Raw genomic sequence first — 55,465 nt, 5'->3', positions numbered from 1 at the left:
CAAGGCTCGACGTCTGGCGCAAAAACCTGAGCGCCTCAATCCCCGAGGTGCCGCGTGAAGACTGATCTTTTGCCTACTGGCAGTACCATCGGTATTCTTGGCGGCGGACAACTGGGGCGCATGCTGTCGGTTGCCGCATCGCGCCTTGGTTTTAAGGCTCACATTTTTGAATCCGGATCAAACCCGCCTGCCGCCGACGTGGCGCATGCGTTGACAACCGCACCCTATGACGACCATGCCGCCCTTACGGCATTTGCAAAATCTTGTGATATCGTCACATTTGAATTTGAAAACATCCCCACGGCAGCCCTCGATGTGATTGAAGCCCATGCCACCATCCGCCCTGGACGTGAGGCATTGCGCATCTCACAGGACCGCCTAACCGAAAAGATGTTCTTGCAGGATCTTGGTCTGATGGTGGCACCGTTTGCGGACGTTCCCGATGCGGCTGCAATGGACGCTGCGCTGCTGTCCATCGGTACCCCTTCGATCCTGAAAACCCGGCGGCTGGGCTATGACGGGAAAGGGCAGGTGCGTTTGCGCAGCACAGATGATGCGGCACCCGCATTGGCGCAGATGAACGGTGCACCAGCGATCCTCGAAGGATTTGTGGACTTCACGCATGAAGTGTCGGTAATTGCCGCACGCAGTTCAACTGGCGATGTCGCCTGCTTTGACCCTGGTGAAAACGTACATCGAGACGGCATATTGCACTCCACAACAGTACCTGCGCGACTGAGTGCAGTGCAGCGCACAGATGCGGTTCTGATGGCGGCCAAGGTATTGAATGCGCTTGATTATGTTGGTGTTTTGGGTGTCGAAATATTCGTCACCCGGAAAGAGCTGATCGTAAATGAGATCGCACCGCGCGTGCACAATTCTGGTCATTGGACGCAAAATGGCTGCACGGTCGATCAGTTCGAACAGCACATTCGCGCGATCACCGGTTGGCCTTTGGGTGACGGCACGCGTTTTGCAGATGTTGTTATGGAAAACCTGATTGGGGATGATATGGACCGGGTTCCAGCCCTTGCTAGGGAAAGCGATACGGCGGTCCACCTCTATGGCAAGTCAGAAACCAAACCAGGCCGCAAAATGGGCCATGTGAACCGGATCACGCGCTGATTTTGAATATCCGGTTCACGCAGGACCAGACAAGTACGCTAACGCATAAACCGATCAGCGATGGCACCCGACATGTAAGATGGCCGCCCTTGCACGAATGTGGCCGCCACCCGCCGGGTTTTCGCATCAAGCACCACAAAGTCTGCCCGCAGGCCGCTGCGTAATTCGCCGCGATCCGTCAGTCCCAAAACCTTTGCAGGCCCGGCCGAAATAAGCCGCCAGGAGGCCGCAAGGTCCATGACCCCGGCATCGGCCAACATCAACGCAGCGCGGCGCGGCGAGGGGTAGTGATAATCAGACGCCAGCGCATCGCACATGCCCATTGAAATCAGATCAAGTGCGGACAGATTGCCGTTGTGTGACCCGCCCCGCACCACATTCGGGGCACCCATGACAACAAAATCACCCGCGTCATGCGCGGCCTCTGCCGCTGTTTGGGTTTCCGGAAATTCAGCGATCTTGACCCCGCGCGAACGCCAGAGCGCGCGTGTCTCGGCAAGCTGGTCATCGTGGCTGCCCATGCGCACATCAGCGGCTGATAAAGCGGCGCAAAGACTTTCAAGTGCTGCGGGCACATCGCCGCTGACCGCATGGAGGTCTTGCATCAACGACAGGTGGGCTTGCGGGTTGCGCCCTGCTTTCAAAGCCTGACCCACCATGCGTTTTGGTGTTTTGCCCGCCGCAAGACGCTCGTGTGGCAGGTGATCATTAAATACCACATAAGACACATCCCACGCCCTTAACCGCTCGGGCAATGTCGCGTATAGGTCAAGCAGATGGGTTTCGAACCTGAGCTGGGCGCGCATGTCGGTCAACAGGCTTGGGGCAGTGTCACGCAGCGCACAGAATACCTGATCGGCAAATTCAAGCCCGCGCAGCCCGCCTTCCCAACTGACAAATTGGGCCAAAACTGCCGTGGTGATCCCGTTCGCGGCCAATTCTGCCTCCGTGGCGATCAGGCCTTCGTTCATCTGCTTCATTGCGCCCCGGCGCGGTGCCAGATGCCGTTCAAATGCGTCGCCATGAAGATCAACAATACCCGGCAGTACAATGAAACCGTGCAGGTCCACGGCATGTCCAATAGGGCCGGCAACAATCAGGCCGTCCGCAACAGACAAGGTGTCGCGGCGCAGGCCTTCGGGCGTCAGCACCTCAGCATCTATGAGATCAAGGCTTCTCATCAGAACCATCTATCCCTGGCAGACAATCGCCGTTGGGACACCCCAGAGAGTCGAAAACACCATCAATAAACGTCATGTTGCGAACGAAATGCCCGGTGTTCAGAAAGGCCATCGTTTGCGCGATAACCCGCGGGTTGTTCATCATGAAGGTATGTGTCACCGGCAACACCAGATGATCTGTCATGCCCTTCAATTTGGTAGATTCCACCGAAACTTTGCCATCATCGGCACCCGGCAACAGGCTCGAAAAATATGGGTTGAGCGATTGCGACCCCGCAATCACGCCCAATGAAAAGTTCGCCGGCGGCAATTTGCGCGGTAACGAGTCTGGTCCCGTTCCCATCTGCGCGCCAGCCGGGCCGTTGATCCAGTCGAATGCGCCGATGTCACCAAGTTCATCAACCACCTCGCTGCCCTGGTTTGGCGGTGCCAACATCACAACACGCCCTACGCGGGATCCACCCGCGTCCGCCACCCACTGCCGGACCAAAATGCCCCCCATCGAATGGGTCACAAAATCAACCTTTTCTGTCCCACACTCTGCGACCGCGTCCGGCAAAGTCTGTTTCACCAGTGATTCTATCGGTGCCTCGGTGGATGGATAACCGGGGCGCACCACGCGAAACTTTTCGGTTTCCAATGCGGCTTCCATGAGGGCAAAAGACGTTTCTGTCCGTGCCAACCCATGCAGCAAGACAACGCAGCGTTCTTGTGACTGCGCGGCAAGCGGCAAGCACAAAAATGACGCGGCAATGAGGATGATGCGGATATACATAGCACATCAGATAGACTGAATTGGCGGGCTGTGAAATGCTGGTCCGCAATTACCTAGCGAAAGTCTGACCATGCGCCTCAAATCTCCACGTGTTGCCGTGCGTGCCATTCTGAAACATCAGGGGCGGTTGTTGTTGGTAAATGCCTATCCGGATGGGCAAAGTGCATTGATGTGCGCGCCGGGCGGAGGTGTGGAAACCGGCGCGTCACTGCCCGACAACCTGCGCCGCGAAGTCTTTGAGGAAACCGGACTGCACATCACAGTGGGCGCGCCTTGTTTGGTGAACGAATTCCATGACCCTGCCAGCGGTTTTCATCAGGTCGACATCTACTTTCACTGCGTGGTCGATGGATCGGCGCAAGTTGATCCCGAGTGGAAAGACAAAGAATCCATTGTGTCTGAGTGGCGTTGGGTAACGGCGGCGGAGCTCGGGAATATGCGCCACAAACCTGATAGCCTGCGTGCCGTGGCATTTGGCGACGCGGGTGCGGTTATGTATGACCCTTTGGAAGAGATCGTGCGCTAACCGCCCAACCAATGCCACCAACCACAAGACACGCCGACAGGATCACCAACAAACCGATCCCCTCGCCCAAGAATACGGCACCTGCAAGAATGGCAATAATCGGGACGCTGAGTTGAACAATAGCAGCCGTCGCGCCATCCAGTTTTGGCAGCACAGAATACCACAAGGCATAGCCCAGGCCGGATGTGACCCCCCCGCAGACAACACCCAGCGCTATGCCAATTGCACTGAAAGTCAGGCCCGTTCCCGCGAGAAAGATCAGCATCAGCGGCAAGCAAAGTAAGAAATTTGCAGATGTCGCGGCCAGCGGATCAGACGAAGTACGGCCAATGATCGTATAAATCGCCCAACCCAAGCCGGCAAAAACCATCAGTGTTGCGCCAACTGTATCTGTCGTCCCACCGGGCCCTGGCCATAATGCGATCAACAGCCCGACAAACGCGACCGACGCCCCGGTGATTTGACGTCGGGTGGGCGTAGCACCCCACAAAGCACCGTGCACGAACATTGTAATCTGAACCACGCCAAACAAGATCAGCGCGCCCAGTCCGGCGTCAAGTGTCAAATACGCCAAAGAAAACGCAATCATGTATACCGTGAGGCTTGCAGCGCCGGGAAGACGATTGCGTCGCAACAATGGGAGGCCTCCGCCTCTGACGCTAATTATCATCCCAAGTACAACGGCACCTGAGAGAACCCTGACAATGGCAAATCCGGATGGGTCAATATGGGATCCATCAATCGCCGCCCGTGTCAGGATGGAATTAGCGGCAAAGGCTACCATCGTCAAAAAGGTCAGAATAGCGAGTTGCATGGTTATGGCTTAGCTGTTGTACAATCACCCGCCAAGAGGCAATTCAGCTTTCATTATGCCTGACAATGGTCAATGAAATACGAATTCGTCCTCATCGGCGAAGCCAGCCAACAAAGCGTCGATCTCACTGGCATCCAGCCCTGACATTGGTCTGGCCTGATTACTAGGTGTCTGCGCCAATTTTTCGCGGATCATGGACACCACATTTCCTTGAATTTCAATATCGTTCAGCGCCGCAATCAGACCCTGTCTTATGATGTCGCGTTGATGCTCGGTTTGCATTTGCATCTGTATTCTCTGCCGCGCAACAGTCATCGCGTTGAGCATTGCCTCGCGCAAAATGTCGGCATTCATGCTTTCTTTGGTCAGAAAATCATGGCAGCCCCCGCGCATGGCCTGCACAGCTGTATCGACCGCCGCGTCACCGGTGATCATGATCTTGCCCGCATCACGGTTCAATGGATCATCCAGGATGTGAGACAACGCTTTCATGCCATCGCCAACCGGCAGACGATAATCAATCATGATCAGGTCATAGCTGGCCTGCCGTACGGCTGTATCGAGTTCCTCAATGCTGCCCACCTCGTCCAGATGGACGCCCAATTCCGTCTTGCTGCTCATCCGCCTGATCCGTTCACGGTCGAAATTGCTATCGTCCAATAGCAATGCGCGGATAGGTTTATGCGGAGGCATCACAATCGGCCCCATTTCATTTGACGGCATTTCCTGAAACATTTTTCCCACTCATCCAAATCAAATATCTATGCTTCAGGGTGCATCATGTAACATGAGAAATAATTAACGGAATCCACACAACGTGCTTGATTTGCTGACTATTTTCTTAAAAGTCGCCGCTCGGGCTCAATCGACGGAAATGTCACCCGGCAGCTTGATTTCGATGCAAACGCCGCATTCGTACGACGACGAAAGCACTGCCACTGTGCCCCCATAGAGCGATGCAATCTTGCTCACATTCGCCAATCCCATACCGCTGCCTTCGACCTCATCGCGGGGGCGCAGGGTCGTCATTGGACCCAATATCCGGTCATGAAATTCCTCAGGGATGCCCGGACCGTCATCACAAACCGAAATAATCATCTCAGGACCTGCGCGCCGCGATGCGACAACAATCCGACCCGTCGACTTGTCATGGTGTTTGATCGCATTTGTTATCAGTGCATTGAACAAAGTCAGAATGTCACGATCACCAATGAGGATATGTTCACATTCCAGCGCACGAATTAGCGTAAACCCCGACGGAAGTTTGATTTCTTCCATGACCTCGTCAAGAGCCGCATCCAAATCAACAGAAGAGACAGATTGCATCCGACCGATGCGCGAGAATGTCAACAAGTCCACAAGCATACGGTCCAGCCGACCGGTATGGCGGTTCATCAGTTCGATGGAGGACGCCACCTGACCATCAACCTTGAATCCAGCCTCTTCAAGGTCTTCGGCAATCCACTGCGGCAACTCAAGCAACGCCCTCACAGAGCTGCGCACATCGTGGCTGATCAGATAGATAAAATCCTCGATATCCTGGGATGGACCGACTTGTGACCGCGCATCTTGTTGTGTTTCAGACAGGGCTGATGGGGAATTCGTTTGCATCCGATTGCCTTCGCTCTTGGGTATACTCTGGCTAGTGGGCCAATCTTGCATTTCCCTTAATGCAGAAAAATTGATCGCTAGCGTTGATGATCAGTTCTGAAAATTTACATGTTAATCCAAGTCATGCAGAACACCGCGCACTGCCGCCGGATATTGCGCACGCAGTCGCTGCCATTGAGAGATTTGACCTGCGCGGCCCGTGTGGCTGGTGATCAATTCCCAGTTTTGTGCCACCCGGGTAAGGGCAGTCTGCGGAGTGACCTCTCCTTGTAGCGCCTCATCCAATCCTGCGGCCAATACGCTGAAGTACTCGGATTGGCGCTTTAGATAAAAATCAGGAACCGCCCCTTCCAGCGATGCGCGGTGCACATTCAGGAACGGTTTTGAGTAGGCTTCAATAATCCCAGCGTCGGCATAGTGCTCGGGTCGGAATGGATCAAAAAACCCATCCACTTGCCGGACAGCGCGTGTTGACATGGTCGGGCTGGACGCAAAAAGGCAGAACAGATACGCCAACTCCGGGTCCGCAGATGCAGTGCTGACAACATAGTTCCAACCCCAATTGAAGTAGGGCATCGGCACTATTTTGTCACCAAATTGACCACCAGGTGTCGGGCCAAACGACAGCTGGCCACGCACGTTTGACTTTGGGCCATTGAGGTATTTTTGTGTGCCTCCCCAGCCGATGTTTGCATAGATATCGCCGCGCCCGTATCTTTCCCAGTTCTCGAAAATACCCCGGGCATCCGATCCGGGAACCAGGTATTTGGTCGCTGTGATCATCTCTTCGAGCGCCGAGACCCCTGCATCACCTGCGATCTGCGGGGTCATTTCCGGCGACAGGGGCCAGACCCCTTTGCCATGGAGCCTCAGCCACCACTCCCAAACCAAATACTGGGGCGTCCGAAACAACGCCCCGCCATATCTTCCCCGATCTGGGTCGTGAAAGAACGCCATTTGTCGATCAAGTTCGGTCCAGGTCAGGGGCAAGGACAAGTCTATGCCAAATTGATCCTGATAGGCCTTTTGGAAATCCGCATTGTCCAACATTCCATTGTTATAGAACATTAAATAGGCGTCACCGTCGGTCTGGAAACCAAACGTGGACCCTTCTGATTGATCTCCGATATCAAACAGAATGTCTTGCCGAAAGTCGCCTGGCTCATGCCTTTGCAGGAATGCATCGAGTGGCTGAACCGCTTGCGCCAAAATCAAGTCTGACAGTCCGAAAGTGGCTGGTAAAGCGACGTCATATCTGCGGCCATCTACCATAGTGTCGAGCATTAACTCTGCGTTGATGCCATCGGTATCGACTTCAAACAGCTCGATTTTCACCGCTGTAGCCGCTTCAAACGCAGCGACCAGCGGTGTTAGATTTGCGCGAGAGCCATTTGGGATGAGGACGGCCAGTGATCTCGAGAAATTTGGATATTTCGCCCGTACCGTTCGAACCACCTTTTGGTCAAGAGATTCACCAATTGTCCCGCTTTTTGCAGTGTTCGGGGACACGCCAAATACAAGCGTCGCAACGCTGCCTATTGCCCCAGCAATAGCGGAACGGCGGGTTAAGAGGGGGACACACGGAACACTTAGCGGCATAAATCACATCCTTTGGGTTGCTCCGTATCTAAAGTCGATTTTTTAAGATGACCTTAATCGGCACGCCTTAAGCAAATCCCATGACAAAGCTGCATCCACAAAAGACAGGTCTGTTTGACCAGACCCATAGAATTGCAATCCGGCTGCGGATTGTGTTTATCTCGATTGGGTTGGTAACAGCTGTTGCTGGCATCACCGCCATGCTTCACGCCAAGACCATTCTCAATGCACACAATGAGTTGAGCACATCTGCCCTGCCGATGCTAACTGTTGCGCAAAGCACAGAAAGAAGTCTGAGCGCAATGTTTTTGGTGCTAGAGAACATCAATTCATACCAATCTGCTTCCGATCTGTCCAATGCGCAGTCTGAAATTCGAAGAAAGACCGAATTCGTTCGTCAAAACCTCAATGCGTTGAATAATTTCGACATTTCAGGACAGGTGGCAACTGATCTTGCAGGGCAGCTGAACGTTGCAGAAACATCGTCTTTGCATGTTCTTGAGCAAAAGTCTGAGCTCTTTGCACTCCAGGACCAAATTCAGGAAACTCTTCGGCGGCTTATGATCCTCCAGATCAGTAGCCACCGTATCCTTGACGATTTCGCTTTCGACTTCACAAACCAGATGGATGATCTGATCCGCACAGCACAATCTGGGAATGAATTTGACGTCAGGGCGCGCTATGATCGGATAGACCCACTCTTTGTCGCATCGTTGAATGTAAACGCGATCAGTTTTGGTCTTGACGACGTTATTTCGTTGACCAGAAGCCAGGTTGAGGCAAATGGATCGGCGAAGTCCGACAGAGTTCCACTGCAGATAGATGCGAAGCTGAGTGATATCATCAATCGGCTGTCATATTTACCGCCAGGCGCTGCGCGGCGTGATCTCGCAAGCCAAATATCAAAGTTGCGTGACATCGTCTCCAGAGATGCAGGAATATTTGCCAGACTTCAGTCGCAACGGAAGTTTCTGGAGGAATTCGAGGCAAATCGTGCGACACATCTGCGCTTGATCCCCGAAATTTCGAATATGTCCAGCGATCTGGTCGCGCGAACGCTACTGATGGTTGACAGCACATCAAAGCAATTGAATTTGGCTGTTTACCGACTTGCCTGGGTTGTCGCTGGCGCGTTTCTGGGCGTTCTCATAACAGTCGCGTTGACCAACGAGATTGTCATAAATCGGCAGTTCAACCAAAGAATCCAGATGTTGAACAATTCAGTGTCAGCCATTGCCAAAGGTGACCTTGATCACTCAATTTCAGTATCTGGACCAGATGAATTGGGCGACATGGCCCGCGCGCTTGTGATTTTCAGAAACAACGCCGAAGACCTTCAGCGGTCGAACATTGAGTTGGAAAAATTTGCCTATATTGCCGCCCACGACCTGCGATCCCCCCTGCACGCTATTCATGATCTTGCCATATGGGCTATTGAGGATGAGGACAGCGTTCTGAGTGAACAAAGCCATGAGTACCTGGCCCTGTTGCAACAAAGGGTGGAGCGATTGAAAAAACTGCTCTACGATCTGCTGTCCTATGCACGTGTCGGTCAAAATGAACCTGATGCCGAGGCAGTCAACTTAACCGAACTTGTAAAAGAGTTGGCGCTTTTTGCTGATCCGGACGACCGCTATCACATCCAGTATCAGGGTTTCGATGGCGATATTTTGGTCCAGTTTACGCCGCTGCAGCAGATCATTGGCAACCTCTTGAACAATGCGGTCAAACATCATGACCGCCCTGAAGGCAAAATTACTGTGTCGGCTGAAATCAAGAATAACGCGCTGGTCCTGATTGTCGCGGACGATGGGCCAGGGATTGAGGCGTGCTATCAAGGGCGGGTATTCGAGCTGTTTCAAACACTGCGATCTCGCGACGACGTAGAAGGCAGTGGTCTGGGGCTCGCCATCGTCAAAAAACTGGTCTCTCGCAGGAAAGGCCAGATTGAGATGATTTCGGACCCCACTGTCGGGCGTGGGACTTCATTCAACATCACGCTGCCATTGTTTCAGACCCAGAGAATGACCGTCAACCAAACCAGCGCTGCGGCCGCCTGAGCGGCTAACAAAAGGAAAGACTGATGCAAAAACGTACCCGAGCGGCGAAATTTCTGATCGTTGATGACGACAAAGTAAGCGTTATGGCAATGCAACGCGCCATGCGGAAACTGAAGATCGTCAACGACACTGAGATTTGTGTTGATGGTCAGGATGCGCTTGATTTTCTCCAAAATAGCGCAATGCAATCGGCCGGGCTGCCGCCCTATATTGTCATGCTCGACCTCAACATGCCACGCATGGGCGGGCTGGAATTTCTGGATGCCATCCGCGCTGATCCTGCGCTTGCAAAAGTGGTGGTATTTGTCTTCACCACATCCGACACCCCGGATGACGTACGCTCTGCCTATAACCGAAACATCGCTGGATATATTGTAAAAGAGAATCCATCCGAAACTTTTGCAATCGCGTTGGATATGCTGGAAACCTATGGGAGGATCGTCGAGCTGCCGGTTTAGACGCATCGTACTGCGGCAACACTAAGGCCTGACGACTGCACTTTGGCAGGCACTCATCCGATCAAATGAAAAGAGGCGCGCCGTTTGTCGGCGCGCCTCTCTTATCTAAGCAAGTTGGCTGATATTCCTATCTCATAACGTCCCGACGGAAAGAATGATAGGAAACAGGATGTCCTGCGATGCAGAACCCGCCATTTACATCATGCCGCCCATGCCGCCCATGTCAGGCATGCCGCCCATGCCAGCGCCGCCGCCATCTTTCGATGGACGATCCGCAACCATAGCTTCAGTGGTGATCAGCAATCCAGCGATAGATGCCGCGTCTTGCAACGCTGTGCGCACTACCTTTGCTGGGTCAATGACGCCAAACTTGAACATGTCGCCATATTCTTCGGTCTGCGCGTTAAAGCCATACTTCGGGTCGTTGCTTTCACGGATCTTGCCTGCAACAACGGAACCATCAACACCGGCGTTTTCAGCGATCTGACGCAGTGGCGCTTCAAGTGCCTTACGCACGATTGAAATACCAACGTTCTGGTCGTTGTTTTCGCCTTTCAGGCCCTCAAGGTGCTTACCGGCCTGAACCAAAGCAACACCACCGCCAACAACGATGCCTTCCTGAACCGCAGCGCGGGTTGCGTTCAGTGCGTCATCGACGCGATCCTTACGCTCTTTCACTTCGGTTTCAGTCATGCCACCAACGCGGATAACAGCAACACCGCCTGCCAGTTTGGCAACACGTTCCTGCAGTTTTTCACGGTCGTAGTCAGATGTGGTTTCTTCGATCTGTGTCCGGATCTGCGCCACACGTGCCTGGATCTCGGCTTTCTCACCGGCACCATCAACGATTGTGGTTTCATCCTTGCTGATTGACACCTTCTTGGCAGAACCAAGCATGTCCATCGTCACAGATTCAAGCTTCATGCCGAGGTCCTCGGAAATCACCTGACCACCTGTGAGGATCGCAAGGTCTTGCAACATCGCTTTGCGGCGATCACCGAAACCGGGGGCCTTGACGGCTGCAATCTTCAAACCACCACGCAGCTTGTTAACCACGAGTGTTGCCAGCGCTTCGCCTTCAACATCTTCAGCGATGATCAGCAAAGGCTTTTGTGACTGAATAACCTGCTCAAGCAACGGCACCATTGGCTGCAAAGAAGAAAGCTTCTTCTCGTGCAGCAGGATAACCGCGTCTTCGAGATCAACGGTCATCTTGTCAGCATTGGTGACAAAGTATGGTGACAGATAGCCGCGGTCGAACTGCATACCTTCAACCACGTCTGTTTCTGTTTCCAGACCTTTGTTCTCTTCAACGGTGATAACACCCTCGTTGCCGACTTTCTGCATCGCGTCTGCGATCTGGCGGCCGATTTCGCTTTCGCCGTTGGCAGAGATCGTACCAACCTGCGCAATTTCATCGCTGTCAGATACGTCACGCGCGGCCGCTTTGATGGATTCAACAACTTTGAGCGTTGCCAAATCGATGCCGCGCTTGAGGTCCATTGGGTTCATGCCCGCGGCAACAGATTTCAGGCCTTCCTGAACAATGGCCTGCGCCAGAACTGTTGCGGTTGTTGTACCATCACCGGCTTCGTCATTGGTCCGGGAAGCAACTTCCTTGACCATCTGCGCGCCCATGTTTTCGAACTTGTCTTCCAGTTCGATTTCTTTCGCCACAGACACACCGTCTTTGGTGATGCGCGGTGCGCCGAAAGATTTGTCCAGAACCACGTTGCGGCCTTTGGGGCCGAGCGTGACTTTCACCGCATTTGCAAGGATGTTTACACCCTTAAGCATTTTATTGCGGGCATCGGTGTCAAATTTGACGTCCTTAGCAGCCATATTTTCTCTCCATAAAACTTGTAATTGATGTCAGCGTTCGTGGGCAGGTTAGAAACCCGCCATCTCCTATGTTCAGGAGATGATCCCCATGATGTCGCTTTCTTTCATCATCAGCAGCTCTTCACCTTCGAGCGTGACTTCCGTGCCGGACCATTTGCCGAACAGAATTTTGTCACCAGCTTTAACAGCCATCTCGATCAGCTCGCCGCTGTCTTTGCGTGCGCCTTCGCCTGTGGCGACAACTTCGCCCTCAGAGGGCTTTTCCTTGGCGGACTCAGGAATGATCAACCCACCAGAGGTTTTTTCTTCGCTCTCCGTGCGGCGTACCAGCACGCGGTCATGAAGCGGTTTTAATGCCATCTTTGCAGCTCCTTAAGGCTCAAAGTTTCCTTCCAAACCTGCCATGCCCGTATGGAATGGCCAGGCGTTATCACTCAGCATATGCGAGTGCTAACGACGCATAGGTAGGGATCAGAAATGGTGCTGTCAACTGATCCTTTGAGAAAAATTGGAGACATTTTTTTAGAAAGATTTGAGTTCGGTTTGATGGACTGCCTGTGGTTGTCAGCAATGGCAACTTTGCGGCTTACAAATAGCGCATAGATTCAGAGCGTCACCCTATTTGGTCGGCTGCCTGACCGCAGAAATCTCTACCGGTAACGGCCGACATTCGCTGCATGTCTCGTCACCTCGTGCCAAGAATGCGTGGTGACGTTGCCACCGCCTCTGCCCCAATTTGGGTCAGCCCGTAGACCCCTTTTTCGACTTTTTCAAACCATCCATAGTGATTATCGCGCATGATTCTTGTGGCCGGCTGCACTCCCGCAGCCTTTGCAACGTCGGCCCCCTTACTCGCCCCGATTTCGAACAAATAGAGCGCGCATTTCAATGCATCCTGTCGGTACGCCGTCACCAGCCCTGCCCGGGTCTGGCCGCCATCGTTGGGGTCCCCTTGGCGTCGGGCGAATTCGCGCAACAATTGCGCCTGACGTTTGGGCGATTTGCGCGGCGCAAAAGGTCCGGGGTCGCAATGCACCTCGACCAGCCCATCGGACAGCCGCACGGTGATCAGACCCAAACCTAACCGCCGGGCCAATGATGTATTGTCTTTGACAGCCTTCGCAAACCGCTTGCCCGGCTGGCGCGCGACAGCAAGATACACGTCATCCGACACTTTGAGGCGCGCAATGCATTGATGAAAAAGAGCCAGTGAAAATCCCAGCTTCAATTCAACAACCAAAGGCGGTTCTGCGCCCCGGACGGCCATTACATCTGCTGCACCCACCTCCGATTTTACGACATATCCCTGATCCTCCAGGAATGTTTTGACCGGGGGATAGAGATCGGTTTCGCGTGCGCTGCTCATGGGTGGGAAGCTACCAGTATTTCCAAGCCTATGAGAACCCCCTAAGCTGCCGCAATGACCCGTGATGAATTCAATCTGTTTTGTGCCAGCCTGCCCCATACCACCCATGTGGTGCAGTGGGGCAATTCAGATGTGTGGAAAATTGGCGGCAAGTTGTTTGCCGTTGGTGGTTGGGCCGAGGGGCGCGATGCGTTCACCTTTAAAGTGACAGAATTGGCATTTGAGGTCCTGTCGGACAGCCCCGGCTTGCGCCCAGCCCCTTATTTGGCGTCACGTGGCATGAAATGGATACAACAGTATGACAAACCGGGCCTGTCAGAGAGCAGCCTGCGCGACCACATCCGCGCCTCATATGACATGATCGTTGATGCGCTTCCTAAGAAAAAGCGCGCCGAGCTTGGGCTTTGATGCCGCATTGCAGCAACGATTGGGTGACAAGCGATCCCAACCTGCTATAACGCCCGAAAATCCGCTTTTTCAATTTCAGGACGTACCCCTATGACCACCCTCGTATTTGGCCACAAATCCCCCGACACCGACAGCACCGGCAGCCCGATTATCTGGGCCTGGTATCTGAATGAAATAAAAGGGGTACCCGCGAAACCAATGTTGCTGGGCGAACCCAATACCGAAGCGTTGTTCATGCTGGATCACTGGAATCTAAACAAACCCGAAATTCTCACAGAGCTGAAGGCCGACACACAGGTTGTGATCGTGGACACCAACAACCCAGCTGAATTGCCCGACAATATCGGTGAGGCGGACATTACGGGCATCATCGACCACCACCGTTTGGTGGCAGGTCTTGAAACGCGCGGCCCGATTGAGATCAACATCCAACCGCTCGCCTGTACGGCAACGATCATGTACAAGATGATCGGCAAAGATTGGGCGCAGGCACCCCGCGAAATCAAAGGTGCCGCGCTGTCATGCATTTTGTCTGATACGCTCGAATTTCGCAGCCCCACCACCACCCAAGAGGACCGCGCCGTGGCGCATGCCCTGGCGGATGATCTGGATGTTGATATCCCATCTTATGCGGCAGATTTGTTTGCTGCGAAATCCGATGTTTCTGCGTTCTCTGAAACGGCGCTTTTGCGGATGGACAGCAAGGAATTCGATCTGGACGGTACCAATCTCCGGGTTTCGGTTTTGGAAACCACCTCCCCTGCACCCCTTTTGGCGCGCAAGGATGCGCTGATGGCCGCAATGCCCGGCGTTGCTGAGGAAGACAGCGCAGCGCAGGTTTTGCTGTTCATTGTTGATATTCTGAACGAAGAGGCGACGCTTTTGGTGCCAAACGATGTGGTCAAACGTATCGCTGAAGTCAGCTTTGGCGCTGAAGTTTCGGGCGATACCGTGGTGTTGCCCGGCATCATGAGCCGCAAAAAGCAGATCATCCCGAATCTGAAGATGTGATCCGGATAGAGCGCGCCGTGATTGGCGCGCGCTATCCCACTGTTCCATCTGTTCGCGACTTCACGTATGGCTGCCCAGTAACAATCGCGGAGCACTGACCATGACACGTATCGTCGCAACCCTCTCTGAAATTTCCGCACAGTATGACGCTCTTTTTGTCGACCTTTGGGGTTGTTTGCACGACGGGGTAAAAGCGTTGCCAGACGCGGTTGCAGCATTGCAAGTCTACCGCAAGACAGGTGGCAAGGTAGTTTTGGTCACCAATTCGCCACGGCCCCGCGCGGGAGTGATCAAGCAGCTGGCTCATTTCGGAGTGCCGGATGATGCGTGGGATACCATAGCGACATCGGGCGATTCAGCCCGATCCGCGATGTATCGTGGCGCAGTGGGCAACAAGGTCTGGTTCATTGGCGAGGACCGGGATCAGAAGTTCTTTGAACCGCTCGGTCTTCTGGAAAATCCAGTTTCAATCGAACAGGTCCCGTTGGATGAGGCCGAGGGCATTGTCTGTACCGGGCCGACAGATCCGATGGCCGACCCCGCGACCATGCGTCCGCAGTTCCTGCTGGCAAAGCAAAAGGGGTTGAAGCTGCTTTGTGCGAACCCCGATATTGTCGTGGACCGGGGCGAGGTGCGCGAATGGTGCGCGGGCGCTCTGGCGGCACTTTATACTGAAATGGGCGGTGAGAGCCTTTATTTCGGGAAACCCCATCCACCTATCTACGATCTGGCCCGCCGGCGGTTGGCAGCGCTTGGACGAGATGTGCCTGATGACCGCATTTTGGCCATCGGGGATGGTGTGCTAACCGATATAAAAGGGGCCTTGGGCGAAGACATTGATTCCCTTTTCATCTCTGGCGGTCTGGCTGCATCAGAAACCAAAACTGGCTTTCAACCCGACAAAGATGCATTAAGTCTTTATTTAGAAAAAGAAAAATCAACGCCAACTTACGCAATTGGCTTTCTGCGGTAGAAAAATTATACTTGATTTTCTGCAACTGCAAAGTAATAAAGTTACCGATACATCAACTGAGGCGTTACTTTATTGCTTGAAGGTGAGACATGTTGGATAATCTACCGCGCGGCACAATCTGCATCGAAGACATTGAAATTGGCATGACCCGCTATCTGAGCAAGGTTGTGTCCGACGAAGATATCGAAATGTTTGCGCAGATTTCCACAGATCGCAATCCAGTGCATCTTGATGACGACTATGCGCGAGATACAATTTTCGAAGGCCGGATCGCACATGGTATGTTGACCGCCGGGTTGGTGTCGGCGGTAATCGGTGAACAACTGCCCGGACATGGCACGGTATATCTGGGCCAATCGTTAAAGTTTCTGGCACCCGTGCGCCCCGGCGACCTTGTCTATGCCGAGGTCAAAGTCACCGACATCGAATTTTCCAAGCGCCGGGTCAAGATGGATTGCCATTGCGCCGTTGACGGGAAAAAAGTGTTGGTTGGCGAAGCAACAGTGTTGGCTCCTTCGCGCAAATTCGACTGAATTCTAAGTAAAATTATCCAAGCCCACGTGAAGTGGCGCTGCATCTTGCCACTGGCCTGCGTCAAGGCTAGGCAAGGCATATGCGGATCGTCAGAGACTATCATTTCATAGAACAGCAAGATCGCGGCGCAACAGCCGCGATTGGTAATTTTGATGGTGTGCACTTCGGCCATCGTTCGGTGATTGAATTGGCGTCAAAGGCGGCGCCCGACGCGCCTTTGGGGGTTGTCACGTTTGAGCCGCACCCCCGCGAATACTTTGCGCCCAACAGCCCGCCCTTTCGCCTTATGGGCCGCGATGCCCGCGCGTCACGGTTGGAAAAACTTGGTGTTGAGCGACTCTATGAGTTGAGCTTTAACGCGGCACTTGCGGCGCTTAGCCCTCGTGAGTTTGCTGGCGACGTTCTGCGTGACGGCCTTGGTCTGGCGCATGTCGTTGTCGGTGCGGATTTCTGTTTTGGAAAAGGTCGCACAGGAACGGCGCAAGACCTTGTGCGCTTTGGGGCCGAATTTGGCTTTGGCGTGACCATCGCCCCGCTGATTGCACAGGACACACAAACCGTTTCTTCCACAGCGATCAGGCAGGCGCTGACGGCTGGCAAGCCCCGCGATGCAGCGGCAATGCTGGGCCATTGGCACCGCATTGAAGGGCCGGTGATCAGTGGTGAGCAACGCGGTCGTAAGATGGGATATCCCACCGCAAACATTTCTATTGACGGGCTGCATCCGCCTGCGTTTGGGGTCTATGCGGTTTTGGTTGATGTGCTTGAGGGACCTTTCAAGGGCAGCTATCAAGGGGCCGCGAGCCTTGGCGTGCGCCCGATGTTTGGCGAAAACAAAGCCAATCTTGAAACATACCTCTTTGATTTCAAGGGCGATTTATATGGCACACCACTGTCCGTCGCCTTGGTCGAGTACCTGCGTGGCGAGGAAAAGTTTGACAGCCTTGATGCGCTCATCGCCCAGATGGATGCCGATTGCGCCCGCGCACGCAGTATTCTGGCCGCCCTATGAGCGATCCAATTGCACGCGCCGGATTGGCAAAACGGTTCTGGGAAAAGAAACCCCTGAACAAGATGTCTCAAGTGGAATGGGAAGCACTTTGTGATGGTTGCGGCAAATGCTGCCTCAACAAACTTGAGGACGAAGACACCGAAGAGGTCGCGCTGACTCGTGTGGCCTGTCGGCTGTTGGACGATGCGACATGTCGCTGTGTGCACTATGAAAACCGGCACCAATTTGTGCCCGATTGCATTGTGCTTAAACCCGACAACCTTGACACCCACGCCTATTGGATGCCGCAGACCTGCGCTTATCGATTGTTGTGGCAGGGTAAGCCGCTTTATGATTGGCACCCTTTGATCAGCGGCACAGCGCAATCGGTGCATGACGCGGGCATCAGCGTGCAGGGTAAAACTGTTTCCGAATTCGACACCCCATTTGAAGAATGGGAAGACTACATTATTGAGGAGCCGACCTGATGTTTTTCGCCTCTGACAATGCTGGCCCTGTCCATCCACAGATCATGGAACGGATCGTCGCGGCAAACGCGGGTTATGCGATGCCATATGGCAAAGATCCAATCATGGACGACGTCACAAAGGGGATCAGAACCGCGTTTGAAGCCCCAGAGGCGGCAGTCTATCTTGTGGCGACGGGAACCGCAGCAAATGCGCTGGCGCTGGCGACATATTGCCAGCCATGGCAGACGATCTTTTGTTCCGAAGTTGCGCACATCCAAGAAGATGAATGCAACGCGCCAGAATTTTATACAGGTTCGGCAAAGCTGACAGTGATCCCCACAGCTGACAAAATGACGCCAGAAGGGCTGGCCGCCGCAATTGAACCGCGCGCGCCGACAGACGTGCATTCAGCACAACGCGGTCCCGTGTCGATCACCCAAGTCACGGAACGAGGATCCGTCTATTCGCTGGAAGAGCTGCGTGCGCTGACGGCGATTGCCAAGAGCTATGACTTGCCAGTGCATTTGGATGGCGCACGGTTTGCAAATGCCATGATGGCGCTTGGGTGTACCGCGGCAGAGATGACCTGGAAATCAAACGTGGACGTGGTCAGCTTTGGCGGCACCAAGAACGGCTGTATGGGAGTCGAAGCGGTCGTGTTTTTTGACCCCGAAAAGGCTTGGGAGTTTGAGTTGCGCCGCAAACGCGGGGCACATTTGTTTTCCAAACACCGGTTTCTATCCGCACAGATGGCAGGCTATTTGCAAGATGATCTTTGGAAACAGACCGCCCGGCAGGCAAACGACAATGCGACCTATCTTGTTGCAGGGCTGCGCACGGCCGGAGCAGAATTCCTGCATGAACCACAGGCCAACATGGTATTTCCACGTTTCCCGCGTTCAGTACATCGCAAGCTGACTGCGGCAGGGGCCAAATACTATGTCTGGAAGGGGTCACTGGACGGTGCCGATGATAAAATGATCGGCGCTCGATTGGTCTGTGACTGGTCGATCAGCCGCGCAGATATAGACACGTTCCTGAGCCATTTTTAACTGCGTTCTAGCAGACCACCAATCGCTGAGGCGACCTCATGAGGATGCGTGATTGGTGCCATATGCCCGGCTCCTTCGATCACAATCTGCGACGCGTTTGGCAGCCGCCGTTCCAAGCCATCGTTGATAGCGGATATTGCAGGAAGTGCCTGCGACCCACGCATCAGGAGGGTTGGCATCCTCACCGCATCAAGCACACCGGGTCGCAATAATCCGGTATTGTCCTCATGGATAAAACCAATTGTATCTGGCACCACATGGATCGCACGTATCATCGCGGCGCGCGACCGTTCTGGGATGTCATCCCATGGCGTTCCGCCACTCCACATTCGGTTAAAGACCCGCGCGGCAAGGGGACGGTTGGACGCCGAAATTGCTTCAACAAACGGGGCGGCGCGTTCGTCGTGATCCCGCATCGTGTCAGGTGCATCACGCGATGCCACCGCAAGGAAAACAGGCTCGATGAGCGTCAGGCTGCGTATCTGATCAGGCAGGGTTGCGGCGAGTCTGAGTGCAACCATCGCGCCGAAAGAATGGCCGATTATATCTATTGGTTCATCGCCACATGTCGACAGCGCCGCGTTAAAAACCATATCGGAGAAATCGCTGCTCTCATCCCAATCGGCGCTTTGGCCATGGCTGGGCATGTCAGGGGCCAAGATCGTCACCTCCGGCGAGAGGTTTTTCGCCACGCCCGTCCATGCGCCACCAAATGCCAAGGTACAATGCAGGGCCAACACGCGGCGTTGCCCCTGCCCTAGGGTCGTCACCTGTGGAACAAAGCCCGCCTTAGGTCTCACAACTTGCCGGATAGATGCAGATCAAGATCCTCAATCTTGTCCTGGCCCCAGAACCTTTCATCCCCAACGATATAGAATGGCGCGCCAAAAACACCTGCCTCAACCGCATCTTCAAGGTTTCTTGCATAGGTTTCGGCACCGACCAGCAAGCCGGAATCAGCCAATGCAGGATCAAACCCTGCTTCCTTCAGACAGGCGCGTACAACGTCGTCCTTGGCAATGTCTTTTTCATAAGCCCAGACGTTACGTGTGATCACATGCGCCAGTTTTCCCAAATCACCGCCGCCCGCATTTTGTGCCGAGATAAAAGCATAAGCTGCAGGAGCACCATTTGTGGGCCAATGCGCGGGCTTCAGGTTGAATTCCATGCCAAGCTTTTTCGCCTCACGGGTCAGAGCCTGCGCGCGGTATTCCATGCGGCTGATGTGACGGTCCTTGGGAGGTGTGCCACCCGTACGGCCAAACGCTGCGACAATATCAAAAGGTTTGTAGTTGATCGTGGCCCCATGCTTTGCCGCAACCTCCTCAAGTCGTTGCCCGGCCAGGTAGCAATAAGGCGACAGGGTTGCGAAATAATAGTCGATTTGGGCCATTTGGCTCTCCGATTTGTGAGGGTGCAGCTTTGCCCGACGCTAACGCCATGTTAAGCGGTGTCAACGTCACGATTCTGTCATATCCCGCTGCTCCCGGAGACCTTATGCCACGTACAGCTGAACCTAAACTGATCTCTGGCAATGCCAACATGCCATTGGCAACTGCAATCGCCCGGCGAATGTCGATGCACCGGGGGGTCCATGTCGGTTTGGTTGATACACGGGTCGAACGCTTCAACGATGGTGAGATTTTTGTCGAGGTCTTTGAGAACGTGCGCGGCGAAGACATGTTTATCATTCAATCAACCTCGAACCCGGCCAATGACAACCTGATGGAACTGTTGATTATGGCTGACGCGCTGCGCCGGTCATCAGCGGCACGTGTAACGGCGGTCTTGCCCTACTTTGGGTACGCCCGCCAGGATCGCCGCACCAAGGCGCGCACACCGATCACCGCAAAACTGGTTGCTAATATGCTGGTCGGCACCGGGATCGAACGGGTTCTCACGATGGATCTGCACGCGGCACAGATCCAGGGATTTTTCGACATTCCGGTGGACAACCTTTATGCCTCGCCGGTCTTTGCTCTGGACATCAAAGATGCGTTCAAAGACCAGATGGGCGACCTGATGATCGTGTCCCCAGACGTTGGTGGTGTGGCACGGGCCCGTGAGTTGGCAAAACGCGTGAACGCGCCGCTGGCGATCGTGGATAAACGCCGCGAAAAAGCAGGCGAAGTTGCTGAGATGACGGTTATTGGTAACGTGTCTGGCAAGACCTGCATCATCGTAGACGACATTTGTGATACCGCTGGAACCCTATGCAAAGCCGCCGAGGTTCTGATGGAAGCCGGGGCAAAGGAGGTCCACTCATACATTACCCATGGTGTTATGTCAGGCCCTGCGGTTGAACGGGTGACCAATTCAGTAATGAAATCCCTTGTTATCACAGACAGTATCGCACCAACCGATGCGATCAAGAAAGCGGAAAATATCCGCATCGTACCAACCGCACCGATGTTTGCTCAGGCGATCCTGAACATCTGGAACGGTACGTCGGTTTCTTCCTTGTTCGAGGCAGAAACCCTCGGCCCGATTTATGATGGAACTTACGCAGCTGAGTGATCTGCGATGCGGGTCTGTCGCTAAATCACGTCCCATTCATCTTCGTCTGGCAATTCTCCAATGGCTGTCCACGCAATACGCACTCGTGCCACACGGGTGTCGCCCCATGTGCGAAAGACCATGTCAAAACCGATATTGGTGATTGATTCTGCACTGATATCCGCGCGCATCACCGTGACCGCGTCCACATCCCATAATGACAGCGACATCTGAACGCTGGGTTCAGACTTGTATGGTTCGCCAAACGATATGTGACGTCGGCGTTCACGTTGGCCGCGTCCGGTCCACATTTCGCCACCATCTTCGTAATCCGAAAACAGGACGACGTCGCCACTGTCAACGCCGATGGTATGATTGCGCAGTTTTTTCATGGATCACATAGAACCTAATACCTAATCAACATAAGCGACAATGTTCTATACCGTTGACGCCTCAAACAGGAAAGGCCCCGCTGATGCAGGGCCTTTTGAAATAACCTGTTGTCGGATCAAAGGTTCGGTTGTTTCGCGGACAACCCGATCTCGTCACCCATTGCCACCATGTCAGACAGCAGTTTGGCGGCGTCATCAACTGGACCCGGTTCATTCTGAAAGTTATCCTTGGCCTTGGTGTAATGGGCGTGAACATCTTTCATCATGTCATCAAACTGGTCTTGGGTCATGTCGCCCTTGGTCACAGCGCGTTCGGCCAGAACCGACACACCACGGCTGCTGATTTCGGCGAAACCGCCTGTCACAACATACTCCGAAGCACCTGACGGCCCCTCTACCTTGAGAACACCTGGCCGCAGGGTGGTGATTGTTGGCGCATGGTCGGCCATTGCCGTCATATCGCCATCCGCACCGGGGATCTGCACTGCCGTGACCTCCATTGAAGCCAGCCGCCGTTCGGGCGACACCAGATCGAATTGCATCGTGTCTGCCATACCTCAGGCCCCCTTAAGCAGCGTCAGCCGCCATTTTTTCAGCTTTCGCTTTCACTTCTTCAATGCCACCAACCATGTAGAAGGCACCTTCGGGCAGGTGATCGTATTCACCAGCGACAACCGCTTTGAACGACGAAATGGTTTCTTCCAATGGCACCTGAATACCGTCCGAGCCGGTAAAGACCTTGGCGACGTCAAACGGTTGCGACAGGAAGCGTTCAATCTTGCGGGCACGGGACACGGCAAGTTTGTCTTCTTCGCTGAGTTCGTCCATCCCCAAGATCGCGATGATATCCTGCAAGGACTTATAGCGCTGAAGCACCTGCTGCACGTCGGTCGCAACTTTATAGTGCTCATCACCGATGATCAGCGGGTCAAGCAGACGTGATGTTGAACCAAGCGGGTCCACAGCCGGATAGATGCCTTTTTCAGAAATCGCACGATCCAGAACGGTTGTCGCATCAAGGTGTGCAAACGATGTCGCAGGGGCCGGGTCGGTCAAGTCATCCGCAGGGACGTATACGGCCTGAACGGACGTAATCGAACCGTTCTTGGTCGAGGAAATTCGTTCCTGCATCGCGCCCATGTCCGTGGCCAGTGTTGGCTGATAACCCACCGCCGAAGGAATACGACCAAGCAAAGCCGAAACCTCGGAACCCGCTTGCGTAAAGCGGAAGATGTTGTCCACAAAAAACAAAACGTCTGAACCTGTGTCATCGCGGAACTGTTCAGCCAGCGACAGACCTGTGAGGGCCACACGCATACGGGCACCCGGAGGCTCGTTCATCTGGCCGTAAACCAGTGCAATTTTTGACTCTGAGAGGTTATCAGGGACGATAACACCGGATTCAATCATTTCGTGGTAAAGGTCATTGCCTTCACGAGTCCGCTCGCCAACACCCGCGAACACGGACACTCCCGAGTGCACCTTCGCAATGTTGTTGATCAGTTCCATGATCAAAACGGTCTTACCAACGCCGGCACCGCCGAACAGACCAATTTTTCCACCCTTGGTATAGGGGGCCAGAAGGTCGATCACCTTGATGCCTGTAGTCAGGATTTCGGTGGCTGTTGATTGTGCTTCAAAGGCTGGTGCGTCACCGTGGATTGAACGGGTTTCTTTCGCGTCAACCGGGCCTTTTTCGTCAACAGGGTCGCCGGTCACGTTCAGGATACGACCCAATGTGCCGCTGCCGACGGGCACTTGAATGGGTGCGCCGGTGTCGGTGACTTTGGCACCCCGCACGAGGCCTTCCGTGGCATCCATCGCGATGGTGCGCACAGTGTTTTCTCCAAGGTGCTGGGCCACTTCGAGGACCAGCGTCTTGCCTTGGTTGTCTGTGTTCAGTGCGTTCAGGATTTCCGGCAGGTTATCCTCGAATTGCACGTCAACGACCGCGCCGATGACTTGGGTGATTTTGCCGACTGCTTTTGCCATGTCGTGTCTCTCCGGTTTTGTCTTACAGCGCTTCCGCGCCGGAAATGATTTCGATCAGCTCGTTGGTGATAACGGCCTGACGTGAACGGTTGTATTGGATGGTCAGATCGTCGATCATTTCACCCGCGTTCCGTGTGGCGTTGTCCATTGCGGACATCCGCGCGCCCTGTTCGGACGCTGCGTTTTCCAACAAAGCGCTAAAGATTGCCGTGGCGACACCACGTGGCAACAGATCAGCAAGAATTGCTTCTTCGCTAGGCTCATAATCGAACAGGGTCGATGCTTCGTCTGCCTCGCCTCCGTCGAATTTCGCAGGAATGATCTGCTTGGCCGTTGGAATTTGACTGACGACGTTCACGAATTCCGCATAGAAAATCGTCGCGACGTCAAATTCCTCAGCATCAAACCGCGCCAGAATATCTTTGGCGATACCCTGTGCGTCGACGTAGCCAAGGCGTTTCACCTCAGAAAGATCGACGTGACCGATCAGATATGCGCCAAAGTCCCGGCGCATCTGGTCGCGGCCTTTTTTGCCCACGGTCAGAATTTTCAGCTCTTTGCCGTCGGCCAACAGTTCACGCGCGCGGGCCTTGGCCAGCTTGACAATGTTGGTGTTGAAACCGCCGCACAAGCCACGCTCGGACGTCATCACAACCAAAAGCTGGACTTTGTCGCTGCCAGTGCCTGACAGAAGTTTCGGCGCTGTATCAGAGCCACCGACAGAAGCGGCAAGCCCCGACATCACAGCATTGAACCGTTCTGTGTAAGGGCGCGACGCTTCGGCAGCCTCTTGCGCGCGGCGAAGTTTCGCCGCGGCAACCATTTGCATGGCCTTGGTGATCTTGCGGGTCGATTTGACCGACGTGATCCTGTTTTTAAGGTCCTTGAGATTTGGCATTGCCTTATCTCTCCTTAAGCGAAGTCAGCTGCAAAACCGTCAATCGCGGCCTTGATTTTATCTTCCAACTCGTCTTTGACCTTGCGGTCATTGTTGGTGATATCTTTCAGCAGATCGTCATGCTTGCCACGCAGATGCGCCAGCAGGCCCGCTTCCCAGCGGCCGACCTGTTTCACGTCAACCTTGTCCAGATACCCCTTGGTACCGGCATAGATCACGCAGACGATCTCGGCATTGGTCAGGGGCTTGTATTGTGGCTGCTTCATCAGTTCGGTCAGACGCGCACCTCGGGCCAGCAACTGCTGGGTCGCGGCATCAAGGTCGGAGCCAAATTGTGCAAACGCCGCCATCTCACGGTACTGCGCAAGCGACAATTTCACCGGGCCAGCGACAGAAGACATCGCTTTTGTTTGCGCGGATGAACCAACCCGCGAAACCGACAGACCTGTGTTCACAGCAGGGCGGATACCCTGATAAAAGAGTTCGGTTTCCAGGAATATCTGACCGTCGGTGATCGAGATCACGTTCGTCGGAATAAACGCAGACACGTCGCCGCCCTGGGTTTCAATGATCGGCAGCGCGGTCAAAGACCCGTTGCCTGCGTCGTCGCCCAATTTCGCCGAACGCTCCAGCAAACGGGAGTGGAGATAGAAAACGTCACCCGGATAGGCTTCACGGCCCGGTGGGCGGCGCAGCAACAGCGACATCTGACGATACGACACCGCCTGTTTGGACAAATCATCATAGATGATCAGCGCATGACGACCATTGTCGCGGAAATGCTCCGCCATGGCTGTGGCTGAATAGGGTGCAAGGAACTGCATCGGCGCAGGCTCGGACGCGGTTGCGGCGACGATGATCGAATAGTCAATCGCGCCAGATTCTTCGAGCTTTTTGACCAGCTGCGCCACGGTTGAGCGTTTCTGACCAATCGCGACGTACACACAGTACATCTTTTTGCTTTCATCATCCCCGGCGGCGGCATTTACCTGCGCCTGGTTCAGCATTGCATCAAGAGCCACAGCCGTTTTGCCGGTTTGACGGTCACCAATGATCAATTCGCGCTGGCCACGGCCAATCGGGATCATCGCGTCAACGGATTTGAGGCCCGTCGCCATCGGCTCATGCACGGATTTACGCGGTATAATGCCGGGCGCTTTGACGTCCGCAATACCGCGTTTGGTTGATTTGATCGGGCCTTTGCCGTCAATCGGATTGCCCAGACCGTCCACAACACGGCCCAACAGCTCATCACCGATTGGCACGTCCACGATGGAATTCGTGCGCTTAACGGTGTCACCTTCTTTGATGTCGCGGTCGTTACCGAAAATAACCACACCGACGTTGTCGGCCTCAAGGTTCAGGGCCATACCCTGAATACCACCGGGAAATTCGACCATTTCACCAGCCTGAACATTGTCCAGACCGTAAACGCGGGCAATACCATCCCCGACGCTCAATACGCGGCCCACTTCGGCCACTTCTGCTTCTTGACCGAAATTCTTAATTTGGTCCTTCAGGATTTTGGAAATCTCTGCTGCTTGGATACCCATTTATCCGACCTCTTTCATTACGTTCTGGAGGGAATTGAGCTTTGAACGGATCGACGTATCGATCATCTTGGAGCCCACTTTGACGACAAGACCGCCGATGAGGGATTCATCAACGGTCGTTTGGAGTGTTACGGTTTTGCCGGTGGTCGCTTTCAGCGATTTGGCAAGTTTGTCTGATTGTGTCTTGGTCAATGCCTTGGCCGATGTGACCTCTGCCGTGACTTCGCCTTTGTCTTCGGCAATGACATCACGCAGGGTTTTGACCAATTGTGGCAGAACGAACAGACGACGCTTTTGGGCCATCAAGGCCAGCGTATTGGTCATGGTCGGCGACAGCTTCATCTTTTTGGCAAGTGCCGCGATGGCACCGGCCTGTTCGTCACGTGTATAGATCGGAGAATGGATCAGAGCGCGAAAATCGTCACTGTCGGTCAATGCGCCTTGCAAAGCATCAAGATCGGTTTCGATGGCTTTGACCTTTTTGGCCTCTTTCGCCAGATCATAAACGGCTGTCGCATAGCGCTGCGCGATGCCGGTGGAAATCGAAGCTGGTTCGGACACGTCCATCCTCTCGTACAAAAAGACCGGGTATACGAACAAAGTCGCGTCACCGGAGTGTTGGCGCGGCTTGAAAAGGTTCAAGACGTCTAAATCAGGGGCGATGTAGCAGACCGTTCCCCACCCCGCAACACACTATAGTGAGGTTTCAAAAGGTGCCAGAGGGTTATTTGTTAAGGTTTGCACCGGGTGCGACCGTTTGCCCGCACTATTTAAAGCGCATCGGCGACATTTTCCAAGAAAGGGCCGAATCTAGATGGTCATCCCTTATCTTGATGGTCACCTCCCAATTCGGCCAGATCATATTGTTTTAGATGACATTGGCCACTGTCGTCGGCATGCCATCCGGTCCTGTTACGCCGTGGCATTACAGCAGATCAAAGCAGGTCTTCTTCGGCATCAGATGCAGAAAGCCCCAATGCCTCAAGCCCGCTCTCCAGATGATCTGCGAAATGCGGTGTCCCCAGCAGATAATCAGCCGTTGGCGTGTTCGCCTCCTGCCTTGCCGTTTCAATGGCTTCGTTCAGCTCTTCCGCCTCAAAAGTGCCACGCCCAATCCACATAATGGCGACCAGACTGTGCAATTCGTCTTCGTTCAGGGTTTCGAGAAACCCGCGGAGTTCGTTTTCCGCACGGTCCACCTCATGTCCATACAGAATGATCTGCGCGACTTTTCGAATTGCAATGTTTAGCATTTTTGACCACCTGCGTATTTTATCTGCGTTAACGCACCATCTCAGATCGTCAAGCGCGTTTCATTGCGCCAAATCAATAAACAACAAACGACCTGTGATTCTGGTCAAATTGGCTTGGCCTTGGGCTCCGCGATGCCTTCCAGCACATCGATGGCGCGGCGGGCCGTGCTCCGCTCTACGCGGCCCTTGGGTGGATAGACCAGTTTGGTGGCCTCAACCATAAACGCACCACCTGCCATCATTGTCGGCATATGGCGGCCAACCCGCTCCATCAGCCCCGCGGATTGCATCCAGATCCGTTTGCCCGACGGCATCTGATAGAGCGCGCCGATCTGCCGTTCTGGCAGGAATTGGTGTTTGCGCAACTGCGTCTCTAACTGGCCCGGCGAATAGGGTCGGCCATAACCAAACGGCGTGATATCGCGACGCGCCCAGAACCCTGCCCGGTTGGGTACGATGAAAAGCGCCCTTCCACCGGGCCCTAGAACCCGCCAGCATTCCTCAAGCAACTCACTTGGATGTTCCGACGTTTCAAGCCCGTGCAACAGAACCAGCTTGTCCACATGCCCAGTTTCAATTGGCCACATCGTCTCCGCCGTCAGCACAGAGGTGTTTGGCATGCCCGCAGGCCACGGCATCACGCCCTGAGGCCCAGGCATCAATGTCACCACCCGCCGCGCGTCTTTCAGATAGGGTCGCAGCAATGGGGCGGCAAAGCCAAATCCAACCACGGTCTGCCCTTTGGCCTCGGGCCATAATTCCAGCATACGGTCGCGCAATGATTTTTGCGCCGCCCGGCCCAGCGCGCTTCGATAATAGAAATTGCGCAGGTCTTGCACATCAAGATGCATTGCGGCCCGTCCCGGTGAATGTCACTCTGGTCCCACCTTACCAAAGCAGACAGGAGAAATACCATGCCCTTTGATTTGATCACCGTTCCATGCCTGTCTGACAATTACGCCTTTCTGTTGCGCGATCATCAAAGTGGCAAGGTTGCCCTGATCGATGCACCAGAGGCAGCACCGATATTAGCCGAACTGAAGAAAAGAGATTGGCAATTGAGCCAGATCTGGCTGACCCATCACCATCCCGACCATGTGCAGGGTGTTGCCGACGTGCTCAAGGAACATGATGCAAATGTGATCGGGGCCAAGGCGGATGAACACCGTTTGCCGCCGCTCGACCGTAAAGTGGCAGAGGACGACAGTATTTCATTGGGCGCTCTGGAAACGCGGGTTATTGATGTGCCCGGTCATACCATTGGCCATATCGCCTTTTATGTACCAACAGCAAAAGCCGCTTTTACTGCCGACAGCCTGATGGCGCTGGGTTGTGGCCGGTTGTTTGAGGGCACGCCCGCGCAAATGTGGGAAAGCCTGCAAAAACTGATGACCCTGCCTGAGGATACGATGATATGTTCCGGCCACGAATACACATCCGCCAATGCAAAATTTGCGCTGACGGTTGATCCGATGAACGCCGACCTTATATCAAGGGCCAAGGACATTGAGGCCGCCCGGAAAAAAGGTGTGCCAACGGTTCCATCGAAACTTTCAACCGAACTCAAAACCAATCCCTTTCTGCGGCCCGCCGATCCGGCCATTCGCGCAACATTGGGGATGCCAGACGCCACTGACACAGAGGTGTTTACCGAAATCCGTGCGCGCAAAGATAAGTTCTGAACGCTAAAATCATGGTCAAAAAGACTCGCTCACGGCAAATGTGACCGAATTATCAAAGAAAAGCCTTGAAGACAGGCTATGATCAACCAAACTCTAATACTATGAGGCCATGGTCGGACCTAGGCTGCTGATATGTCTTAGCACCCCTACCGACCCCGATCGACAAGGAGCACGCCCGTGCCTTCATTTTCGACTACACTTGAGCAGGCGATCCACGCAGCCCTTGCGTTGGCCAATGCTCGCCGCCACGAATTCGCCACGCTGGAACATCTGTTGTTAGCGCTGATTGACGAGCCTGATGCAGTTCAGGTGATGAAGGCCTGTTCGGTCGATATCTCTGAGCTGCGCGATACACTTGTCGAGTTTGTCGATGAAGACTTGAGCAATCTGGTCACGGATGTTGATGGATCTGAGGCCGTCCCAACAGCCGCATTTCAGCGTGTCATCCAACGCGCCGCAATCCATGTGCAATCCTCTGGCCGGACCGAGGTAACTGGTGCCAATGTGCTTGTTGCCATTTTTGCCGAACGTGAATCAAACGCGGCCTACTTCCTGCAGGAACAGGATATGACGCGGTATGATGCGGTGAATTACATCGCACACGGTGTCGCAAAAGATCCTGCCTATGGCGAGGCGCGGCCGATCGCAGGTGCCCCTGAGCACGAAGAAGAGGCTCAAGGTGTGACCGAAGGCGAAAAGAAAGAATCCGCCCTGCAAAAATACTGTGTCGATCTGAACGCGAAATCACGTGAGGGCGACATTGACCCGCTGATTGGCCGCGAGGCCGAAGTTGAACGCTGTATTCAGGTGCTTTGCCGCCGTCGCAAGAATAACCCGCTGCTGGTGGGCGACCCCGGCGTGGGCAAGACAGCCATCGCAGAAGGGCTGGCGCGCAAGATTGTTGCGGGCGAAACACCTGAAGTATTGGCCAAAACAACCATCTACTCGCTCGATATGGGCGCGTTGCTGGCTGGCACACGCTACCGCGGCGATTTCGAAGAACGCCTGAAAGCGGTGGTAACAGAATTGGAAAACCACGACGATGCGGTCCTTTTCATTGACGAAATCCACACTGTTATCGGTGCAGGTGCCACGTCTGGTGGCGCGATGGATGCCTCAAATCTGCTGAAACCCGCGCTTGCGGGCGGCAAATTGCGCACAATGGGTTCCACCACGTACAAGGAATTCCGTCAGCACTTTGAGAAAGACCGCGCCCTTGCCCGGCGTTTCCAAAAGGTCGATGTGAATGAACCATCAGTGGATGATGCAGTGAAAATTCTCAAAGGTCTAAAGCCCTATTTTGAGGACCATCACAGCGTGAAATACACATCCGATGCAATCAGATCATCTGTTGAGCTTGCGCATCGGTATATCAATGACCGCAAATTGCCGGATTCAGCGATTGACGTGATCGACGAGGCAGGTGCCGCCCAGCATCTCGTTGCAGCCTCCAAGCGCCGTAAAACTATCGGTACCAAAGAGGTTGAGGCGGTCGTCGCCAAAATCGCGCGCATCCCGCCCAAGAATGTCTCAAAGGATGACGTGATCGTTCTGAAAGATCTCGAAAAATCGCTGAAACGCGTGGTCTTTGGTCAGGACAAGGCAATCGACGCATTGGCCTCTGCGATCAAACTGGCCCGTGCCGGTCTGCGTGAGCCTGAAAAGCCCATCGGCAACTACCTGTTCGCAGGGCCAACTGGTGTCGGCAAAACCGAAGTTGCGAAACAGCTGGCCGATACGCTGGGTGTTGAACTGCTGCGTTTTGATATGTCGGAGTACATGGAAAAACATGCGGTTTCGCGTCTAATTGGTGCCCCTCCCGGCTATGTCGGCTTTGATCAGGGTGGCATGCTGACCGACGGCGTAGATCAACATCCGCACTGCGTGCTGCTGCTTGACGAGATGGAAAAAGCACACCCGGACGTCTACAACATTCTGTTGCAGGTGATGGACCACGGCAAACTGACTGACCACAACGGCCGTACCGTCGACTTCAGGAACGTGGTCCTGATCATGACGTCAAACGCTGGAGCCACTGAACAGGCAAAAGAAGCCATCGGTTTTGGTCGTGATCGCCGCACTGGCGAGGATACTGCAGCGATTGAGCGCGCCTTCACGCCTGAATTCCGCAACCGCCTGGATGCGGTCATCAGCTTTGCACCATTGCCCAAGGATGTGATCTTGCAGGTGGTCGAGAAATTTGTGCTGCAACTTGAAGCACAATTGATGGATCGCAATGTGACCATTGAGCTTTCCAAGAAAGCAGCCGAATGGTTGGCCGACAAAGGCTATGACGACAAAATGGGGGCGCGGCCACTGGGCCGCGTCATTCAGGAGCACATTAAAAAACCGCTGGCCGAAGAATTGCTTTTCGGAAAATTGGCCAAAGGCGGCGTCGTCAAAGTTGGTGCGAAAAAAGGTGAGCTTGAGATCACCATTCTTGGCCTCGAAAAGCCGCGCCTTTCCGGCAACAAACCGCCTCTGCTGACGGCGGAATGATCAAACGGGCCGTATTGGCCCTGACACTTCCCTTCGCTGGTCCGACACTGGCGGAGGGAATTCTATTACAGTCCCCCATCGACTGCGATCTGACCAGCACCTGTTACATCCAACAATATATGGACCGGGACCCTACTGCAGGCGTCCGTGACTATCATTGCGCAGGGCTAAGCTATGATGGGCACCTGGGAACGGATTTCGCGCTTGCTTCAACCGCCGAAATTCAAAATGACATTGCGGTGCGCGCAGCAGCAGATGGCGTGGTCGCGGGCGTTCGTGATGGCATGGCTGACATCGAATACACCCCCAAAACAGCGGCCGAAGTCAAAAACCGCGAATGTGGCAACGGGGTCCAGATCACCCATGGTCAGGGATGGGTCACACAATATTGTCATCTGAAACAAGGATCACTGGCCGTTCAAACGGGCCAAAAGGTTTCGGCAGGGGACACCCTGGGCCATGTCGGGATGTCGGGCAGAGCCGCCTTTCCCCATCTACATCTGTCGGTCCGAAAAGATGGCAAGGCCCTCGATCCATTTGATCCAGATGGCACTCTGACCTGCGCAGCACCGGCAGACAGCACACTCTGGGCTGATCCGCCGCCCTACCGCCCCGGCGGCCTGATCTCGATCGGTTTTTCCGACCATGTCCCGGATTTTGCCGAAGTCAAATCCGGCGATGCCAAAAAGACGCGTATCTCGATGAAGACCCGGACGCTTGTCATCTATGGCTTTGCTTTTGGGATCAGGGCGGGCGATGTGATGCGCCTTTCGATTACTGGGCCAAAAGGGCAAGTGATCGCAAAAGACATCGTATTTGACGACCCACAAGCGCGGTCGTTTCGCGCGATTGGCAAGAAACGCACTTGGCACCCGTGGCCACAGGGTGACTATCATGGCAATGTCAGTCTGCTCAGAAACAATGCTGTTGTGAGCCAATCTGATACGAAAATCACGCTGCGCTGACCCGCACTCCCCCCCGTGTCCCTTCACCCTTTCTCAAATACCGAAATAAAACAGTAACTTCGCGCGCGACGTCGCTAAGCTGACCTATTTCTCGGTAAATTTGAGCTCAATCCGCCGGTTCAAGGCGCGTGCTTCATCGCTGTCGCCAATGGCCACGGGCTGATATTGCCCAAATCCGTTCGCTGCCAAACGGTCCGGCGAAATGCCCAGGAAATTGATCATATATTTCACGACCGACAGGGCCCGCGCCTGCGAAAGCTCCCAATTGTCAACGTATTCGCCAGTCCCGAGCAAGGGGACGTTGTCTGTGTGCCCATCTACCCGGATCACCCAGTTGATTTCGCTCGGAATGTCGTCGGCAACGGATTGCAAGATCCTTGCAACCTTGGCAATTTCGCCTCTGCCATCGTCCGACAAAACTGCGCCGCCGGGGGGAAACAATACCTCGGAAGAGAAAACAAACCGATCTCCCTCAATCCGCACTCCTTCCTGAGAGCCCAAAACATCACGTAACCTGCCAAAGAACTCTGAGCGATACTGTTCCAGATTTTTGGTTTCCGCTTCCAGTCGCTTGCGTTCCGCCGCCTCCAATTCCGCGCGGCGGCTTTGTTCGGCAGCTACGCGTGCTAAGGCCGTGTTCAGGTCAGATCCCAGTGATTGCAGTTCAATATTCTTGGCCGCATCCCGCGCCTGTGCGTCATCCAACAAAGCCTGCAGACTTCCCAATTGCGAACGAAGTGCCGCGACTTGCTGGTTCAGCAGTTCAGTTTGACGCTGGGCTTCCGCGCTCACGGCCTGTTCTGTTGAAAGCTCTTGCCGCGCCGCAGCCAGCAGGGCCGCCCGCTTTTCGGCTTGTGACGAGGTATCATTGGCCAGTGTTTCAGCAGCCAGCTTTGCCGCCAGCGCCTCTGTCAATTGCGCACGCAGAGCGTCGCGGTCCGCGGTGAGGGTGTTTTGAGCGGCATCTCGTTCGGCCCGCAATGCGATGATTTCCTGCTGCAGACGGGCCAATTCTGCTTCGGCTTCGGCACCTGTCTCTGCTGCACTCTCTGCGGTCTCTAGGCGTACCAGCGCTGCGGCCAGTTGCGCATCCAAGTCACCCTCCGCTGCACGCGCGGCGGCCAGCAAGGTCAATGTATCTTCTGCCTTTTGTCGCTGCGCCTCAAGCGCCAGCGTCATTGCAGTCAGTTCGGCATCTGCATCAGCAAGTTTCGCGCGCAGGGCTTCAGCTGCCGCTGCTTCAGCCAAACGTTCAGCCTCCGCCGCGCTCACCTCAGCCGCCGCTACATCAACCTGCCCTGTCAGATCAGCAACCTGCGCGTCTGCTTGAGCATTTCGCGCCCGCAGATCCGCAACCAGAGCGTCCAGTGCCTCGCGGCGGGCGGCGGCCAATCGTGCGGCTTCGGCTTGCGCGTCCACTTCTGAACGGGCCGCCGCAAGTGCCAGATCAAGCGCTTCCTGCGCACTGAGTAATTCTGCCTGCTGCGTCTCAAGTGCGCTCACCTGCCCCAGCGCTGTGTCGCGTTCTGATAGAAGGCCTGCAACTTCCGCTTCAAAGCTGGTAATCTGCGTTTCGGCGGCTCTTAACGCCGCCGTTTGCTGATCGCGCTGGTTTGTCAGTGCCGCGATCAGGGTCGCTTGTTCTGACACTTCGCCACGAGCATCGTTAAGGGAGGCATTCAGTGCACCCAACCGTGCCTCAAGCTGTGCATTGGTGCTTTCTTCCAGTCCCAATGCTTGCGCAAGCGCGGCGACCTCACCTGCCAATGCGTCAAGTTCTGTTTCCTGACCGGTGATCCGTTCTGTCAGAACAAACTGCACCACCATAAATATGGTCAGCACGAACATGAGCACCAGCAAAAGCCCGGTCATCGCATCCACAAATCCCGGCCAAATGGAGGATTGAAACCGCGAACCTGTCCGCCGGGACAATGCCATGGTTAGCGCCCCTCGCCGCCGGGCTTGTTCAGTGGTCGTATACGGCGCGGCTCTGCAGAACGCCCTTCAGATACGGCCTTGGCCAATGACATGATATCCTTGCGAAATTCCGCCATGCTTTCCTGCCGCCCGGCTGAAATTTCTTCAAGAATGCGCAGCATCTGCACGTCAATGGACCGCAGCCGCATCCGGCTTTCAGCGTCAATGCCATCACCGGAACCTTGGGCCTCCACTGCCGTGATCATGCGTTCCTGACCAGCGGCAATCCGGTCCAGCGCCTGACTGGAAGGGTTGGTCCCTTCCATCCGGGTGGTCATCCGGTCCACCGCATCTGCAAGTCTGCCGAGTTTTTCGTCGACCATCGCCCGACTTGTTCCCGATTCCCTGAACATCTGTTGCAGCGTTTCCATCTGTTCCGTCATATGATCAATAACGCCGCCCATCACATGTTGCTCGCCGGTGCCTTCTTCACCAGTGCTGAAGCCGATGCGGGTGATTGAGCTGAGCCAATCCTCAAGCTCCTGATAAAACCGGTTTTGCCCATGCCCTGCAAAGAGTTCGAGCAGCCCAACGACCAGCGACCCTGCAAGACCCAAAAGCGAGGATCCGAATGCAACCCCCATACCGCCCAACTGCGCCTCAAGACCCGTCATGAGGCGGCTAAAGACATCAACGCCGCCTTCGCCTTCTGAGGGGGCGAGGCTACGGATGGTGTCCACCACCGCTGGCACAGTGGTGGCAAGGCCATAGAATGTCCCCAAAAGGCCAAGGAAAATCAACATGTTGACGATATAGCGCGTTATTTCGCGCGCTTCGTCTATGCGGGACGCTACGGAATCAAGAATGGACCGCGTGGATGTCGCACTGACCTGCATCCGCGCGCCACGGGTGCGCAACAATGAGGCCAATGGGGCCAGCAACTGTGGAGCAACCGTCTCCGGGTCCGGTGCGTCTGAGGCAAAGTTTTCGATCCAGCGCACAGATCCAATCAGTTGGAACACCTGATAAAAACAAGCGAATACGCCGATAATGAAGACAAAGATGATGAACCCGTTAAGGTACGGGTTCGCCGCAAAAATGGGCAGCACCGAAGGCAATGCCAGAAAACCGCCAAAGGCGGTCAGTGCCAGCACGATGAGCATCAGAGAAATCTGGCGCACGGGCTGTGAAAACTGTGGTCGTTGTTGTCGGTCTGGCTGCGCCATGCGGCCTTGCTCCTGACCCTTTTTGCCTGCTTTGCGCGCAGCTTACACTGAAAACATAGGCATATGCCAAGAATTTATGTGGTGAGGGTTTTCACTCTGTCGTGGAGCCATTCCAATGCCGGATCGTGCAATCCAACCTCTGCCAGATGTGTTGCCGTATTATAAAGATATTCGGTATTTGGCCCACGCCCACCCACGGCATTCGCGATGATCTGCGCCTGCTCTTCCAGCGGCAAACCACCGCAATATTGCGCGTGGCCCTCGTCGATGACATACACCAATGCCGTCACGTCCCGGCCATCGGCCAGGTGAATCGTGAGGTTCTTTTCAACATAGGCCGATGAGATCAGCTCGCGTTCGCGCAGGTATTCCAGGGTATCAGCCTCAGCGCCATCCGCCACCCGAAGCGCCATTCCTTCGCAGGCGCTTTCGACATGTTCGTCCAGGGCCAGCACCAGGCCGGGGTGATCTTCGGTGCCACGGTGATGGATTGACCGCATGCAAAACGACCGCGCATAGCCCGGTAGCGTGGCGATCACGCTTTCCGCGACGGTGAAACCCGGGTTCCACAATAAGCTGCCGTATCCAAATACCCACATTGCCATCACGCTGGTCCTTCATTGATGGCTTGGGTAAACCGCATCTGCGGGCTGAGTTAAAGGGGTTATCAACGATGCGCAGATTGGCTTGGCTGATCTTAGTCCTGCTGGTGATGTGGTCCGCATGGTGGGCCGCAGCATCCTCCGGGGTACAGCACCTGCTGACCACGTGGCTGGACAACCGGCGCGACTTGGGTTGGCAGGTTGAGGTTGCCGAAATTTCGAAACACGGTTTCCCGCTGTTTCTGCGCGCCCGCCTCAGGGATGTGTCGGTTGCTGATCCCGCCACAGGTCTGGGGGTCGATGCACCGCAATTGGATCTGACGGGGGCCGTCTATTGGCCCGGCTATATGTCAGTGAAACTGCCAGACGCCCCGTTACACATCATGACACCTGTTGGTCACTTCACATTGCAAGCGACGGATGCCCAAGCTGACTTGCGTCTGCGGCCCAGCGCAAGCCTGCAACTGCAAAGCTTGAGTGCGGTCAGCGAGGCGTGGCGCATCGGCTCTTCCGACGGCAGCATCCTGTCAGCGGAAGCTCTGAATATCGCGGCGACCCAAGACAATGCATCCCCCGAAACCTACCAAATTGATGTAAACGCCAACAATCTGACCCCCGGCACTTTGCCCCGCGCGCTTTTGTCGCTGCCAGCAGAGTGGCCTGCGTCATTTGACGTCTCTACCGCTGACCTGAGCGTCGATTTTGACATGCCGTGGGACCGCAGCGCATTGACTGAGAGGCATCCGCAACCCCGCGCGGTGACCCTGAATAAAATAGAAGCCTCATGGGGGGAACTCAGCTTGCTGGGCTCTGGTGATCTGAGCATCGATCCCTCAGGCATCCCGACCGGGACAATTTCCGTTACCGTCACAAACTGGCGCGAGATCATCACTCTGGTCGACGCCAGTGATGCATTGCCGAACGAACAGCGTTTACAGATGGAGATCCTGCTCGGTGCGCTGTCTAATCTGGGGGGCAGTCAGGATGATCTGACCCTGACCCTATCCATGCACGACGGGGACATGTTGCTGGGGGCCATCAGGCTGGGCCCGGTGCCGCGCCTGATCTTTCAGTGATTATTTGCAATAGCGGCCACTGCGATAGCGCGCCGTATCAAAATGGAAATGATCGCGGTGAAACCGATCCGCATTAGGGCCAAGAACGGTGCCAAATGGCCCACAGGCCCCGGCATGCATTTGCCGCATTACTTTGCTGGACGACTTCGCGTTCCACCCTTTAAGCACGCTAACCTCGGACCCGTCCGCCAGACGAAAGGCAGAAATATCAATCGCCCGTCCGCGCCCATGTTCCGAGACCTTGGCACCCTTTTGATTGTTCCGCGTCCGGCAAGCATAATGCGCCGCGACCCGAAGGCTCTTGAGGCCGCCTCCTTTGCGTCCCAGTGCGGGTTTGGCCGACTTTTCCAGCCAGCTTTTCAACGCATTCGCGGTCACACAATCCATCACCGCTGATTGGCTCAAGGTAACGCCAGATACCGATCGCACGCGCACAGCGTTCTCAACGCCGCAGCCGTTCAACCTGCCTTTGACCCTGCCAATGGCCTCACCCTGAATGGCAACATCACCACAAACCGCACCCTTCGCCCTCATCTGGCGTTGCGCGCGGGCCTGTTTCTCAACTTTGCTGGACCTAAACAACGGGCGCAGTGATAACATCAGACCGCCACGCGGTTTTCGCGCGTCTTGGGTTTGCGCATCCCCGACCGGCGGAGCGATCGCTCCCGACGGTGCAACCTCAACCGGCAGAACCACGTTGCCACCACGTTGGACAGGACGCTTTGATGTTGTCGGTGACGCCCATGCGGACTGCGCCAACACCAAGGAAAATATCAGCGCAGCACGGATCATTTCTTGCCAACTTCCCGGCCAAAGTTTGGCGCATCGGTGTCTTGCCCAGCCTCAATAATACTGCGCCTGATAGCACGGGTGCGGGTGAAATAATCATGCAGATGGTCGCCATCGCCCTGACGAATGGCCCGCTGCAACGCAAAAAGTTCCTCTGTGAAACGGCCCAGAATTTCGAGCGTCGCCTCTTTGTTGCTCAGGAAAACATCGCGCCACATTGTTGGATCACTGGCCGCAATCCGGGTAAAATCGCGGAAGCCCGCGGCAGAATACTTGATCACTTCGCTATCGGTCACCCGGCGCAGGTCGTCCGCGACACCCACCATCGTATAGGCAATAAGGTGCGGTGCATGGCTGGTCACGGCCAAGACCAAATCGTGATGTTCGGCGTCCATTTCCTCGACGTTGGATCCCATCCCTTCCCAAAGTGCGCGCAACGTTTTCGTAGCAGTCGGATCGGTGCCTTCGGATGGCACCAACAAGCACCAGCGGTTATCAAACAACTCTGCAAATCCAGACTTTGGCCCGGAATGTTCTGTCCCTGCCAGCGGATGACCGGGGATAAAGTGTACGTTTTGTGGCAAATGTGGACCGACCTGTGCGATCACATCCGCTTTGACCGATCCCACATCCGTGACGGTGGCCCCGGGTTTCAATGCCGCCGCCATATCTGCAGCGATCGCGCCCATGACCCCAACCGGCACGCAAAGCACCACAAGGTCCGCCCCCTCAACCGCCTCCAACAGCGTATCGCAGACCCGATCACACAGACCAATTTCGCGGGCAGTATCGCGGGTTTCCGCGCTGCGGGCAAAACCCACAACTTCGCCCGCCAACCCGCCGCGTTTCATCGCCCAGAACATCGACGAGGCAATCAGGCCAAGGCCAATTAGAGCAACGCGGTCATATACCTGAGCCATCTGCGCCCCCGTTCTTGAATTGTCGGACAGCATGAACAATGCGGCGGCAACTGCTTTCGTCGCCGACCGTGATCCGCAAGCAATTGGGCAGGTTGTACCCCCCCACACGTCGCACAATCAGCCCTTGAGATTGCAGATGCGCATCGCAGGCTTCCGCCTCAGCCTGGGAGGCAAACCGCGCCAGAATAAAATTTGCGCATGAGACATCGGACGGCACGCCGATTTCCGCAAGTGCATCCGCCATCCATGTGCGCCAGCGTGCGTTTTCCGTCCGGCAAAAGGTAGCGTAGGCCGTGTCACGCATTGCGGCCTCCGCCGCATTAAGTCCTGATTGTGAAATATTAAACGGGCCGCGCACGCGGTTGAGCACGTCAATGACATGCGCCGGTCCATACCCCCAACCAATCCGCAATCCGCCCAATCCATAGAGTTTGGAGAATGTGCGCGTCATCACCACGTTTTCACGGCCGTCCACCAGTGCAGCACCCCCATCATAGCCATCGACATATTCGGCATAGGCACCATCGAGAACCAACAGGGCATGAGGCGGCAAGCCATCCGCCAGCCGCGCGATTTCGCCCAACCCAATCATCGTGCCAGTTGGATTGTTGGGGTTGGCAATAAACACCAATCTCGTGGCGTCGGTGCAGGCTCCGAGAATTGCGTCCACATCCGTCACGCGTTCACGCTCAGCGACCTCCATCGGCGTGGCACCGGCCGCGAGTGCCGAAATCCGATACATTGCAAAGCCGTGTTCGGTGTGAATCACTTCTGTCCCCGGACCAGCGTAAGCCTGACAGAGAAAGGTAATAACCTCGTCCGAACCGGCACCACAGATAATCCTGTCTGCATCCAATCCAAGTATCTCGGCGATCGCCTTGCGCAGCGGGGCGTGGTCAGACGATGGATAGCGGTGCAATTCAAAAGCCGCACGGCGGTAGGCCTCAAGCGCTGCCTCGCTTGGGCCGTGTGGGTTTTCGTTCGATGACAACTTTACCACGTTATCTAGGCCTGCCACATGTGCAGCACCCCCTTGGTAAAGGTCGATATCCATGATGCCCGGCTGTGGCGTGATCGCAGTCATGTCGGCAGTTCCCCTATAGATGGGGCCGTTCTAACGCCGCCCCCCAGCCATGACCAGTAGGATTGTCCTTTGCGCAATCCAGTGGCGTCACTGCGGTGTTGTGAGGCGACGCACAAATGGGTTGCGCCGCAATGATCTGTCGACCTCGTCCCATCCGCGCAGAGCCGCCATATCGAACGCTGTCAATCCCTTTTCGACACGTTCCTCAGCGCTGGTGAAATCCTTGAAGTTCAGGCTGCGCCCTGCGCGGAAATACGAAAACCAGACCCAAGGGCGCAGGCACAGACCGCGCATCAAGGGCCAGTCAAATGCAGCCATTGCCGCTTCGACACTTGGACCAACCGCATTGTCTTGTTCCCAGCGAAAGAAAGCTTCGTAAAGCACGCGTTTTTCGGCATTAGTTGCTGGGTGCCCAGACATCTGCCTAGCCAACAGGCGTCGTATTTCAATGACGATCTCGCTTGGCAGATCATCCACGAGGGCGCTGTCATCCATACCGTCTTTGGAAAAGTGTAAAATGGTATAGGCTTTGATCATCACCCGCCGGTTTATGTCTTTCAGCGCGCCGGTGTAGGCGTCAAAATGCGCCATGCGCGTGCGATAATTGCCGGGTGCACGTCGATCCAACAGGGCCAGAATAATCGCGCCGATCCGCGCTATTTTCAGATACCACTGGGCCCAAACCGCCCCGTGGGCGGCGATCAACGCAAAGCAAAAGATGCCACCCGATGCCCGGTAGATATGATGGTATTGCACGGCACGCTTGCACAGCCCATCCGGCGGTCCCGCCAATAGGGTTGCTTGTGTGTGTATTTGGTCATGGCGCTCTTGCGCGGCTCGATACTGTAAGTTCATAGGATTAGTGGTACGTTTATGACCGATATGGACCCGACCTGACTATGCGGCAAAAACGGCCACAATGGGCAGTGCAGGTGGCAATTGCGCGGCCACAACGAAAAAGGCCGCCCCATGGGACGGCCTTTTGATGCTCGGAAATCCAAGGCTTAGTTCTTGGCGTAGAATTCCACGACGAGGTTTGGTTCCATCATCACCGGATATGGCACATCACCCAATGCAGGGGTGCGCACAAATGTTGCGGTCATTTTGGAGTGATCGGCCTCGATGTAGTCAGGCACGTCACGCTCAGCCAATTGTGTGGCTTCAAGCAAAGCGACCATCTGCTTGGAACGGTCACGCACTTCGATCACGTCACCTTCTTTTACGCGGTAAGACGGGATGTTCACCTTCTTGCCGTTCACACGAACATGGCCGTGGTTCACGAACTGACGTGCGGCAAATACAGTCGCCACAAATTTGGCACGGTACACAACCGCGTCCAAACGACGCTCAAGCAGACCAATCAGGTTTTCACCTGTATCGCCTTTAACACGCTCAGCTTCACCATAGATGCGGCGGAACTGCTTTTCGGTCAGGTCGCCGTAATAGCCCTTGAGCTTTTGCTTGGCGCGCAACTGAATGCCGAAGTCGGAAATCTTTGCCTTACGGCGCTGGCCGTGCTGGCCGGGGCCATATTCACGGCGGTTAACTGGGGATTTTGGACGGCCCCAGATGTTTTCGCCCATGCGACGGTCAAGTTTATGTTTGGCAGCGGTGCGTTTTGTCACGGCTGTTCTCCTTTAAATTATAAAGGGCGTTGTCCTCTGGGTTTCCCCCGACAGGCATCCCCTTGCGAGGGCCACCAACACCAATGAAGCCGCGCTTATACGGGGTGATGGGGCGAAGTCAACGGGGTTTGGCCAACGCTGCGCATGCGTCGTGCCGATGGCAGGTCAGAATATGATCATTCACCAATCCACAGGCCTCCATCCAAGCATAAACAATGGTGGGTCCACAAAACTTAAAACCTTCTTTTTTCAAATCTTTTGACACCTGTTCTGAAAGTTTGGTGGACGGCGGCACATCGGCCTGGGTCGCAAATTCATTCTGTAGCGGCACGCCATCCACATAGCGCCACATAAAGGCATCAAAACCCTCGTTGGCCTCTATCGTTTGCCAGGCGCGGGCATTGTTTATTGTCGCTTCGATTTTGCCACGATGGCGGATGATCCCCGGGTTCTCGAGCAATCTTTCAACATCTTCAGCGGACCAATCAGCAATTTTATTCGGATCGAAGCCTTGAAACGCGGCACGAAAATTATCGCGCTTTTTCAGAATTGTGATCCAGCTTAACCCTGCCTGAAATCCATCCAGGATCAGCTTTTCCCACAGCGCACGGCTGTCGTATTCCGGCACGCCCCATTCGGTGTCATGATAGTCTATGTATATTGGTTCCAGCCCGGCCCATCCGCATCGCTCCATGTCGCGTCTTCCTGCATTTGGCCAATTTGGTGGCCCTTAAAATTGGCGATAAATCAGCGCTTTAAGGTCCCGTTATGACTTTCTCAGCAACAAATGTATCTGGACAATGAAGAGTGTAACACCGTGGTAAGTCAATTCAAACGTCGGCTCGCCGATATCGCACCGGGTTCTGAAAATCCGTTAAGCTACGCAGTCTCACAGCGTGATAAATCGACACTTGAGATGGTGAAAGATGCGATTGAATACAAACAAACGCTGTTGGCCTATCAACCGGTCATGCGGGCCGGCGATCATAGCAAAGTGGCTTTCTTTGAAGGGTTGATCAGGGTGATGGACGCGACGGGCCGGGTCATTCCCGCGCGCGATTTCATGCCAGTCATCGAAAATACCGAAACGGGTCGGCAGATTGACGTTCTTGCACTGCGTGCAGGTCTGTTGGCATTGCAAGACAATCCCGGCCTACGCCTGTCGATCAATATGTCTGCGCGTTCCATAGGCTACAAATCATGGAATCAGATGATCCGGCGGTTTCTCAATCGTGACAAGACCATCGGGGAACGCCTGATCCTTGAGATCACCGAAAGCTCGGCAATGACGGTGCCCGAATTGGTCGCAGATTTGATGGATGAGCTGCAACCGTTTGGCGTCTGTTTCGCCTTAGACGACTTTGGGGCCGGGCATACGGCGATCAGGTATTTCAAGGACTTCTATTTTGATATTCTCAAGATTGACGGTGAATTCATCAAAGGTATCGCTGACAACGCGGATAACAGGGCGTTGACCGCCGCGATGATTTCGATCGCTGAACATTTTAATATGCTGACAGTGGCTGAGTTTGTTGAAAATGCGCAAGATGCGGCTGTGCTTACTGAAATGGGCATTGATTGCCTGCAAGGATATTATTTCAGCGCCCCAACCACGCGTCCATCCTGGCTTCATAATCCGGCGGTTCGCGCCAGCGGATAGGCAAAGTCATGCACATCGGGAACGCGGCATCAACGCAGGCCCCGTTGCCGCGATGCGGCGCATCCGCTATGACTTCCTGACAAGGTGGGGGAGTCGCTGCGTACAATGATGGATGCCGCGACAGATTATCCTCGGCCAACTAGGTAGAGGAACAATAATTCATGACCAACGTCGTCATCGCATCCGCCGCCCGTACTGCCGTTGGCAGCTTTGGAGGTTCGTTCGCCACAACACCCGCCCATGACCTGGGTGCCGCCATGCTCAAGGAAATCGTCGCCCGTGCAGGCGTTGATGCGTCCGAGGTTAGCGAAACAATTCTGGGTCAGGTGCTGACCGCTGCACAGGGCCAAAACCCCGCCCGTCAGGCGCATATCAATGCAGGTCTGCCACAGGAAAGCGCCGCATGGTCGATCAATCAGGTGTGTGGTTCCGGCCTGCGCGCCGTGGCATTGGCCGCACAGCATATCCAACTCGGCGATGCGTCTATCGTCGCTGCGGGTGGGCAGGAGAACATGACGCTTTCGCCCCATGCACAAAACCTGCGTGCCGGTCAGAAAATGGGCGATCTGCAATTCATCGATACGATGATTCGTGATGGTCTGTGGGATGCGTTCAACGGCTACCATATGGGTCAAACGGCCGAAAACGTCGCCGAGAAATGGCAGATCAGCCGTGATCAGCAAGACGAATTTGCAGTTGCGAGTCAGAACAAGGCCGAAGCTGCGCAGAAGGCTGGCAAATTTGCTGACGAAATCACGGCCTTTACCGTCAAAAGCCGGAAAGGCGACATCGTTGTCGATCAAGATGAATACATTCGCCATGGTGCGACGATGGAGGCCATGCAAAAACTGCGCCCCGCCTTCACCAAGGATGGCTCAGTCACCGCGGCCAACGCATCCGGCCTGAACGACGGTGCCGCCGGTGCCTTGTTGATGAGCGCGGATGAAGCCGAAAAGCGCGGCATCACCCCATTGGCGCGCATCGCGTCCTATGCCACCGCCGGTCTGGACCCGTCCATCATGGGCGTCGGCCCCATCTATGCGTCACGCAAGGCACTGGAAAAAGCAGGCTGGAAGGCAGAAGACCTTGATCTTGTTGAGGCCAACGAAGCGTTCGCCGCACAGGCCTGTGCCGTGAACAAGGACATGGGCTGGGATCCTGCAATCGTTAACGTCAACGGCGGTGCCATCGCCATCGGTCACCCAATCGGGGCTTCCGGTGCGCGCATCCTGAACACGCTTCTTTTTGAAATGCAGCGGCGCGGCGCAAAAAAAGGTCTCGCTACCTTATGCATTGGTGGCGGTATGGGTGTTGCCATGTGCCTTGAGCGTCCCTAAGAATGATGGGCGCGCAAGATAATTGCGCGTCTGCCGCTTGAATTGAAATATCACTACCCTTTGAGGAGGATCTAAATGTCCCGAGTCGCACTGGTCACCGGAGGCAGCCGAGGGATCGGCGCAGCTATTTCCAAAGAATTAAAAGACGCCGGCTACAATGTCGCCGCAACCTATGCGGGCAATGACGAGGCTGCCGCCGCCTTTACCAAAGAAACCGGCATCAAAACCTACAAATGGAATGTCGCCGATTATGAGGAATCCGCTGCGGGCATTGCAAAGGTAGAAGCCGACCTAGGTCCAATCGAAGTGGTCGTCGCCAACGCGGGCATCACCCGCGATGCGCCATTCCATAAAATGACCCCACAGCAGTGGAAAGAAGTCATCGACACCAACTTGACCGGCGTGTTCAATACCATTCACCCGATCTGGCCCGGCATGCGCGAACGGAAATTTGGCCGTATCGTGGTGATCAGTTCCATCAACGGTCAAAAAGGCCAGTTTGCCCAAGTGAACTATGCCGCGACCAAAGCGGGCGATCTCGGCATCGTCAAATCACTGGCCCAGGAAGGCGCACGCGCAGGCATTACCGCCAATGCCGTTTGCCCTGGTTACATTGGCACGGACATGGTTATGGCCGTTCCGGAAAAAGTGCGCGAAAGCATCATCGCACAAATTCCAGCCGGGCGTTTGGGCGAGCCAGAAGAAATCGCACGCGCAGTGAAATTTCTCGTGTCGGACGATGCGGGCTTTATCAATGGCTCGACGATCTCTGCCAACGGTGCACAGTATTTTGTCTGATCAATAAATGCTCTGAAAAGTGCGGAATGAAATACAAAAAAAGGCCGGATCGAATGATCCGGCCTTTTTGCATCGCGTAAGAACAAAGGCCTTTGTTCAGCGGGATGTAGGTGTGAACAGCCAGCTCCACACATTTGCCATTGCACGTCCGCGTTCAGCATGGGCGGCATCAAAGGCACGGCGGGCGGCGGGATTTGTGGTCGCTTCAAACATGGTCATTTCCTTCCGGGTGCTGGATCAGCGTTTGTTATCTTCCCCTCAACATGGGCGTTCTGCCGCAATCTGACAAACGAGACTTTCCATGACTTCAGTTAAGCTGTACTTAACTGAACATGACGGACCGCTTGCCCCCGCTTACCGCCTTACGTGCTTTTGACGCCGCTGCGCGCCATATGTCGTTCGCTTTGGCAGCCGCAGAATTGCATGTGACGCCCGCTGCGCTCAGCTTTCAGATCAAATCGCTTGAGGAGCATCTGGGCGCGCCATTGTTCCGGCGGCTCAACCGCGCCGTTGAACTGACAGAGGCCGGACGCGCCTTGGCCCCTGCGGCATCAGACGGTTTTCAGGCGCTTGCAGCCGGTTGGCGCGCAGCGCAGCGCCTGCAGGATCATCAGACCCTGACAGTGACGGCCGGCCCCGCCTTTACTGCCAAATGGCTGGCACCGCGCCTGTTTGATTTTGCCCAATCACATCCAGATATAGAGCTGCGGTTTTCCGCATCTTTGCGGATCATGGATTTTAACCGTGACAGTATTGATGTTGCAATTCGTTTTGGTCTGGGTCCAGACCCCGGACTATACTCTTTACCTTTGGCGGACGAATGGGTTGTGCCCGTCATGACCCCAGAAATGGCGCGGAGATTCCCGACACCCCAAAGCCTTGCCGATGCGGTTTTGATTGTCGACGAATCCATAGATTTTCTTGATCCGCCAATCGACTGGCCCACGTGGTTTCGCGCTATGGCTATGGACGTCATACCAAATACTGGCCCGCGTTTTTCTCAGGGCGACCATGCCATTGATGCCGCACTCGCCGGTGTCGGGGTGGCATTGGGCCGCCGCGCATTGGTGATCAAGGACCTCGCAGACGGACGGCTGATGGCACCCTACCCAAAGGCACTGCCTACGGGGGCGCGGTTCCGGTTCTTATGTCCCGAAGGCACAGAAACGCGGCCTCAGGTTCTGGCGTTCAGGACATGGATCTTGCGGGAAATTGAAAAAACGGCACATATTGCCCAAAGTATTGACCTGTTGGACCCCCCATCCAAATGACTCGCCGCCGTGCCACCGCTGTTGGATTTTGCGCTGTGCTTCTATGGGCGCTGCTGGCGCTCTTTACGGTGGGCTCCGCCCCGACACCACCGTTCCTGCTCAACACCTTGTGCTTTGGTCTGGGTGGTACGCTGGGCCTGATCTGGACCACAGTGAGCGGCGCGCTTTCCAGTCTGCGCCGCGTCCCGATGCGCGTCTACCTCATTGGCACATTGGGCCTGTTTGGGTACCACGGCCTATATTTCTCCGCGCTGCGAATTGCGCCTGCGGCCGAGGCGGGGTTGATCGCCTATCTATGGCCGTTGTTGATCGTCTTGTTTTCTGGCTTGTTGCCTGGCGAAATGTTGCGCAAGGGCCATGTCGTCGGTGCCTTGCTGGGCTTTGCGGGTGCTGCACTGATCATCACGGGCGGCGGTACAGGATTCTCTGGCCAACACTTGCCGGGCTATGCACTTGCCGGGCTATGTGCGCTGACGTGGTCTGGCTATTCGGTGTTATCCCGAAGCGTCGGTGAAATCCCTACAGCCTCCGTCGCCGTATTCTGCCTCGCCTCGGCGGCCCTGTCTCTGCCACTGCATCTGATCTGGGAAGAGACTGTGCTGCCTGCGACAGCATTGGGTTGGGCTGCGATCGCCGGCCTTGGGCTTGGCCCGGTTGGCCTTGCCTTTTATGTTTGGGACATTGGGGTAAAGCAGGGCGATATACAGCTTTTAGGCACCGCTTCCTATGCGGCACCCTTGCTGTCCACTCTGGTGCTCGTCATCGCAGGCGTCGCCGCGCCCAGCTATGTTTTGCTGTGGGCTGCTCTGCTGATCACCGGCGGTGCCGCGATTGCAGCACGCGCCAGCTTTTCCAAATAAAAATCGTTCGTTAGTTCGATAGGCGCGTGATTTCCTCTTTCAGACGCAATTTTTCTTTTTTCATCGTCGCAACTTCCAGATCGTCCACTCCGGGTGCGCGTTGGGCGTTTTCGACCGCTTCACTCATTGCCGAATGCTTGCGCTTGAGGGTCTCCAGATGTCCGTTGAGAGCCATATAATCCTCCTTGATGAAAGTTTGGAATTTAAGTTCACCACACTTTTCAGGCTGTGTCACGCTGCCCCGCAGCATAACGCGACAGGTGGTAAACAAATGCCTAAATTCGTCTAGAATTCCAGCGCAGCACCGTCCCGCAGGACAGCCCGCAATGCAGGCACATATGCATCGCCATCCTCGCCGTGCGCAGCACCCTGATGCATGACAAAGGTGTTCAGCAGCCGAAACGCGGCGCGCCCGTTTTTGCGGGCGCGCAGTATGATCAACTCGGCGCGCCGCCCTTTCCGGGGTGCCAAGGGCAACACTTCGACGGAACCCAGATCAGCCGGCAGCGCACGGATCAGGTCAGGCAGACGTTCTGCGCGGTGGATGAAATAGGCACGGCCCTTTGGAGCCAGACGTTTGCCCGCGATCTTGACCCACTTGTGCAAAGGGGTGTGTTCGCCATGTGCAGCCTCGCGGGTGGGATCATCTGATGATACCGATGCAGCCCGGTCAAAATACGGTGGGTTTGCAAGCACATGATCGAACTGCCGCTGCCGCACATGCAGGGGCATATCCGCAAGGTCTGCTGTCACGACCTCCAATGCGGCACCACCGTTGCGCCGCGCCAGTGCGGCATTTTGAGGCAGTACTTCGACCCCTGTTAATGCCAGTCCGGGGATCCGCGCATTGAGGCACAGGATCGCCGCTCCCACGCCGCAGCCAAGTTCCAGCACAGATTGTCCTGCTTCGGCCTGAACACAGGCTGCCAGCAGTACCGCATCAACGCCCGCACGGTAGCCATGGCGCGGCTGAAACAGATGCAGTTGACCGCCCAGAAACGCGTCATGCGTCAATTCGCTGTCGCGATACCCGCTCACATGCCCAACGGGATGTCATTATCGAGCATGACTTTTACCGCCGCCTCGTGATTATCGGGGTGCACCATCAATCGACGCGGGAAAATTCCGATGCCACCTTCGAGCACGCTCATGTTTACGTCCATTTCAAAGCAGTCTATATCCTCGCCCTTGAGAAGGGCGGTTGCAAAAGCGATGATAGTCATGTCTGGGCTGCGCAAAAGTTCCTTCATATCAGAGATGTGGGCCAGTCTGGCCGATTTGTCGAGCCTTGGGTGGAATCACGTTTATGAAAAACGACAGCACGCATAAACCTCATGACCGATTGGCGGCGTATCTGGTCGACGATCTGGCTGCGGTTGCTGATATCATTCGAGACCGCATGGCATCAAAACATGCACCCCGCATTCCTGAGGTGACAGCGCATTTGGTCGACGCTGGCGGCAAGCGTCTGCGGCCGATGCTGACGTTGGCTGCGGCGCGGATGTGTGGCTATGATGGCCCATACCATGTACATTTGGCCGCTACGGTCGAGTTCATTCATACCGCAACATTGCTGCACGATGACGTTGTGGACGAAAGCGCACAGCGCCGGGGGCGCCCGACTGCGAATCTTTTGTGGGACAATAAGTCATCGGTGCTGGTTGGCGATTACCTGTTTTCGCGCAGCTTTCAGTTGATGACGGAAACCGGCTCATTGGACGTGCTGCGCATTTTGTCCAATGCCTCTGCGACGATTGCCGAGGGAGAAGTGCTGCAACTTACCGCAGCACAGAATTTGGCAACGGATGAGGGTATCTACCTTCAGGTTGTGCGCGGCAAAACCGCGGCTCTTTTCTCAGCCGCGACCGAAGTCGGCGGTGTGATTGCCGGTGCACCGGAGGCCCATGTGAAGGCGCTCTTTGACTATGGTGATGCACTGGGTGTGGCGTTTCAGATTGTCGATGACCTGCTGGATTATCAGGGGCATTCAACGGCTATTGGCAAGAATGTCGGTGACGATTTTCGCGAACGCAAACTGACGCTGCCGGTGATCAAAGCCGTTGCCAAAGCAGATGCAGAGGAACGTGCGTTCTGGACCCGCACCATTGAAAGAGGGCGGCAGGAGGACGGCGATCTGGAGCAGGCATTGGCGCTACTTCAAAAGCACGGCGCACTTACCCAGACGCAAGATGACGCATTGGCCTGGGCGGGCAAGGCGCGCGCCGCGCTGGACGGCCTACCTGATCATGAGGTGAGGGACATGTTGTCCGATCTGGCGGACTATGTGGTCAGCCGGATCAACTAAATTCTGGCAAAGCAGTCTTGTCCATACTGCCTAATTTGACGGGTTTTACCCACCAGTTCGGGTGACGTTTGGCAATGTGGTTCGACGCACCTTCCGCATCTGAAAGACTGGTAAAGAGACCAAAACAGGTCGCGCCTGATCCAGACATGCGCGACAAAAGACACTCAGGGCAAGCATCCAGTGCCGCGATAACCGCGTCTATTTCCGGAACCAGACGGCGAGCCGGGTCTTGCAGATCATTGCGCTGCGTTGACAGCCACAAGATAAATTCCTGCGCACTGGAAAATGTTGGAATTTGCGGCAGCATCTGCGCATTCGCTTTGGTTTCCAAGGCTGCAAAAACTTCCGGTGTCGATACATGCACACGCGGGTTCACGAGAACCCCGAACAGCGGCGGCAGGTCCGGGACAGATTCCAGTACCTCACCGATACCCCGCATCCGCGTCGGCACCGAGCGCAGGCACACCGGAATATCGGCCCCCAGTTTCAGCAGTTTTTCTGCAAATGGCGTGTGCTGTGGGTCAAAGATTTCCGCATCCCCAACTCGGCCGTTCCGGTGCGCCATCAACCCCCTAAAGGCGGCGGCCGCATCAGCCGATCCCCCCCCAATTCCAGAGGCCACCGGAAGGTTCTTGGTCAGCCGGAATGACACGCCCGGCATATCCGGGAAGAGCGAAGCGATCTTGAGCACGAGATTGTTCATGTCTGACGGCACCGCCGCCGCCTCGGGTCCTTCAGTTATCATCGACAGCGAAGTGCCCTCTTGCACAGAAATGCGATCACCGACTGAGGCAAAAACCACCAAAGAGTCGAGCAAATGGTAGCCATCCGCGCGTTGACCTGTGACGTGAAGCGTTAAGTTGATCTTTGCAGGGGCAAAAACGGTAATCGACTTGATGGGTTCAGACATTGGAACGCTCAGTTGCCATTGCTGACCTTTAATGGGGGCGCGCCTTCTTCCTCCAACACCACATCGAGTCCAACCTCAATCTTGCGGCGAATGCGATCGGGGTCTGCTTCGGTATCGGTATCGTCCTCTTTGATGAACGACAGGGCGCGGCTCCATTGAAATTCTGCTTCGCGCAGACGGCCAACAGCCCAATAAACATCGCCCAAATGGTCATTTACCACCGGATCAACAGCGACCAGTTCAACCGCGCGCTCCATCTGCTCGACGGCCTCGTCATAGCGGCCTAGCCGGTACAGCACCCAGCCCAATGAATCCACGATGTACCCGGAATTTGGGCTCGCTGCGACGGCACGCTCGATCATATCCAGTGCTTCATCCAGATTGCGTTGCTGTTCAACCAGCGAATAGCCAAGATAGTTCAGGACCTGCGGCTGTTCAGGATTCAGGGCCAATGCCGCGCGAAAGTCATCTTCGGATTCTTTGCCTTTGCCTGACCGCTCGTACGCAATTCCGCGCGAATAATACAGAACCCAGCGGGCGCGGGCCCCTTCCGTGGAAAGGTCTATGGCCTTGTCATAGGCGATGATCGCGCCAGCAAAGTCTTCCTGGCTGCGCAAGACGTCACCCAATGTCGAATGCACGGCAGGCAAATCGCCATGGCTGCGGGCCAGTTGTTCCAAGACCTCGATGGCCTGATCATCCTTACCGGCCCGGCGCAGTGCATCTGCGCGGCCCAGTTCCGCCGCGTGATAAACGGGGTGATCTGCGGGAATGGATTTATATTCGTCGATTGCCAGATCGTATTGTTCAAGGCTCTCCAGCAGGCCCGCGGACAGCAGCAGGGCGTCGATGTGGTCCGGGCGCAGATACCGCGCGATGCGCGAAAACAACAATACGTAATAGTCCGCCGCCGCCTCGTTCTTGAGGACTGCAGCAAAGGTAAAAAATACCTCTGCCATGCCCTCTTTGGCGTCCCTTACATGCGTGAACGGTACAGGCTCATCGCCCTCAAGCGCTGCGATCACCTGATCCAGTTCAGGATCGGTGGCGTCGCCAAAGCTGTCGCGCAACAGGGTCAACGCCTCCTCACGGCGATCCAATTGCGCCAGAACTTCGATCCGCGCCATGACGCCTCGCCGCGTCTGGTTAGCCGCACCGGTGTCTTCGGCACCAAAGATCGCCTCGGCCCCTTCATAATCGCCCACGCTCGCGAGTGCAGAGGCCTTGTGGTACATCACAATGCCCCGCATCCCGGCTTCGTTGCTTAGCGCGTCAAAGGCAGCCATCGCAGAGGTCACATCACCTGCACCCATGTGCGCCCAGGCTTTGATCAACCCATCAACCCAGGGGCCAACGCCCTCATTATCAATGTCGCGCGCCAACAGGGCGGCAAAATCTTCTTGCTGGCCGAGGCCTGCAATAATCACCAGATGCGCCACCTGGCTGCGCTGGCCTTTTTCTTCAAGCGCGCGCGCCAAAGGCAGGGCTTTGTCAATCTTTCCCAGCGACAGATAGGAAAGCGCTGTGCTTTCCAGCAATTCGACATTACCGGGATCCCGCGCCAGCGCCTGAGTATAATACCGGGCTGCTTCGCTATAGTCGCTGCGCGCGCCCGCATAGCGACCTGCAAGATACGAACCCGCCGCTGTTTGCGCATGGACCGGCGGCGAAACCGACATTGTTATCGCTATCGCAGTCGCCAGACCGATTACATTTCGAAACATGAAAACCCGACCTCTATCGCTTTTTTACAAAGGTATCAGGTCTGTTCCCAAGCGCAATGGCAACGCTTTAAGGGTGACGCGCCTGTGACAGAAATTCGGCGAAAGACCGCGAATGGAAAAGGTGGGCAACGCCCGCCTTTTTCTCTCTACATGTTCGGATAGTTCGGCCCATCGCCACCTTGAGGGGTGGTCCAGACGATGTTCTGCGCCGGGTCTTTGATGTCGCAGGTTTTGCAATGCACACAGTTCTGAAAGTTGATCACAAACCGCGTGTCCTTGCCCGCTTCTTCCACAAATTCATAGACGCCCGCCGGGCAATAGCGCGCTGACGGGCCCGCATATTTCGGCAGATTTAATTTAACCGGTATGGAAGCATCTTTCAGCGTCAGATGCGAAGGCTGACTTTCCTCGTGATTGGTAAAGCTGAAGGCCACATTGGTCAGGCGGTCAAACGACAATTTCCCATCCGGTTTAGGGTAGTCGATGACTTTGTGCTTGCTTGCTTCTTCCGTGGCTTCAGCATCGGATTTGCCATGTTTCAGCGTGCCCATCAGGCTAAAGCCCAGCGTGTTGGTCCACATGTCCATACCACCCAATACCAAGGATGCTGTCAGGCCATATTTGCTCCACAAAGGTTTGACATTCCGCACTTTTTTCAGGTCTGCACCGATGGCACCGCCGCGCACATCCGCTTCATAGTCGCTCAATTCATCGCCTGACCGATCGGCCTTGATCGCGGCAATCGCCGCCTCAGCTGCGGCTTTGCCAGACAACATCGCATTGTGGTTGCCCTTGATGCGCGGCACATTGACCATGCCCACTGAACATCCCAACAGTGCCACACCCGGTGCCACCATCTTGGGCATGGATTGGTAGCCCCCTTCGGTGATCGCACGCGCGCCATAGGCCACGCGCTTGCCACCTTTCAGCAGTTCGGCAACCATCGGGTGATGTTTGAAACGCTGGAATTCCATGTAAGGGAACAGGTGCGGGTTCTTATACCCCAAGTGTACAACAAAACCGACATAAACCTGATTGTTTTCAAGATGATAGATGAAAGATCCACCGCCTGCGTTGCTGTTCAATGGCCAGCCCATCGTATGCGTCACAGTGCCTTCGCTGTGCTTGGCCGGGTCGATTTCCCAGATTTCCTTCATGCCAAGGCCGTATTTCTGTGGCTCTTTGCCGTCGTCCAACCCGTATTTTGCGATCACCTGTTTGGACAGTGACCCGCGCACGCCCTCGGACAGGAAAACGTATTTGCCGTGCAATTCCATCCCCGGCTCAGTGTTCTCGCCATAGCTGCCATCGGCCTCAAGACCAAAGACACCCGCGACAACCCCTTTGACTTCGCCCTTGTCGCCGTAGACCAGCTCAGAGCAGGCCATACCGGGGAAAATCTCAACGCCCAGCGCTTCTGCCTGTTCGGCCATCCACCGGCACACATTGCCCATCGAAACGATGTAATTGCCGTGGTTGGTCATCAGTGGCGGCATCGGGAAGTTGGGGATGCGCAGCTGACCGGCCTCACCCAACATATAGAAATTGTCTTTCCGGACCGGGACCGTGATTGGGGCACCTTTTTCCTTCCAATCCGGGATCAACGCATCAATGCCGCAGGGGTCCAGAACGGCACCTGACAAAATATGCGCACCAACTTCGGAGCCTTTTTCAAGCACAACAACGTTGCAATCGGGGTCCAGTTGTTTAAGCCGGATCGCCGCGGACAATCCCGCTGGACCTGCACCGACGATCACCACGTCATATTCCATCGCTTCGCGTTCAATCTCAGCCATATCAGGCGCTCCCTTCGGGCAAAATTCGTTCTGAAATGGCTAGACTACGCAGCGATCCAATGCAATCGCGACACAACGTCTCGTTTCAACGCGAGTGGTTTTTTTATTGCCTCGCAGCGTAGAGGCTCAGGACTTTTTCGACATCGTCACCATTGGTGATCTGGTCATCATAAAGCGCAGACAACAATCTACGGTCGTAGTCACGCGGTTTGTCGTCAGCAAGATTGTCCAAGGTGAAAAACGCTGAGTTTTCCGCGTCATTCATCAGCCCCATGGCTTGCACCATTTCCTCATAGATGCAGGCCCGCTGCATCGCCGGGTCAATGTCAGGCGCAATCAGGATTGTGCCGAAATGAATACTGACCGCATTCGACAACACATTGAAGTAACATGGTCCTGCCCCCTGCACGTAGGCGCGCGGCAAATTGGCTGAGGACCGACCGTAAAGGGTGAGCGCAATGAAATGCGACGCGACAGGCGGCGAGACCATGAACACAAAAATATTGGCAGTCAGGCTTAGATCTTCCTGTTGTGCGATCAGCAGATCAGAGGTCATCCTTCCGGGTCCGGTTGTGCGCGGCGCATACCGAGAGGCGGTGTAGAACCGCGTGTCGTGGCCGGTCATTTCCACAAACGTTGGCGGCTCAAGCGCCAGCCCGGTCGTGGACGAGATGAAATCAGTCACGTCTGCAAACGCAGCCCGATCCACGGGTCTATCATGCACCACAATCACCCGTGGCGGGTATTGCCATTTCTTGATCGTATTCGCCTTGGCAGTCACAATGACACGCGCGTCGCTGATATCATCTGCCGCTGCATCGCTGCTTAACCAGACAGCCAGACCAAGTGCAAACACGGTTACTACGCTAAGAACCTTGCGCATTACACACCTCTACGAGAACCCCTTCTCTGAGATAATCATCGCTGAAAACGGCCTTAAGTCAAATCACGCTTATGCACAGTCTGGAATGTTTTGTGACTTCGACGTGACGTCAGGGATCGGGGCTATCCCCCATCAAATACCGCGGCCCCTGCCCTT

59 protein-coding genes (2 of these 59 running past the window's edge) are annotated in these 55,465 nt (G+C 55.2%); 23 read left to right on the top strand and 36 right to left on the bottom strand.

Annotated features, from left to right (window positions below; genetic code table 11):
* Both purE and ACEWL3_RS03440 read left to right on the top strand, forming a co-directional pair.
* A protein-coding gene (purE, locus tag ACEWL3_RS03445; RefSeq protein WP_386177622.1) for a 5-(carboxyamino)imidazole ribonucleotide mutase crosses the window boundary here: on the top strand, positions 1-65 show its 3' portion. Its footprint begins 424 nt before the window's first position; only the last 65 of its 489 coding nucleotides appear in the window; the start codon falls outside the window, past its left edge; its stop codon occupies positions 63-65.
* Positions 55-1,125 (top strand): 5-(carboxyamino)imidazole ribonucleotide synthase, encoded by a 1,071-nt coding sequence (locus tag ACEWL3_RS03440; RefSeq protein ID WP_386177621.1) that lies wholly within the window; start codon positions 55-57, stop codon positions 1,123-1,125. The genes purE and ACEWL3_RS03440 overlap by 11 nt, the downstream gene beginning before the upstream one ends.
* 38 nt (positions 1,126-1,163) lie before the next feature.
* Here ACEWL3_RS03440 and ACEWL3_RS03435 read toward each other — a convergent pair whose 3' ends face one another.
* Positions 1,164-2,306 carry an alpha-D-ribose 1-methylphosphonate 5-triphosphate diphosphatase gene (locus ACEWL3_RS03435; protein WP_386177620.1) on the bottom strand — a complete coding sequence of 381 codons (1,143 nt, stop codon included), beginning with the start codon at positions 2,304-2,306 and terminating at the stop codon, positions 1,164-1,166.
* Positions 2,293-3,081 carry an alpha/beta fold hydrolase gene (locus ACEWL3_RS03430; protein WP_386177619.1) on the bottom strand — a complete coding sequence of 263 codons (789 nt, stop codon included), beginning with the start codon at positions 3,079-3,081 and terminating at the stop codon, positions 2,293-2,295. The genes ACEWL3_RS03435 and ACEWL3_RS03430 overlap by 14 nt, the downstream gene beginning before the upstream one ends.
* 70 nt (positions 3,082-3,151) lie before the next feature.
* On the opposite strand from ACEWL3_RS03430, the gene ACEWL3_RS03425 reads away from it, so the two are divergent.
* Positions 3,152-3,607, top strand: a complete 456-nt coding sequence (locus ACEWL3_RS03425; RefSeq protein WP_386177618.1) for an NUDIX domain-containing protein — start codon at positions 3,152-3,154, stop codon at positions 3,605-3,607.
* Here ACEWL3_RS03425 and ACEWL3_RS03420 read toward each other — a convergent pair.
* From ACEWL3_RS03420 to ACEWL3_RS03405, 4 genes are all read right to left on the bottom strand, one after another.
* Positions 3,573-4,421, bottom strand: a complete 849-nt coding sequence (locus ACEWL3_RS03420) for a DMT family transporter (protein WP_386177617.1) — start codon at positions 4,419-4,421, stop codon at positions 3,573-3,575. The genes ACEWL3_RS03425 and ACEWL3_RS03420 overlap by 35 nt on opposite strands.
* Before the next feature lie 69 nt (positions 4,422-4,490).
* Positions 4,491-5,156 (bottom strand): response regulator, encoded by a 666-nt coding sequence (locus tag ACEWL3_RS03415; RefSeq protein WP_386177616.1) that lies wholly within the window; start codon positions 5,154-5,156, stop codon positions 4,491-4,493.
* 126 nt (positions 5,157-5,282) lie between these two features.
* On the bottom strand, positions 5,283-6,032 hold the full coding sequence (locus tag ACEWL3_RS03410; protein WP_386177615.1) for a sensor histidine kinase: 750 nt from the start codon (positions 6,030-6,032) through the stop codon (positions 5,283-5,285).
* 111 nt (positions 6,033-6,143) lie between these two features.
* Complete coding sequence (locus ACEWL3_RS03405) at positions 6,144-7,487, bottom strand: extracellular solute-binding protein (protein WP_386177614.1); 1,344 nt, start codon at positions 7,485-7,487, stop codon at positions 6,144-6,146.
* A 224-nt stretch (positions 7,488-7,711) separates the two neighbouring features.
* On the opposite strand from ACEWL3_RS03405, the gene ACEWL3_RS03400 reads away from it, so the two are divergent.
* Together ACEWL3_RS03400 and ACEWL3_RS03395 are read left to right on the top strand one after the other, a co-directional pair.
* The gene (locus ACEWL3_RS03400; RefSeq protein WP_386177613.1) at positions 7,712-9,691 is read left to right on the top strand and encodes a sensor histidine kinase; all 1,980 of its coding nucleotides are present in this window, start codon (positions 7,712-7,714) and stop codon (positions 9,689-9,691) included.
* A gap of 23 nt (positions 9,692-9,714) precedes the next feature.
* Complete coding sequence (locus ACEWL3_RS03395; protein ID WP_386177612.1) at positions 9,715-10,149, top strand: response regulator; 435 nt, start codon at positions 9,715-9,717, stop codon at positions 10,147-10,149.
* Positions 10,150-10,344: 195 nt separating this feature from the next.
* Here the strand turns inward: ACEWL3_RS03395 and groL are convergent, their stop codons facing one another.
* The 3 genes from groL to ACEWL3_RS03380 all read right to left on the bottom strand — a co-directional run bounded on the left by groL (position 10,345) and on the right by ACEWL3_RS03380 (position 13,357).
* Positions 10,345-11,991, bottom strand: a complete 1,647-nt coding sequence (gene groL / locus ACEWL3_RS03390) for a chaperonin GroEL (RefSeq protein WP_386177611.1) — start codon at positions 11,989-11,991, stop codon at positions 10,345-10,347.
* Between the two features lie 72 nt (positions 11,992-12,063).
* Positions 12,064-12,351, bottom strand: a complete 288-nt coding sequence (locus ACEWL3_RS03385) for a co-chaperone GroES (protein ID WP_114877259.1) — start codon at positions 12,349-12,351, stop codon at positions 12,064-12,066.
* Between the two features lie 325 nt (positions 12,352-12,676).
* Positions 12,677-13,357: a DUF2161 domain-containing phosphodiesterase gene (locus ACEWL3_RS03380; RefSeq protein WP_386177610.1), complete on the bottom strand. Its 681-nt coding sequence runs from the start codon at positions 13,355-13,357 to the stop codon at positions 12,677-12,679.
* Positions 13,358-13,411: 54 nt separating this feature from the next.
* Here ACEWL3_RS03380 and ACEWL3_RS03375 point away from each other — a divergent pair, with 54 nt between their 5' ends.
* From ACEWL3_RS03375 to ACEWL3_RS03345, 7 genes are all read left to right on the top strand, one after another.
* Positions 13,412-13,765 (top strand): MmcQ/YjbR family DNA-binding protein, encoded by a 354-nt coding sequence (locus ACEWL3_RS03375; protein WP_114877255.1) that lies wholly within the window; start codon positions 13,412-13,414, stop codon positions 13,763-13,765.
* A 90-nt stretch (positions 13,766-13,855) separates the two neighbouring features.
* Positions 13,856-14,776 (top strand): manganese-dependent inorganic pyrophosphatase, encoded by a 921-nt coding sequence (locus tag ACEWL3_RS03370; RefSeq protein WP_386177609.1) that lies wholly within the window; start codon positions 13,856-13,858, stop codon positions 14,774-14,776.
* Between the two features lie 100 nt (positions 14,777-14,876).
* Positions 14,877-15,749 (top strand): TIGR01459 family HAD-type hydrolase, encoded by an 873-nt coding sequence (locus ACEWL3_RS03365; protein WP_386177608.1) that lies wholly within the window; start codon positions 14,877-14,879, stop codon positions 15,747-15,749.
* Between the two features lie 89 nt (positions 15,750-15,838).
* Positions 15,839-16,282, top strand: a complete 444-nt coding sequence (locus tag ACEWL3_RS03360; protein ID WP_386177607.1) for a MaoC family dehydratase — start codon at positions 15,839-15,841, stop codon at positions 16,280-16,282.
* Positions 16,283-16,362: 80 nt separating this feature from the next.
* Positions 16,363-17,295, top strand: a complete 933-nt coding sequence (locus ACEWL3_RS03355) for a bifunctional riboflavin kinase/FAD synthetase (RefSeq protein ID WP_386177606.1) — start codon at positions 16,363-16,365, stop codon at positions 17,293-17,295.
* Complete coding sequence (locus tag ACEWL3_RS03350; RefSeq protein WP_386177605.1) at positions 17,292-17,762, top strand: YcgN family cysteine cluster protein; 471 nt, start codon at positions 17,292-17,294, stop codon at positions 17,760-17,762. Before ACEWL3_RS03355 ends, ACEWL3_RS03350 begins: the two co-directional genes overlap by 4 nt.
* Positions 17,762-18,796 carry a threonine aldolase family protein gene (locus tag ACEWL3_RS03345; RefSeq protein ID WP_386177604.1) on the top strand — a complete coding sequence of 345 codons (1,035 nt, stop codon included), beginning with the start codon at positions 17,762-17,764 and terminating at the stop codon, positions 18,794-18,796. The genes ACEWL3_RS03350 and ACEWL3_RS03345 overlap by 1 nt, the downstream gene beginning before the upstream one ends.
* On the opposite strand, the gene ACEWL3_RS03340 is transcribed toward ACEWL3_RS03345, so the two are convergent.
* A complete protein-coding gene (locus tag ACEWL3_RS03340; protein ID WP_435000495.1) occupies positions 18,793-19,566 on the bottom strand; it encodes an alpha/beta fold hydrolase in 774 nt (257 codons plus the stop codon). The two genes, ACEWL3_RS03345 and ACEWL3_RS03340, sit on opposite strands and share 4 nt — an antisense overlap.
* 26 nt (positions 19,567-19,592) lie before the next feature.
* Positions 19,593-20,189, bottom strand: a complete 597-nt coding sequence (locus ACEWL3_RS03335; protein ID WP_386177602.1) for a 2-hydroxychromene-2-carboxylate isomerase — start codon at positions 20,187-20,189, stop codon at positions 19,593-19,595.
* A gap of 104 nt (positions 20,190-20,293) precedes the next feature.
* Between ACEWL3_RS03335 and ACEWL3_RS03330 the strand changes: the two genes are divergently transcribed.
* Complete coding sequence (locus ACEWL3_RS03330; RefSeq protein ID WP_386177601.1) at positions 20,294-21,313, top strand: ribose-phosphate pyrophosphokinase; 1,020 nt, start codon at positions 20,294-20,296, stop codon at positions 21,311-21,313.
* 20 nt (positions 21,314-21,333) lie between these two features.
* On the opposite strand, the gene ACEWL3_RS03325 is transcribed toward ACEWL3_RS03330, so the two are convergent.
* The 8 genes from ACEWL3_RS03325 to ACEWL3_RS03290 all read right to left on the bottom strand — a co-directional run bounded on the left by ACEWL3_RS03325 (position 21,334) and on the right by ACEWL3_RS03290 (position 28,231).
* On the bottom strand, positions 21,334-21,684 hold the full coding sequence (locus tag ACEWL3_RS03325) for an H-type lectin domain-containing protein (RefSeq protein WP_386177600.1): 351 nt from the start codon (positions 21,682-21,684) through the stop codon (positions 21,334-21,336).
* Between the two features lie 116 nt (positions 21,685-21,800).
* Positions 21,801-22,238 (bottom strand): F0F1 ATP synthase subunit epsilon, encoded by a 438-nt coding sequence (locus ACEWL3_RS03320; protein ID WP_386177599.1) that lies wholly within the window; start codon positions 22,236-22,238, stop codon positions 21,801-21,803.
* Between the two features lie 13 nt (positions 22,239-22,251).
* Positions 22,252-23,676: a F0F1 ATP synthase subunit beta gene (gene atpD, locus ACEWL3_RS03315; RefSeq protein ID WP_386177598.1), complete on the bottom strand. Its 1,425-nt coding sequence runs from the start codon at positions 23,674-23,676 to the stop codon at positions 22,252-22,254.
* A 22-nt stretch (positions 23,677-23,698) separates the two neighbouring features.
* Positions 23,699-24,574, bottom strand: coding sequence for a F0F1 ATP synthase subunit gamma (locus ACEWL3_RS03310; protein WP_386177597.1), 876 nt, complete (start codon positions 24,572-24,574; stop codon positions 23,699-23,701).
* Positions 24,575-24,588: 14 nt separating this feature from the next.
* Positions 24,589-26,127, bottom strand: coding sequence for a F0F1 ATP synthase subunit alpha (atpA, locus tag ACEWL3_RS03305; RefSeq protein WP_114877232.1), 1,539 nt, complete (start codon positions 26,125-26,127; stop codon positions 24,589-24,591).
* Positions 26,128-26,688 (bottom strand): F0F1 ATP synthase subunit delta, encoded by a 561-nt coding sequence (locus ACEWL3_RS03300; protein ID WP_114880349.1) that lies wholly within the window; start codon positions 26,686-26,688, stop codon positions 26,128-26,130.
* A gap of 374 nt (positions 26,689-27,062) precedes the next feature.
* On the bottom strand, positions 27,063-27,380 hold the full coding sequence (locus ACEWL3_RS03295; RefSeq protein ID WP_386177596.1) for a DUF3775 domain-containing protein: 318 nt from the start codon (positions 27,378-27,380) through the stop codon (positions 27,063-27,065).
* A 104-nt stretch (positions 27,381-27,484) separates the two neighbouring features.
* Positions 27,485-28,231, bottom strand: a complete 747-nt coding sequence (locus ACEWL3_RS03290; protein WP_386177595.1) for a class I SAM-dependent methyltransferase — start codon at positions 28,229-28,231, stop codon at positions 27,485-27,487.
* A gap of 63 nt (positions 28,232-28,294) precedes the next feature.
* Between ACEWL3_RS03290 and gloB the strand changes: the two genes are divergently transcribed.
* The 3 genes from gloB (at position 28,295) to ACEWL3_RS03275 (ending at position 32,526) form a co-directional block, all read left to right on the top strand.
* Positions 28,295-29,062, top strand: coding sequence for a hydroxyacylglutathione hydrolase (gene gloB / locus ACEWL3_RS03285; RefSeq protein ID WP_386177594.1), 768 nt, complete (start codon positions 28,295-28,297; stop codon positions 29,060-29,062).
* A gap of 177 nt (positions 29,063-29,239) precedes the next feature.
* A complete protein-coding gene (gene clpA, locus ACEWL3_RS03280) occupies positions 29,240-31,561 on the top strand; it encodes an ATP-dependent Clp protease ATP-binding subunit ClpA (RefSeq protein ID WP_386177593.1) in 2,322 nt (773 codons plus the stop codon).
* Complete coding sequence (locus tag ACEWL3_RS03275; RefSeq protein ID WP_386177592.1) at positions 31,558-32,526, top strand: M23 family metallopeptidase; 969 nt, start codon at positions 31,558-31,560, stop codon at positions 32,524-32,526. The genes clpA and ACEWL3_RS03275 overlap by 4 nt, the downstream gene beginning before the upstream one ends.
* Positions 32,527-32,610: 84 nt before the next feature.
* On the opposite strand, the gene ACEWL3_RS03270 is transcribed toward ACEWL3_RS03275, so the two are convergent.
* From ACEWL3_RS03270 to ACEWL3_RS03260, 3 genes are all read right to left on the bottom strand, one after another.
* Entirely contained in the window at positions 32,611-34,464 is a 1,854-nt protein-coding gene (locus tag ACEWL3_RS03270) for a peptidoglycan -binding protein (RefSeq protein ID WP_386177591.1), read from the bottom strand.
* Positions 34,465-34,466: 2 nt separating this feature from the next.
* Positions 34,467-35,669, bottom strand: a complete 1,203-nt coding sequence (locus tag ACEWL3_RS03265) for a biopolymer transporter ExbB (protein ID WP_386177590.1) — start codon at positions 35,667-35,669, stop codon at positions 34,467-34,469.
* A 74-nt stretch (positions 35,670-35,743) separates the two neighbouring features.
* Positions 35,744-36,274 carry a gamma-glutamylcyclotransferase gene (locus ACEWL3_RS03260; protein ID WP_386177589.1) on the bottom strand — a complete coding sequence of 177 codons (531 nt, stop codon included), beginning with the start codon at positions 36,272-36,274 and terminating at the stop codon, positions 35,744-35,746.
* A 68-nt stretch (positions 36,275-36,342) separates the two neighbouring features.
* Here ACEWL3_RS03260 and ACEWL3_RS03255 point away from each other — a divergent pair, with 68 nt between their 5' ends.
* On the top strand, positions 36,343-37,347 hold the full coding sequence (locus ACEWL3_RS03255; RefSeq protein WP_386177588.1) for a DUF2125 domain-containing protein: 1,005 nt from the start codon (positions 36,343-36,345) through the stop codon (positions 37,345-37,347).
* Here the strand turns inward: ACEWL3_RS03255 and ACEWL3_RS03250 are convergent, their stop codons facing one another.
* The 6 genes from ACEWL3_RS03250 to ACEWL3_RS03225 form a co-directional block, all read right to left on the bottom strand.
* Complete coding sequence (locus tag ACEWL3_RS03250) at positions 37,348-38,139, bottom strand: extensin-like domain-containing protein (protein ID WP_386177587.1); 792 nt, start codon at positions 38,137-38,139, stop codon at positions 37,348-37,350. It lies immediately after the preceding gene.
* Positions 38,136-39,056: a prephenate/arogenate dehydrogenase family protein gene (locus tag ACEWL3_RS03245; RefSeq protein WP_386177586.1), complete on the bottom strand. Its 921-nt coding sequence runs from the start codon at positions 39,054-39,056 to the stop codon at positions 38,136-38,138. Before ACEWL3_RS03245 ends, ACEWL3_RS03250 begins: the two co-directional genes overlap by 4 nt.
* The gene (hisC, locus tag ACEWL3_RS03240) at positions 39,040-40,140 is read right to left on the bottom strand and encodes a histidinol-phosphate transaminase (protein WP_386177585.1); all 1,101 of its coding nucleotides are present in this window, start codon (positions 40,138-40,140) and stop codon (positions 39,040-39,042) included. Before hisC ends, ACEWL3_RS03245 begins: the two co-directional genes overlap by 17 nt.
* Positions 40,141-40,227: 87 nt before the next feature.
* Entirely contained in the window at positions 40,228-40,896 is a 669-nt protein-coding gene (locus tag ACEWL3_RS03235; RefSeq protein ID WP_386177584.1) for a hypothetical protein, read from the bottom strand.
* Positions 40,897-41,144: 248 nt separating this feature from the next.
* Positions 41,145-41,765, bottom strand: a complete 621-nt coding sequence (gene rpsD, locus ACEWL3_RS03230; protein WP_114877206.1) for a 30S ribosomal protein S4 — start codon at positions 41,763-41,765, stop codon at positions 41,145-41,147.
* Between the two features lie 118 nt (positions 41,766-41,883).
* Positions 41,884-42,459 carry a DNA-3-methyladenine glycosylase I gene (locus tag ACEWL3_RS03225; protein ID WP_386177583.1) on the bottom strand — a complete coding sequence of 192 codons (576 nt, stop codon included), beginning with the start codon at positions 42,457-42,459 and terminating at the stop codon, positions 41,884-41,886.
* A 93-nt stretch (positions 42,460-42,552) separates the two neighbouring features.
* Between ACEWL3_RS03225 and ACEWL3_RS03220 the strand changes: the two genes are divergently transcribed.
* The 5 genes from ACEWL3_RS03220 (at position 42,553) to yddG (ending at position 47,691) form a co-directional block, all read left to right on the top strand.
* Positions 42,553-43,425, top strand: coding sequence for an EAL domain-containing protein (locus ACEWL3_RS03220; RefSeq protein WP_386177582.1), 873 nt, complete (start codon positions 42,553-42,555; stop codon positions 43,423-43,425).
* A 161-nt stretch (positions 43,426-43,586) separates the two neighbouring features.
* The gene (locus tag ACEWL3_RS03215; protein WP_386177581.1) at positions 43,587-44,762 is read left to right on the top strand and encodes an acetyl-CoA C-acetyltransferase; all 1,176 of its coding nucleotides are present in this window, start codon (positions 43,587-43,589) and stop codon (positions 44,760-44,762) included.
* 75 nt (positions 44,763-44,837) lie between these two features.
* Positions 44,838-45,560: an acetoacetyl-CoA reductase gene (phbB, locus tag ACEWL3_RS03210; RefSeq protein ID WP_386177580.1), complete on the top strand. Its 723-nt coding sequence runs from the start codon at positions 44,838-44,840 to the stop codon at positions 45,558-45,560.
* A gap of 332 nt (positions 45,561-45,892) precedes the next feature.
* Positions 45,893-46,831, top strand: coding sequence for a transcriptional regulator GcvA (locus tag ACEWL3_RS03205; protein WP_386177579.1), 939 nt, complete (start codon positions 45,893-45,895; stop codon positions 46,829-46,831).
* A complete protein-coding gene (gene yddG, locus ACEWL3_RS03200; RefSeq protein ID WP_386177578.1) occupies positions 46,828-47,691 on the top strand; it encodes an aromatic amino acid exporter YddG in 864 nt (287 codons plus the stop codon). The genes ACEWL3_RS03205 and yddG overlap by 4 nt, the downstream gene beginning before the upstream one ends.
* Positions 47,692-47,701: 10 nt before the next feature.
* Here yddG and ACEWL3_RS03195 read toward each other — a convergent pair whose 3' ends face one another.
* The 3 genes from ACEWL3_RS03195 to ACEWL3_RS03185 form a co-directional block, all read right to left on the bottom strand.
* The gene (locus ACEWL3_RS03195; protein ID WP_386177922.1) at positions 47,702-47,866 is read right to left on the bottom strand and encodes a YdcH family protein; all 165 of its coding nucleotides are present in this window, start codon (positions 47,864-47,866) and stop codon (positions 47,702-47,704) included.
* Positions 47,867-47,976: 110 nt separating this feature from the next.
* On the bottom strand, positions 47,977-48,729 hold the full coding sequence (locus tag ACEWL3_RS03190) for a tRNA1(Val) (adenine(37)-N6)-methyltransferase (protein WP_386177577.1): 753 nt from the start codon (positions 48,727-48,729) through the stop codon (positions 47,977-47,979).
* Entirely contained in the window at positions 48,726-48,941 is a 216-nt protein-coding gene (locus tag ACEWL3_RS03185; protein WP_386177576.1) for a putative signal transducing protein, read from the bottom strand. Before ACEWL3_RS03185 ends, ACEWL3_RS03190 begins: the two co-directional genes overlap by 4 nt.
* A 56-nt stretch (positions 48,942-48,997) precedes the next feature.
* Between ACEWL3_RS03185 and ACEWL3_RS03180 the strand changes: the two genes are divergently transcribed.
* Positions 48,998-49,996, top strand: a complete 999-nt coding sequence (locus ACEWL3_RS03180; protein ID WP_386177575.1) for a polyprenyl synthetase family protein — start codon at positions 48,998-49,000, stop codon at positions 49,994-49,996.
* On the opposite strand, the gene ACEWL3_RS03175 is transcribed toward ACEWL3_RS03180, so the two are convergent.
* From ACEWL3_RS03175 to soxR, 5 genes are all read right to left on the bottom strand, one after another.
* A complete protein-coding gene (locus ACEWL3_RS03175) occupies positions 49,989-50,906 on the bottom strand; it encodes a 4-(cytidine 5'-diphospho)-2-C-methyl-D-erythritol kinase (protein ID WP_386177574.1) in 918 nt (305 codons plus the stop codon). The two genes, ACEWL3_RS03180 and ACEWL3_RS03175, sit on opposite strands and share 8 nt — an antisense overlap.
* 8 nt (positions 50,907-50,914) lie before the next feature.
* A complete protein-coding gene (locus ACEWL3_RS03170; protein ID WP_386177573.1) occupies positions 50,915-52,630 on the bottom strand; it encodes a tetratricopeptide repeat protein in 1,716 nt (571 codons plus the stop codon).
* Between the two features lie 146 nt (positions 52,631-52,776).
* On the bottom strand, positions 52,777-54,426 hold the full coding sequence (locus ACEWL3_RS03165; RefSeq protein WP_386177572.1) for an electron transfer flavoprotein-ubiquinone oxidoreductase: 1,650 nt from the start codon (positions 54,424-54,426) through the stop codon (positions 52,777-52,779).
* Between the two features lie 103 nt (positions 54,427-54,529).
* Positions 54,530-55,309, bottom strand: a complete 780-nt coding sequence (locus ACEWL3_RS03160) for a DUF2927 domain-containing protein (RefSeq protein ID WP_386177571.1) — start codon at positions 55,307-55,309, stop codon at positions 54,530-54,532.
* A gap of 109 nt (positions 55,310-55,418) precedes the next feature.
* On the bottom strand, positions 55,419-55,465 hold the end of the coding sequence (gene soxR / locus ACEWL3_RS03155; RefSeq protein WP_114877178.1) for a redox-sensitive transcriptional activator SoxR. It continues 409 nt past the right edge of the window; 47 of the gene's 456 nt are visible here — the last part of the coding sequence; the start codon falls outside the window, past its right edge; its stop codon occupies positions 55,419-55,421.

This window comes from Sulfitobacter sediminivivens, from assembly GCF_042611115.2.
In the GTDB taxonomy this organism is placed as follows: domain Bacteria; phylum Pseudomonadota; class Alphaproteobacteria; order Rhodobacterales; family Rhodobacteraceae; genus Sulfitobacter; species Sulfitobacter sediminivivens.
Note: the sequence above shows the minus strand (reverse complement) of the source record. Positions and strands in the feature narration are given on the sequence as shown.

Excerpts from the sequence above, each read along its gene's own strand:
- yddG (WP_386177578.1), top strand. The coding sequence starts at position 46,828 with ATGACTCGCCGCCGTGCCACCGCTGTTGGATTTTGCGCTGTGCTTCTA.
- ACEWL3_RS03180 (WP_386177575.1), top strand. The coding sequence starts at position 48,998 with ATGAAAAACGACAGCACGCATAAACCTCATGACCGATTGGCGGCGTAT.
- ACEWL3_RS03260 (WP_386177589.1), bottom strand. The coding sequence starts at position 36,274 with ATGGCAATGTGGGTATTTGGATACGGCAGCTTATTGTGGAACCCGGGT.
- ACEWL3_RS03370 (WP_386177609.1), top strand. The coding sequence starts at position 13,856 with ATGACCACCCTCGTATTTGGCCACAAATCCCCCGACACCGACAGCACC.
- ACEWL3_RS03415 (WP_386177616.1), bottom strand. The coding sequence starts at position 5,156 with ATGTTTCAGGAAATGCCGTCAAATGAAATGGGGCCGATTGTGATGCCT.
- ACEWL3_RS03265 (WP_386177590.1), bottom strand. The coding sequence starts at position 35,669 with ATGGCGCAGCCAGACCGACAACAACGACCACAGTTTTCACAGCCCGTG.
- ACEWL3_RS03375 (WP_114877255.1), top strand. The coding sequence starts at position 13,412 with ATGACCCGTGATGAATTCAATCTGTTTTGTGCCAGCCTGCCCCATACC.
- ACEWL3_RS03365 (WP_386177608.1), top strand. The coding sequence starts at position 14,877 with ATGACACGTATCGTCGCAACCCTCTCTGAAATTTCCGCACAGTATGAC.
- ACEWL3_RS03245 (WP_386177586.1), bottom strand. The coding sequence starts at position 39,056 with ATGGCTCAGGTATATGACCGCGTTGCTCTAATTGGCCTTGGCCTGATT.
- ACEWL3_RS03435 (WP_386177620.1), bottom strand. The coding sequence starts at position 2,306 with ATGAGAAGCCTTGATCTCATAGATGCTGAGGTGCTGACGCCCGAAGGC.
- ACEWL3_RS03335 (WP_386177602.1), bottom strand. The coding sequence starts at position 20,189 with ATGGCCCAAATCGACTATTATTTCGCAACCCTGTCGCCTTATTGCTAC.
- ACEWL3_RS03220 (WP_386177582.1), top strand. The coding sequence starts at position 42,553 with ATGTATCTGGACAATGAAGAGTGTAACACCGTGGTAAGTCAATTCAAA.
- atpA (WP_114877232.1), bottom strand. The coding sequence starts at position 26,127 with ATGGGTATCCAAGCAGCAGAGATTTCCAAAATCCTGAAGGACCAAATT.
- ACEWL3_RS03410 (WP_386177615.1), bottom strand. The coding sequence starts at position 6,032 with ATGCAAACGAATTCCCCATCAGCCCTGTCTGAAACACAACAAGATGCG.
- ACEWL3_RS03345 (WP_386177604.1), top strand. The coding sequence starts at position 17,762 with ATGTTTTTCGCCTCTGACAATGCTGGCCCTGTCCATCCACAGATCATG.
- ACEWL3_RS03250 (WP_386177587.1), bottom strand. The coding sequence starts at position 38,139 with ATGATCCGTGCTGCGCTGATATTTTCCTTGGTGTTGGCGCAGTCCGCA.
- ACEWL3_RS03310 (WP_386177597.1), bottom strand. The coding sequence starts at position 24,574 with ATGCCAAATCTCAAGGACCTTAAAAACAGGATCACGTCGGTCAAATCG.
- ACEWL3_RS03330 (WP_386177601.1), top strand. The coding sequence starts at position 20,294 with ATGCCACGTACAGCTGAACCTAAACTGATCTCTGGCAATGCCAACATG.
- ACEWL3_RS03325 (WP_386177600.1), bottom strand. The coding sequence starts at position 21,684 with ATGAAAAAACTGCGCAATCATACCATCGGCGTTGACAGTGGCGACGTC.
- ACEWL3_RS03400 (WP_386177613.1), top strand. The coding sequence starts at position 7,712 with ATGACAAAGCTGCATCCACAAAAGACAGGTCTGTTTGACCAGACCCAT.
- ACEWL3_RS03195 (WP_386177922.1), bottom strand. The coding sequence starts at position 47,866 with ATGGCTCTCAACGGACATCTGGAGACCCTCAAGCGCAAGCATTCGGCA.
- ACEWL3_RS03270 (WP_386177591.1), bottom strand. The coding sequence starts at position 34,464 with ATGGCATTGTCCCGGCGGACAGGTTCGCGGTTTCAATCCTCCATTTGG.
- ACEWL3_RS03215 (WP_386177581.1), top strand. The coding sequence starts at position 43,587 with ATGACCAACGTCGTCATCGCATCCGCCGCCCGTACTGCCGTTGGCAGC.
- ACEWL3_RS03395 (WP_386177612.1), top strand. The coding sequence starts at position 9,715 with ATGCAAAAACGTACCCGAGCGGCGAAATTTCTGATCGTTGATGACGAC.
- ACEWL3_RS03255 (WP_386177588.1), top strand. The coding sequence starts at position 36,343 with ATGCGCAGATTGGCTTGGCTGATCTTAGTCCTGCTGGTGATGTGGTCC.
- ACEWL3_RS03160 (WP_386177571.1), bottom strand. The coding sequence starts at position 55,309 with ATGCGCAAGGTTCTTAGCGTAGTAACCGTGTTTGCACTTGGTCTGGCT.
- atpD (WP_386177598.1), bottom strand. The coding sequence starts at position 23,676 with ATGGCAAAAGCAGTCGGCAAAATCACCCAAGTCATCGGCGCGGTCGTT.
- ACEWL3_RS03320 (WP_386177599.1), bottom strand. The coding sequence starts at position 22,238 with ATGGCAGACACGATGCAATTCGATCTGGTGTCGCCCGAACGGCGGCTG.
- ACEWL3_RS03425 (WP_386177618.1), top strand. The coding sequence starts at position 3,152 with ATGCGCCTCAAATCTCCACGTGTTGCCGTGCGTGCCATTCTGAAACAT.
- ACEWL3_RS03225 (WP_386177583.1), bottom strand. The coding sequence starts at position 42,459 with ATGGAGCGATGCGGATGGGCCGGGCTGGAACCAATATACATAGACTAT.
- ACEWL3_RS03165 (WP_386177572.1), bottom strand. The coding sequence starts at position 54,426 with ATGGCTGAGATTGAACGCGAAGCGATGGAATATGACGTGGTGATCGTC.
- ACEWL3_RS03290 (WP_386177595.1), bottom strand. The coding sequence starts at position 28,231 with ATGCATCTTGATGTGCAAGACCTGCGCAATTTCTATTATCGAAGCGCG.
- ACEWL3_RS03355 (WP_386177606.1), top strand. The coding sequence starts at position 16,363 with ATGCGGATCGTCAGAGACTATCATTTCATAGAACAGCAAGATCGCGGC.
- ACEWL3_RS03380 (WP_386177610.1), bottom strand. The coding sequence starts at position 13,357 with ATGAGCAGCGCACGCGAAACCGATCTCTATCCCCCGGTCAAAACATTC.
- ACEWL3_RS03350 (WP_386177605.1), top strand. The coding sequence starts at position 17,292 with ATGAGCGATCCAATTGCACGCGCCGGATTGGCAAAACGGTTCTGGGAA.
- groL (WP_386177611.1), bottom strand. The coding sequence starts at position 11,991 with ATGGCTGCTAAGGACGTCAAATTTGACACCGATGCCCGCAATAAAATG.
- gloB (WP_386177594.1), top strand. The coding sequence starts at position 28,295 with ATGCCCTTTGATTTGATCACCGTTCCATGCCTGTCTGACAATTACGCC.
- ACEWL3_RS03360 (WP_386177607.1), top strand. The coding sequence starts at position 15,839 with ATGTTGGATAATCTACCGCGCGGCACAATCTGCATCGAAGACATTGAA.
- ACEWL3_RS03170 (WP_386177573.1), bottom strand. The coding sequence starts at position 52,630 with ATGTTTCGAAATGTAATCGGTCTGGCGACTGCGATAGCGATAACAATG.
- ACEWL3_RS03385 (WP_114877259.1), bottom strand. The coding sequence starts at position 12,351 with ATGGCATTAAAACCGCTTCATGACCGCGTGCTGGTACGCCGCACGGAG.
- ACEWL3_RS03275 (WP_386177592.1), top strand. The coding sequence starts at position 31,558 with ATGATCAAACGGGCCGTATTGGCCCTGACACTTCCCTTCGCTGGTCCG.
- phbB (WP_386177580.1), top strand. The coding sequence starts at position 44,838 with ATGTCCCGAGTCGCACTGGTCACCGGAGGCAGCCGAGGGATCGGCGCA.
- ACEWL3_RS03205 (WP_386177579.1), top strand. The coding sequence starts at position 45,893 with ATGACGGACCGCTTGCCCCCGCTTACCGCCTTACGTGCTTTTGACGCC.
- ACEWL3_RS03185 (WP_386177576.1), bottom strand. The coding sequence starts at position 48,941 with ATGAAGGAACTTTTGCGCAGCCCAGACATGACTATCATCGCTTTTGCA.
- hisC (WP_386177585.1), bottom strand. The coding sequence starts at position 40,140 with ATGACTGCGATCACGCCACAGCCGGGCATCATGGATATCGACCTTTAC.
- ACEWL3_RS03430 (WP_386177619.1), bottom strand. The coding sequence starts at position 3,081 with ATGTATATCCGCATCATCCTCATTGCCGCGTCATTTTTGTGCTTGCCG.
- ACEWL3_RS03420 (WP_386177617.1), bottom strand. The coding sequence starts at position 4,421 with ATGCAACTCGCTATTCTGACCTTTTTGACGATGGTAGCCTTTGCCGCT.
- ACEWL3_RS03175 (WP_386177574.1), bottom strand. The coding sequence starts at position 50,906 with ATGTCTGAACCCATCAAGTCGATTACCGTTTTTGCCCCTGCAAAGATC.
- ACEWL3_RS03295 (WP_386177596.1), bottom strand. The coding sequence starts at position 27,380 with ATGCTAAACATTGCAATTCGAAAAGTCGCGCAGATCATTCTGTATGGA.